The organism is Bacillus swezeyi (assembly GCF_001969815.1).
Lineage (GTDB): Bacteria > Bacillota > Bacilli > Bacillales > Bacillaceae > Bacillus > Bacillus swezeyi.
Genome location: NZ_MRBK01000013.1, coordinates 113763 through 170442, shown reverse-complemented (window position 1 = coordinate 170442; position 56680 = coordinate 113763). Strand labels below are relative to the sequence as shown.

The 56680-nt window shown below is 44.9% G+C and carries 59 protein-coding genes (2 of these 59 only partly in view); 25 read left to right on the top strand and 34 right to left on the bottom strand.

Going from position 1 to position 56680, the window contains the following annotated elements; genetic code table 11:
* The 7 genes from BTA30_RS24135 to BTA30_RS12795 form a co-directional block, all read right to left on the bottom strand.
* On the bottom strand, window positions 1–100 hold the 5' portion of the coding sequence (locus tag BTA30_RS24135) for a hypothetical protein (protein ID WP_275667125.1). Its footprint begins 35 nt before the window's first position; only the first 100 of its 135 coding nucleotides appear in the window; it begins with the start codon at window positions 98–100; its stop codon lies beyond the left edge, outside the window.
* A 40-nt stretch (window positions 101–140) separates the two neighbouring features.
* Complete coding sequence (locus BTA30_RS12820) at window positions 141–2303, bottom strand: YhgE/Pip domain-containing protein (protein WP_076761699.1); 2163 nt, start codon at window positions 2301–2303, stop codon at window positions 141–143.
* A 70-nt stretch (window positions 2304–2373) separates the two neighbouring features.
* Entirely contained in the window at window positions 2374–2946 is a 573-nt protein-coding gene (locus BTA30_RS12815) for a TetR/AcrR family transcriptional regulator (protein WP_076761698.1), read from the bottom strand.
* A 188-nt stretch (window positions 2947–3134) separates the two neighbouring features.
* Complete coding sequence (hemY, locus tag BTA30_RS12810) at window positions 3135–4553, bottom strand: protoporphyrinogen oxidase (protein WP_076761755.1); 1419 nt, start codon at window positions 4551–4553, stop codon at window positions 3135–3137.
* Between the two features lie 16 nt (window positions 4554–4569).
* Entirely contained in the window at window positions 4570–5511 is a 942-nt protein-coding gene (hemH, locus tag BTA30_RS12805; RefSeq protein ID WP_076761754.1) for a ferrochelatase, read from the bottom strand.
* 73 nt (window positions 5512–5584) lie between these two features.
* Window positions 5585–6646, bottom strand: a complete 1062-nt coding sequence (hemE, locus tag BTA30_RS12800; RefSeq protein ID WP_076761697.1) for a uroporphyrinogen decarboxylase — start codon at window positions 6644–6646, stop codon at window positions 5585–5587.
* Window positions 6647–6771: 125 nt separating this feature from the next.
* Window positions 6772–8910, bottom strand: a complete 2139-nt coding sequence (locus BTA30_RS12795) for a transglycosylase domain-containing protein (protein WP_076761696.1) — start codon at window positions 8908–8910, stop codon at window positions 6772–6774.
* 131 nt (window positions 8911–9041) lie between these two features.
* Between BTA30_RS12795 and BTA30_RS12790 the strand changes: the two genes are divergently transcribed.
* The 3 genes from BTA30_RS12790 to BTA30_RS12780 all read left to right on the top strand — a co-directional run bounded on the left by BTA30_RS12790 (window position 9042) and on the right by BTA30_RS12780 (window position 12334).
* The gene (locus BTA30_RS12790; protein ID WP_076761695.1) at window positions 9042–9545 is read left to right on the top strand and encodes an antibiotic biosynthesis monooxygenase family protein; all 504 of its coding nucleotides are present in this window, start codon (window positions 9042–9044) and stop codon (window positions 9543–9545) included.
* Window positions 9546–9650: 105 nt separating this feature from the next.
* Window positions 9651–11033 (top strand): hypothetical protein, encoded by a 1383-nt coding sequence (locus BTA30_RS12785; protein ID WP_076761694.1) that lies wholly within the window; start codon window positions 9651–9653, stop codon window positions 11031–11033.
* 140 nt (window positions 11034–11173) lie between these two features.
* Window positions 11174–12334 (top strand): M20 family metallopeptidase, encoded by a 1161-nt coding sequence (locus BTA30_RS12780; protein ID WP_411813156.1) that lies wholly within the window; start codon window positions 11174–11176, stop codon window positions 12332–12334.
* A 62-nt stretch (window positions 12335–12396) separates the two neighbouring features.
* Here BTA30_RS12780 and BTA30_RS12775 read toward each other — a convergent pair whose 3' ends face one another.
* Genes BTA30_RS12775 through BTA30_RS12765 form a run of 3 tightly spaced genes read right to left on the bottom strand, consistent with a single transcriptional unit; the run spans window position 12397 to window position 15116 of the window.
* On the bottom strand, window positions 12397–13107 hold the full coding sequence (locus BTA30_RS12775) for an EcsC family protein (protein WP_076761692.1): 711 nt from the start codon (window positions 13105–13107) through the stop codon (window positions 12397–12399).
* Between the two features lie 52 nt (window positions 13108–13159).
* A complete protein-coding gene (locus BTA30_RS12770) occupies window positions 13160–14383 on the bottom strand; it encodes an ABC transporter permease (RefSeq protein WP_076761691.1) in 1224 nt (407 codons plus the stop codon).
* Window positions 14376–15116 (bottom strand): ABC transporter ATP-binding protein, encoded by a 741-nt coding sequence (locus BTA30_RS12765; RefSeq protein ID WP_076761690.1) that lies wholly within the window; start codon window positions 15114–15116, stop codon window positions 14376–14378. Before BTA30_RS12765 ends, BTA30_RS12770 begins: the two co-directional genes overlap by 8 nt.
* A gap of 522 nt (window positions 15117–15638) precedes the next feature.
* Between BTA30_RS12765 and BTA30_RS12755 the strand changes: the two genes are divergently transcribed.
* From BTA30_RS12755 to BTA30_RS12745, 3 genes are all read left to right on the top strand, one after another.
* Entirely contained in the window at window positions 15639–16070 is a 432-nt protein-coding gene (locus tag BTA30_RS12755) for an HIT family protein (RefSeq protein ID WP_076761689.1), read from the top strand.
* Window positions 16071–16298: 228 nt separating this feature from the next.
* Complete coding sequence (serC, locus tag BTA30_RS12750) at window positions 16299–17372, top strand: 3-phosphoserine/phosphohydroxythreonine transaminase (protein WP_076761688.1); 1074 nt, start codon at window positions 16299–16301, stop codon at window positions 17370–17372.
* 144 nt (window positions 17373–17516) lie between these two features.
* Entirely contained in the window at window positions 17517–18044 is a 528-nt protein-coding gene (locus BTA30_RS12745; RefSeq protein WP_076761687.1) for a tryptophan transporter, read from the top strand.
* An 88-nt stretch (window positions 18045–18132) separates the two neighbouring features.
* Here BTA30_RS12745 and yhzF read toward each other — a convergent pair whose 3' ends face one another.
* On the bottom strand, window positions 18133–18324 hold the full coding sequence (gene yhzF, locus BTA30_RS12740) for a membrane protein YhzF (protein ID WP_076761686.1): 192 nt from the start codon (window positions 18322–18324) through the stop codon (window positions 18133–18135).
* A 167-nt stretch (window positions 18325–18491) separates the two neighbouring features.
* On the opposite strand from yhzF, the gene BTA30_RS12735 reads away from it, so the two are divergent.
* Together BTA30_RS12735 and BTA30_RS12730 are read left to right on the top strand one after the other, a co-directional pair.
* Window positions 18492–18848 carry a YtxH domain-containing protein gene (locus BTA30_RS12735; RefSeq protein ID WP_076761685.1) on the top strand — a complete coding sequence of 119 codons (357 nt, stop codon included), beginning with the start codon at window positions 18492–18494 and terminating at the stop codon, window positions 18846–18848.
* Between the two features lie 192 nt (window positions 18849–19040).
* Window positions 19041–19661 carry an HTH-type transcriptional regulator Hpr gene (locus BTA30_RS12730; protein WP_076761684.1) on the top strand — a complete coding sequence of 207 codons (621 nt, stop codon included), beginning with the start codon at window positions 19041–19043 and terminating at the stop codon, window positions 19659–19661.
* Here the strand turns inward: BTA30_RS12730 and BTA30_RS12725 are convergent.
* On the bottom strand, window positions 19658–20005 hold the full coding sequence (locus tag BTA30_RS12725) for a YhaI family protein (RefSeq protein ID WP_076761683.1): 348 nt from the start codon (window positions 20003–20005) through the stop codon (window positions 19658–19660). The two genes, BTA30_RS12730 and BTA30_RS12725, sit on opposite strands and share 4 nt — an antisense overlap.
* 211 nt (window positions 20006–20216) lie before the next feature.
* Between BTA30_RS12725 and BTA30_RS12720 the strand changes: the two genes are divergently transcribed.
* Both BTA30_RS12720 and BTA30_RS12715 read left to right on the top strand, forming a co-directional pair.
* Window positions 20217–20732, top strand: coding sequence for a DUF3267 domain-containing protein (locus BTA30_RS12720; protein ID WP_076761682.1), 516 nt, complete (start codon window positions 20217–20219; stop codon window positions 20730–20732).
* 109 nt (window positions 20733–20841) lie between these two features.
* Complete coding sequence (locus tag BTA30_RS12715; protein WP_395948168.1) at window positions 20842–21027, top strand: hypothetical protein; 186 nt, start codon at window positions 20842–20844, stop codon at window positions 21025–21027.
* 49 nt (window positions 21028–21076) lie between these two features.
* On the opposite strand, the gene BTA30_RS12710 is transcribed toward BTA30_RS12715, so the two are convergent.
* Both BTA30_RS12710 and BTA30_RS12705 read right to left on the bottom strand, forming a co-directional pair.
* The gene (locus BTA30_RS12710) at window positions 21077–21175 is read right to left on the bottom strand and encodes a YjcZ family sporulation protein (protein ID WP_003180247.1); all 99 of its coding nucleotides are present in this window, start codon (window positions 21173–21175) and stop codon (window positions 21077–21079) included.
* Window positions 21176–21300: 125 nt separating this feature from the next.
* Window positions 21301–21387 (bottom strand): YjcZ family sporulation protein, encoded by an 87-nt coding sequence (locus tag BTA30_RS12705; RefSeq protein ID WP_003180245.1) that lies wholly within the window; start codon window positions 21385–21387, stop codon window positions 21301–21303.
* A 162-nt stretch (window positions 21388–21549) separates the two neighbouring features.
* Here BTA30_RS12705 and BTA30_RS12700 point away from each other — a divergent pair, with 162 nt between their 5' ends.
* The gene (locus BTA30_RS12700; RefSeq protein ID WP_076761681.1) at window positions 21550–22407 is read left to right on the top strand and encodes a peptidylprolyl isomerase; all 858 of its coding nucleotides are present in this window, start codon (window positions 21550–21552) and stop codon (window positions 22405–22407) included.
* 49 nt (window positions 22408–22456) lie between these two features.
* Here BTA30_RS12700 and BTA30_RS12695 read toward each other — a convergent pair whose 3' ends face one another.
* The 6 genes from BTA30_RS12695 to BTA30_RS12670 all read right to left on the bottom strand — a co-directional run bounded on the left by BTA30_RS12695 (window position 22457) and on the right by BTA30_RS12670 (window position 30245).
* Window positions 22457–22693 (bottom strand): sporulation YhaL family protein, encoded by a 237-nt coding sequence (locus BTA30_RS12695; RefSeq protein WP_076761680.1) that lies wholly within the window; start codon window positions 22691–22693, stop codon window positions 22457–22459.
* Window positions 22694–22760: 67 nt separating this feature from the next.
* Complete coding sequence (gene yhaM / locus BTA30_RS12690; protein ID WP_076761679.1) at window positions 22761–23705, bottom strand: 3'-5' exoribonuclease YhaM; 945 nt, start codon at window positions 23703–23705, stop codon at window positions 22761–22763.
* 58 nt (window positions 23706–23763) lie between these two features.
* Window positions 23764–26718 (bottom strand): ATP-binding protein, encoded by a 2955-nt coding sequence (locus tag BTA30_RS12685; RefSeq protein WP_076761678.1) that lies wholly within the window; start codon window positions 26716–26718, stop codon window positions 23764–23766.
* A gap of 13 nt (window positions 26719–26731) precedes the next feature.
* On the bottom strand, window positions 26732–27958 hold the full coding sequence (locus BTA30_RS12680; RefSeq protein WP_076761677.1) for a metallophosphoesterase family protein: 1227 nt from the start codon (window positions 27956–27958) through the stop codon (window positions 26732–26734).
* A gap of 126 nt (window positions 27959–28084) precedes the next feature.
* Complete coding sequence (locus BTA30_RS12675; protein ID WP_076761676.1) at window positions 28085–29356, bottom strand: ABC transporter permease; 1272 nt, start codon at window positions 29354–29356, stop codon at window positions 28085–28087.
* Window positions 29349–30245 carry an ABC transporter ATP-binding protein gene (locus BTA30_RS12670; protein WP_076761675.1) on the bottom strand — a complete coding sequence of 299 codons (897 nt, stop codon included), beginning with the start codon at window positions 30243–30245 and terminating at the stop codon, window positions 29349–29351. Before BTA30_RS12670 ends, BTA30_RS12675 begins: the two co-directional genes overlap by 8 nt.
* A gap of 119 nt (window positions 30246–30364) precedes the next feature.
* Between BTA30_RS12670 and BTA30_RS12665 the strand changes: the two genes are divergently transcribed.
* Window positions 30365–30550 (top strand): YhzD family protein, encoded by a 186-nt coding sequence (locus BTA30_RS12665; RefSeq protein WP_076761674.1) that lies wholly within the window; start codon window positions 30365–30367, stop codon window positions 30548–30550.
* An 85-nt stretch (window positions 30551–30635) separates the two neighbouring features.
* Here the strand turns inward: BTA30_RS12665 and BTA30_RS12660 are convergent, their stop codons facing one another.
* From BTA30_RS12660 to BTA30_RS12620, 10 genes are all read right to left on the bottom strand, one after another.
* The gene (locus BTA30_RS12660; protein WP_076761673.1) at window positions 30636–30914 is read right to left on the bottom strand and encodes a hypothetical protein; all 279 of its coding nucleotides are present in this window, start codon (window positions 30912–30914) and stop codon (window positions 30636–30638) included.
* Window positions 30915–30921: 7 nt separating this feature from the next.
* A complete protein-coding gene (locus BTA30_RS23405) occupies window positions 30922–31059 on the bottom strand; it encodes a hypothetical protein (RefSeq protein WP_164470244.1) in 138 nt (45 codons plus the stop codon).
* Window positions 31056–32165: a Rap family tetratricopeptide repeat protein gene (locus tag BTA30_RS12655; protein WP_076761672.1), complete on the bottom strand. Its 1110-nt coding sequence runs from the start codon at window positions 32163–32165 to the stop codon at window positions 31056–31058. Before BTA30_RS12655 ends, BTA30_RS23405 begins: the two co-directional genes overlap by 4 nt.
* A 133-nt stretch (window positions 32166–32298) precedes the next feature.
* A complete protein-coding gene (locus BTA30_RS12650) occupies window positions 32299–33075 on the bottom strand; it encodes an enoyl-CoA hydratase (RefSeq protein WP_076761671.1) in 777 nt (258 codons plus the stop codon).
* Window positions 33076–33262: 187 nt separating this feature from the next.
* Entirely contained in the window at window positions 33263–34780 is a 1518-nt protein-coding gene (locus BTA30_RS12645) for a coproporphyrinogen III oxidase (RefSeq protein WP_076761670.1), read from the bottom strand.
* 167 nt (window positions 34781–34947) lie between these two features.
* Entirely contained in the window at window positions 34948–35811 is an 864-nt protein-coding gene (locus BTA30_RS12640; RefSeq protein WP_076761669.1) for a Cof-type HAD-IIB family hydrolase, read from the bottom strand.
* Between the two features lie 463 nt (window positions 35812–36274).
* Window positions 36275–36628 carry a YlbF/YmcA family competence regulator gene (locus BTA30_RS12635; RefSeq protein ID WP_076761668.1) on the bottom strand — a complete coding sequence of 118 codons (354 nt, stop codon included), beginning with the start codon at window positions 36626–36628 and terminating at the stop codon, window positions 36275–36277.
* A 123-nt stretch (window positions 36629–36751) separates the two neighbouring features.
* On the bottom strand, window positions 36752–37882 hold the full coding sequence (locus BTA30_RS12630) for a DUF445 domain-containing protein (protein WP_076761753.1): 1131 nt from the start codon (window positions 37880–37882) through the stop codon (window positions 36752–36754).
* A 238-nt stretch (window positions 37883–38120) separates the two neighbouring features.
* Window positions 38121–38510: a hypothetical protein gene (locus BTA30_RS12625; protein ID WP_076761667.1), complete on the bottom strand. Its 390-nt coding sequence runs from the start codon at window positions 38508–38510 to the stop codon at window positions 38121–38123.
* On the bottom strand, window positions 38507–38713 hold the full coding sequence (locus tag BTA30_RS12620) for a helix-turn-helix transcriptional regulator (RefSeq protein WP_076761666.1): 207 nt from the start codon (window positions 38711–38713) through the stop codon (window positions 38507–38509). Before BTA30_RS12620 ends, BTA30_RS12625 begins: the two co-directional genes overlap by 4 nt.
* A gap of 459 nt (window positions 38714–39172) precedes the next feature.
* Here BTA30_RS12620 and BTA30_RS12615 point away from each other — a divergent pair, with 459 nt between their 5' ends.
* From BTA30_RS12615 to BTA30_RS12595, 5 genes are all read left to right on the top strand, one after another.
* Entirely contained in the window at window positions 39173–40258 is a 1086-nt protein-coding gene (locus tag BTA30_RS12615) for a YheC/YheD family endospore coat-associated protein (RefSeq protein ID WP_076761665.1), read from the top strand.
* Window positions 40255–41601, top strand: coding sequence for a YheC/YheD family endospore coat-associated protein (locus tag BTA30_RS12610; RefSeq protein ID WP_076761663.1), 1347 nt, complete (start codon window positions 40255–40257; stop codon window positions 41599–41601). The genes BTA30_RS12615 and BTA30_RS12610 overlap by 4 nt, the downstream gene beginning before the upstream one ends.
* Window positions 41602–41761: 160 nt before the next feature.
* Entirely contained in the window at window positions 41762–41971 is a 210-nt protein-coding gene (locus tag BTA30_RS12605) for a YheE family protein (protein ID WP_076761661.1), read from the top strand.
* Window positions 41972–41991: 20 nt separating this feature from the next.
* The gene (locus BTA30_RS12600; RefSeq protein WP_076761658.1) at window positions 41992–42879 is read left to right on the top strand and encodes a helix-turn-helix domain-containing protein; all 888 of its coding nucleotides are present in this window, start codon (window positions 41992–41994) and stop codon (window positions 42877–42879) included.
* A gap of 106 nt (window positions 42880–42985) precedes the next feature.
* Window positions 42986–44092, top strand: coding sequence for an ABC transporter ATP-binding protein (locus BTA30_RS12595; protein WP_076761656.1), 1107 nt, complete (start codon window positions 42986–42988; stop codon window positions 44090–44092).
* Between the two features lie 42 nt (window positions 44093–44134).
* Here BTA30_RS12595 and BTA30_RS12590 read toward each other — a convergent pair whose 3' ends face one another.
* Window positions 44135–44356, bottom strand: a complete 222-nt coding sequence (locus BTA30_RS12590; RefSeq protein WP_076761653.1) for a hypothetical protein — start codon at window positions 44354–44356, stop codon at window positions 44135–44137.
* Between the two features lie 223 nt (window positions 44357–44579).
* On the opposite strand from BTA30_RS12590, the gene BTA30_RS12585 reads away from it, so the two are divergent.
* From BTA30_RS12585 to BTA30_RS12580, 3 genes are all read left to right on the top strand, one after another.
* Entirely contained in the window at window positions 44580–44780 is a 201-nt protein-coding gene (locus tag BTA30_RS12585; protein WP_076761651.1) for an alpha/beta-type small acid-soluble spore protein, read from the top strand.
* Window positions 44781–44902: 122 nt separating this feature from the next.
* Window positions 44903–45046 carry a hypothetical protein gene (locus BTA30_RS23400; protein WP_164470242.1) on the top strand — a complete coding sequence of 48 codons (144 nt, stop codon included), beginning with the start codon at window positions 44903–44905 and terminating at the stop codon, window positions 45044–45046.
* Between the two features lie 24 nt (window positions 45047–45070).
* Window positions 45071–45691: an NAD(P)-dependent oxidoreductase gene (locus BTA30_RS12580; protein WP_076761650.1), complete on the top strand. Its 621-nt coding sequence runs from the start codon at window positions 45071–45073 to the stop codon at window positions 45689–45691.
* Between the two features lie 17 nt (window positions 45692–45708).
* Here the strand turns inward: BTA30_RS12580 and bmrD are convergent, their stop codons facing one another.
* Complete coding sequence (gene bmrD, locus BTA30_RS12575) at window positions 45709–47727, bottom strand: multidrug resistance ABC transporter ATP-binding protein/permease BmrD (protein ID WP_076761648.1); 2019 nt, start codon at window positions 47725–47727, stop codon at window positions 45709–45711.
* On the bottom strand, window positions 47724–49478 hold the full coding sequence (gene bmrC / locus BTA30_RS12570; RefSeq protein ID WP_076761646.1) for a multidrug ABC transporter ATP-binding protein BmrC: 1755 nt from the start codon (window positions 49476–49478) through the stop codon (window positions 47724–47726). The genes bmrD and bmrC overlap by 4 nt, the downstream gene beginning before the upstream one ends.
* A gap of 552 nt (window positions 49479–50030) precedes the next feature.
* Here bmrC and BTA30_RS12565 point away from each other — a divergent pair.
* The 5 genes from BTA30_RS12565 to BTA30_RS23870 all read left to right on the top strand — a co-directional run bounded on the left by BTA30_RS12565 (window position 50031) and on the right by BTA30_RS23870 (window position 55839).
* Window positions 50031–50531, top strand: coding sequence for a universal stress protein (locus BTA30_RS12565; RefSeq protein WP_076761644.1), 501 nt, complete (start codon window positions 50031–50033; stop codon window positions 50529–50531).
* Between the two features lie 592 nt (window positions 50532–51123).
* Window positions 51124–51426 (top strand): heterocycloanthracin/sonorensin family bacteriocin, encoded by a 303-nt coding sequence (locus BTA30_RS24325; RefSeq protein ID WP_076761642.1) that lies wholly within the window; start codon window positions 51124–51126, stop codon window positions 51424–51426.
* A 116-nt stretch (window positions 51427–51542) separates the two neighbouring features.
* Window positions 51543–53387: a putative thiazole-containing bacteriocin maturation protein gene (locus BTA30_RS12555; protein WP_076761640.1), complete on the top strand. Its 1845-nt coding sequence runs from the start codon at window positions 51543–51545 to the stop codon at window positions 53385–53387.
* 1 nt (window position 53388) lies between these two features.
* Window positions 53389–55317, top strand: a complete 1929-nt coding sequence (locus BTA30_RS12550) for a TOMM precursor leader peptide-binding protein (protein WP_076761638.1) — start codon at window positions 53389–53391, stop codon at window positions 55315–55317.
* Between the two features lie 357 nt (window positions 55318–55674).
* On the top strand, window positions 55675–55839 hold the full coding sequence (locus BTA30_RS23870; RefSeq protein ID WP_239693606.1) for a DUF4944 domain-containing protein: 165 nt from the start codon (window positions 55675–55677) through the stop codon (window positions 55837–55839).
* Window positions 55840–55853: 14 nt separating this feature from the next.
* Here BTA30_RS23870 and BTA30_RS12540 read toward each other — a convergent pair whose 3' ends face one another.
* A protein-coding gene (locus tag BTA30_RS12540) for an aldose 1-epimerase (RefSeq protein WP_076761636.1) crosses the window boundary here: on the bottom strand, window positions 55854–56680 show its 3' portion. The gene runs 154 nt beyond the window's last position; only the last 827 of its 981 coding nucleotides appear in the window; its start codon lies beyond the right edge, outside the window — the gene reads right to left on this strand; it ends in the stop codon at window positions 55854–55856.

Sequence of the window (56680 nt, the reverse complement as noted above, 5' to 3'; positions counted from 1 at the left end):
ATAAAATCTGATTCAGAACGGCCAGCACGACAGCCGTAATAAACAGAATGTCTTTTGCTCTTCTCGTGTGATCCCTGTACTTATCGGCATAAAAAAACATCTTTTCAAACCCGAAGCCGGGCTGAAAAGATGTTTTTCCCTTAAGCAGGCTGCTCCTCAGTTTTTCCTTTTCTAAGCAGCACTTTAAAATAGATCAGCGTCAAAGCCATCATGACGAGAGCAACACCGCCGAGCACAGCGGCCTGCTTCCACATATATCCGTAATCGCCGCTTGATATCACAGCTCTGTAGCCCGCAATGCTGTAGGTCATCGGCAGTGCGGCATGTATGACTTGGAAGAAATGAGGAACAAGCGCAAGCGGGAATGTTCCGCCGCTTCCTCCAAGCTGAAGTACGAGGAGAATAACGGCGATGAACCGGCCCGGATTCCCCATCGCGGCCGCCAAAAACTGAATGAGCGCAAGACATGTTATGCTCATGATTATGCTGAATACATAGAATCTCCAGACGCTTTGCACTTCAAGCCCGATTCCCCAGAGGATGATCGTACAGGCGATTACCGCTTGAAGAATGCCGACCGGCAGAAGTACGCTGAATTTGCTGATGAACCAGCCGAATGCAGATTCAGGTTTGCCTGAAGGCTGTTTCACATCGAACACGACAGTGATCATGAGCGCACCGACAAATAATCCGAGCGATAAAATGTACGGGGTTAATCCCGTGCCGTAATTGGAAACCGGATCGATCTTGTCGCCTTTGACATCGACAGGATCAGAGAACATATTGTAGTTCTTTTCTCCGGCTTTGATATCGCCCGTCTGATCAGCTGCGTCAGAAAGCTTATCGGAAAGCTCCCCGCTGCCGCCTTTAAGCTTGCCAAGACCATCGTCAAGGGATTTTGCACCCTTCGCCAGCTGTGAAGAAGCATTTTCGAGCTTCTTGGAAGCACTTTGAAGCTCGCCGAACTTCCCGGTCAATGTCTGGCTGCCTTCAGCAATTTTGGAAGATCCGCTTTTCGCTTCTGCAAATTTTTCGTTATAAGCTCCCAGCCCGTTTGTGAGGGCATCGAGTCCGTTTTGGATCTTCACAGATCCGGTATACAGCTGATTCACTCCGGAAGGAAGCTTTTTAAGTTCTTGAAGCTTCTGTTTAATGGCCGACAGATCAGGAAGCTTGCCTACATCCGGAATCTGCTCTTTCAGCCGGTCCAGTTCAGGAAGTTTTACCTCTTCCACCTTCTGATCGATTTGCTTTGAAAGAGCCTCTTTTTGTTCTTTTGTCAGAATGGTGCTAGATTCAATGATTTGTTTTACTTGAGCATTTTGGTTTTTAAGGGCGTTTTCAAGCTTTGTAATGTCGTTTGAAATTTGGCCGATTTCTTTTTTCGCCTTTTCAGCATTTGAAAGCGCCGTTTCCAGCTGTTCAATTTTCTCATCTGATATCGCTGCTTCGATTTTGCTTACTTGCTGAGCTTGCTCATTCAGCTGCTCTAAACCAGACACAAGCGCAGGCATGCCTTGCTGAAGCTGCTGTGCACCACTGTACAGCTCACCGCTTTTTTCCTGGAATTGCGCAAGCGCGGAATCCAGATCATGGATTTTTCCATTCAGCGTGTTGAATGCCTCGCCAAACTTCTCCATTCCGTCTTTGTTAAAGGTCAATTGGCTTTTCGCTAATTTTTCAAGGTTCTTTTTGAGCGTTTCACTGCCTTCTTTTGCATCCTTTAAGCCTTTATCAAGCTTTCCGGCTCCTTCGCTCGCTTCTCCCAGCCCTTTTGCAATCTTTCCGAAGTTATCAAAGATCACTTCAGCGTACTGTTCGCTGATTTCTGAGCCGATCGAATGCTGCAGCTGATCAATCGCCTTGTCGCTGATCTGAGCGCCGACATAGTTGCGGCCGGCGTTTGTATGATAGATCAAGTCAAGCTTTTTCGGCTTTTCATCTAATACTGTGCTGGCGTCCTTTGAAAAGTTTTCAGGTATTTCGACAACCATATAATATTCCTCATTTTGTAAACCTTTCAGCGCTTTTTCTTTCGTTGTAAAATGCCAGTCGAATTTTTTATTCTCTTTTAGTTCTTTGACAAGATCGTCGCCTATGTGAAGGTCTTTTCCTTCATATGTCGTTCCCTTGTCAGAATTGATGACCGCTACAGGGAGCTGGTCGACATTTCCGTAAGGGTCCCAGTATGCCGCCAAAAAAATGCTGCTGTAAATCAGCGGAATAAAGAGAACCCCGATGACGGATATTAGAAGTTTTTTATTGGTTATCAGTTCTCTCCACTGGTTTTTTAAAACATTCATGTTGATACGCCTCCTAATCAATGGCCGATCTCTTGATGTGGCCGCACCCCTTTAAAAAAGGAAGGATCATCTAGCGGGACAATCCTTTTAAAATATACATTTTCAGCATTTCTGCTATATCTTCTTTCTGTAATGGATCATGGTGTTTTTCCCAATCAAAGATGAGTGCAATGTATAGCTTAAAGATGACAAATGCATTCAGCTCAGGATCACACGGTCTAATATCGTCATTTTTAATCGCTTCTTTAATTTTTTTCTTAATGTAGTTAATCACCATCCGCTCCAGCTTCTCGATCACTTCCCGGGCAGCTGGGGTACCCAGTTCAGTTGCCTCTTGAAAGATTTTAATCGTCAGCTGATGTTTTTTTCTGTACTCCAAAATGGCCATCATTGCGCGATGGGCATTTTCGTGAAAAGGCTGCCCCGGGTCGATCGCATGATCAGCCGTTTGTTTCATTTCAATCAGCAGCGAAGAAAAAATTTCGCCGAACAATTCTTCTTTATTTTTGAAAAATGTGTAAATCGTGCCCTTTCCGACATTTGCGAGCTTTGCCACAAGATCCATCGTCGTCGCTTTGTACCCAAATTGTGTGAATGATTTTTTTGCCGCTTCGATAATGAGTGTTTTCCGATCTTTGCTCATGTTTTTTCACCCCAGAAATGACTATTTGAACATTTTGGTCAATAAGTACAAAAAGTAATTTAACACATCTGAATGCAAAAAGCAATCATTTCAATTTATCTTTATATAAACAACCATTCATTATGTAGGCTTAAAACCAGAGCAAATAAAAAAAGCCGCCGATATCACTCGGACAGCTTCGCTTACTTTTATTCTGCTTTTTCAAATAGGTGGGAAAGCACATCTTTTACGGCTTGTTTGCCTTGATCAATGCAATCCGGGATGCCGACGCCTTCAAAAGAAGCGCCCGTTACAAAAATCCCGGGATATGATGTTTTTAAACCTTCCCGTATTTCGTTAATTCTTTTTTTGTGGCCGACATGATACTGCGGCATCGCTTCATTCCACCTCGTGATACAGCTCATTTCCGGCTCGCCGTCGATTTTCATGATCCGTTTTAGATCATCGAGTACGATCTTGACCATTTCATTGTCGGACTGCTCGACAACCGATTCATCCCCGGCTTTTCCGACATAGGCTCTTAATAAAACTTTTCCTTTCGGCGTTGTATTCGGCCATTTTTTATTTGTCCATGTACAGGCGGTAATGGAAAAGTCGCTGTTTCTCGAAATGACGAAGCCTGTGCCTTGATGCTCCATCTGTACAGCTTCTTCAGGAAAGCCCAGCGCTACATTTGCAACTGATGTCGAAACCATATCCTGCAAGCCGTTCAGCCAATCCTCACCTTGAAACATCGTAGAAACTACTTTATGAGGAGCCGTGATCACGGCGGCGTCCGCATCGAGCACGCTCCCATTGTCAAGCTTCATGCTGTACCCGTTTCCAGCATGTTCAACGCTCACAACCTTTGTACCCTTATAAACCTTCGTCAGTTCAAGCTGTTTTTCCAGTTCTTCAACAATGGTCTGCAATCCGGTTTTCAAGGTTTGAAACTGGCCTTTCTTTTTTGCCGGTTTGTTGCTGTTTGCATTGCCGCGCGATTTTTTCATTCCGATAATCAAGCTTCTGTGCTTCTGCTCTGTTTGATAGAACTGCGGGAAGGTCGACATCAGACTGAGACGGTCGATATCACCGGCATAGATGCCTGACAAAAGCGGTTCAATCAGGTTCTCTACCACTTCCCCTCCGACTCGTCTCCTGAAAAATTCTCCGAGTGACTGATCTTCCTGAGGCTTGCTTGCAGGAAGCACCAAATCCATCCCAGCCCGCAATTTTCCCTGAAAGGAAAACAGTCCAGTCGTCAGAAAAGGTCTGATTTCTGTCGGCACCCCCATCACGGCTCCCTCTGGAATCGGATAGAGCGTTTCATTTACGAGCACATAAGACTGACCTGTCGCATTGTTCACAAGCAAATGATCCAACCCCAGGTCCTTGACAAGCTGAGGAGCGCTTTGTTTTCGTTCCAAAAATGAGTCCGGACCTCTTTCAATCACATAGCCGTCTTTATGGACGGTCTGAATCTTTCCGCCTAATCTCGGACTCGCCTCAACAAGCGTCACTTCAGCCGGGAGACCGTTTTTTTTGATTTCTCTCTCCAAGTAGAAGGCGGCGGCCAGTCCGGTAATACCGCCGCCGATAATTACAATCTGCCTACGTTCTCCACTCATCATAAAATCGCCTTCTTTACTGTTCTTCTTTCTCCAATTCTTTTCGCACAACGTCTGCCAAAGCATCGATAAACTGCGGTTTTGCATTAGGCATTTCCGGTCTGTAATAGCTTGCTCCGATATCATCTGTCACGACTTTGCATTCGTAGTCATTATCGTACAGGACTTCCAAGTGGTCGGCTACAAAACCGACAGGAGCATAAACAAAAGCGCTGTATCCTTTTTGCTCGGATAAGTCCCGCGTCAAATCCTGAACGTCAGGCCCAAGCCATGGGTCAGGTGTGTTGCCTTCGCTTTGCCAGCCTATAGCGTAATTCTTAACACCCGCTTTTTCAGCAATCAATCTGGCTGATTCTTTGAGCTGATCTGGATAAGGGTCTCCCATTTCAACGATCTTCTCTGGAAGGCTGTGTGCCGATACGATCAAGACGGCGTTATCCCTTTCCTCAGACGGCATTTGGGCATACGTATCTCTGATCTTGTCCGCCCAATATGTGATGAATTTAGGCTCATCATACCAGCTGTTAATCGATGTGATGTTTAAGCCGCCCAGCTTTTCAGCTTCCTCTTTCGCCCGTTTATTGTATGACTGCACGCTGAACGTGGAGAAGTGGGGCGCAAGTACGATGCTGACGGCTTCTGTTATACCGTCTTTATGCATGTCCTGAACGGCGTCTTCAATAAAAGGTTCAATATGCTTGAGACCGATATAAGCTTTAAAGATCACGTCATCCTGAACCTCATTTAAGCGCTTTTCAAGCTGCTCCGTCTGCTCCTCGGTAATTTTTGCGAGCGGAGAAATTCCCCCGATCGCCTTATAGCGGTCTTGCAAATCCTGAAGCATGTCCGGCTCAGGCTTTCTGCCTCTCCTGATGTGCGTATAATAACGCTCGATATCTTCTTCCTTATATGGCGTTCCGTACGCCATGACAAGAAGCCCCATTTTCTTTTTACCCAACATGAACACCTCTTTAAAGATCTTTATCTATTCGTATTTTGACAGTTTAAACTGTAAAGACCAACTGAAATGCTCATGGGATCAGGCTCGATTTTTTTGAGGCGGAATACTCATGAACAAATGCCGTCAATTTTTTCAGTGTATCAGGGCTGACCTCAGGGAAGATGCCGTGACCGAGGTTAAAAATAAACCGGTCTGTCAGCATTCCTTGATCCAAAATGTCTTTTGTTCTAGCCTCGATGATGTCCCATGGCGCAAGCAGTATCGACGGATCCAGATTTCCCTGAAGGGTTTTGGTCAGTCCTTCATCCCTTGCTTCCTGTATGCTCATCCGCCAGTCAAGGCCGACGACGTCGAGTGAAAGGTCATGCCAGTCGCGGGCAAGATGGCTCGCGCCCACACCGAACATAATCAGCGGTACACCTTCAGTTTTGAGCTCTTCAAAGAGAACGTCCATTGTCGGTTTGATGTAGCGGCGGTAATCATTGGCGTCCAATGCTCCGACCCATGAATCAAACACTTGAATGGCTTTTGCGCCCGCGCGGATTTGGGCTTTCACATAAACAGCCGCCATGCCGCCCAGTTTTTTCATCAGCTTGAACCATACTTCAGGCTGGCTGTACATAAACGCTTTTGTTTTATTGTAGTTTTTAGACGGGCCGCCCTCTATCATATAGCTTGCCAATGTGAACGGGGCTCCGGTAAAACCGATCAGCGGAACGTTCAGCTGCTCCTCGGTCAATAGCTTAATCGTCTCCAGCACATATGGAATATGTTTTTCCGGCTCAAGTTCACCAAGCTTTTCAACATCTGATGCCGACGCAATCGGATGATCGATAACCGGGCCGATTCCGTTTTTAATCTCGACATCGACGCCAATTCCTGGAAGCGGTGTCATAATGTCCTTATAAAGAATCGCCGCATCCACCCCGTACTGTTCAACAGGCAGTCTTGTCACATAAGCGCACAGTTCAGGCTGATGCGTAATGTCAAATAGCCCGTATTTTTCTTTAAGCGCCCGGTATTCAGGCTGCGATCTGCCGGCCTGCCTCATGTACCATACAGGTACATGATCGGTCTTTTCTCCGCGGCACGCTTTTAAAAATGTGTCATTAAAAGCCTTGTCGTTTTTCACTCTGATTTCCACCTTTCAAGCTGCAACCATACGTTCGCAAAATTACTCCTTCAAATATACCGTTTTTTTGATGTGCGGTATACTCATGAGACTTATTGTTCAAAAAATTGATGAATTTCGAGTTTCTAATGACCCGAAGGGAATATTTTCGGCTTGATAAAATCGGTCCCTTTCCCCTCTGTTTTTGTCTGCGGATTGTATGGAACAATTCTGTATGAAACGTCGGAAAAGATATTTGCATACGGAATCTCATAGCTCCCTTTTCCTGTAACAGTTTTTATCAGTGCCTCTTTTCCGTTTTTCTTTTCATATATTCGGTATTCGGCTCTTTTATCCTCTTGCTCATGCCATTTTAATGACACCGTAATCAGTCCCATAGGTGTAAAGGAATAGTCTGCCTCAGCGCTTTCCAAGTCTTCAAGGTGGATCGGCCTGTCCAGATCCTTTACGCCTTCCGGCTTTTTGAATGTATCCGTTTTTTGTTTGGAGCGCTTTAAAATGTCTTTAAACAGCCTCGTCGGATAAGAGCTTCCGCCTTTTAAATAGTGGGCTTCATCTGTTTTATCGTAGCCCATCCAGACCGCTCCTGTCACTCCGGGAGTATACCCGGCAAACCATGCGTCCTTTGTACCGCCCTCTTTTCCGGTAAACGTAGTGGAGCCTGTTTTTCCGGCTATCTCTCCGGAAAACTCACCGGCTTTTCCAGTACCGCTTTTGACAACCTCTTGAAGCATGCGTGTCATATTCCAAGCGGTCTGTTTACTAAATACCTTCTCTGGTTTATCTTCATGGCGGTATAATACATTCCCGCTTTCATCCGTGATTTTTCTAATAAAGTATGGCTTATCATATTTTCCTGAGTTTGCAAACGTCCGATACGCACCGGCAAGTTGAAGCGGCGACACTCCTTCTTCGAGGCCGCCGAGTGCTAAAGCAAGGCCTTCATCAGGTATGTTCATGCCCAAACGGCTTACATAAGGCTTCGCGGTTTCAATACCGATTTCATTCAGCGTCCATACGGCAGGCGCATTTTTGCTGTCAGTCAACGCATCGACCATCGATACCTTTCCTTCATATTGCCCGTCATAATTTTTAGGAGCATAGCCGCCATATGAGAGCTGTTTATCTTCAAGCAGGGAGTAAGGCTTAAAAAGCTTTTCCTCAAGGGCGGGTCCGTAGACGGCAAGCGGTTTGAAAGTTGATCCCGGCTGGCGCGCAGCAGTCGCTCTGTTATAGCTTTTTGGAAGATAATCCCTTCCTCCAAGAGCCGCGACTACACCTCCTGTCTTATTGTCGATAAAAACGGCGCTGCCTTCGGCTTTTTGATCAGTTCCTGGAAAGTAGGCGTCCTCTTTCATCAGTGTATAGGCGGCTTTTTGAATCGAGACATCAAGGGGAACACTGATGGTATATCCGCCTTGCAGAAGCTGTTCGCTTGAAATGGAATAACGATCTTCCGCCTCTTTTATCACAAGGTCAATATAGCTGTCAATCCAAGGATTTTTTGACTTTTCTTTTACATGAAGGCCCAAAGTGCTTCCTTGTGCCCTGACCGTTTCTCTTGAACTGATGTATCCTTGCTCATTCATCATACTGAGTACGACGTTGCGCCGCTCTCTGCTTTTTTCCGGGTTGAGAATGGGTGAATAAGTAGACGGCGCCTTGGGAATCGAAGCAAGTACCGCGCCTTCGCTTACATTTAAATCTTTTGCATCTTTATTAAAGTAATAATTTGCGGCAGCCTGAATCCCGTATACACCGTGTCCGAAATAAAGCTGGTTTAAGTACATTTCAAGCAGCTTGTCCTTGCTGTAGTCACGCTCTAAATTAATAGCAATAATGACTTCTTTTGTTTTCCTTAAAAATGTTTTGTCATTGGTCAAAAAGGTATTTTTAGCAAGCTGCTGGGTAATCGTGCTTCCCCCTTCGACTTTGCCTCCGGCTAATATATCTTTGTAAATCGCACGGCTCACCGATTTGAAATCGATGCCGTGATGCTCATAAAAGCGTTTGTCCTCAACTGCAATAAACGCATGTTTTACTTCGTCCGGCACTTCACCGATTGACACCGGGCTTCTGTTTTCAGTATAGAGGCTTGCGACTTCTTCTCCATTTTGGTCGACGATCTTTGAAGACGCATGGAAAATCAGTTTCTTTTCATCAATCACATAGTCCCCCAGAAATAAAATCGTTATATAACCAATTAAAGATAAAAGGAAAATGGCCGCTGTTATGATGATTGGAATGAAAAATCTCTTTCTCATATATTCACCTCATTCCTTTCTATAGCTAGTATGGGAATTTTTTCTTCAAATTATGTTTGCGCATTTATTCATTTCCTCGATAGAATTTTAAATCAACCTTTTGTTATACTATCAAAAAAGGGGTGGGTAAAATGAATTTTTATATGACACACGGAACAGTCGATTTTTTAAAAAAGATTGCTGAAAAAAACGGTCTTGAAAACATGCTGTTTATGAAAAGCTACGAATCTGCGCTTCTTTTTCACGAAACGGACGGAGAGAGCGTTTTTCAGGCTCCTCACCGCTACGACGTCATCGATCAGTCCGGAGAATTGAAACAGCCCGGCTTTCTCGTCCTCAACAATATCCCTGTAACACCTGAAGGCAGGCCTCTGTTTGAAACCCGTTTTAAAAACCGGGCCGGAAAAATTGAAAATCAGCCCGGCTTTAAAGCGCTGCGAGTACTCAGACCGCAAGACAGCGACACATATATCGTCTTATCACTGTGGGAGACCGAACAGGCCTTTCAGGATTGGAAAAACTCAAAATCCTTCAACGAAGCTCACAAAAAACAGCAATCTTCAGCAGGAATCAACAAAGGCGGAACAATCTTTTCAAGGCCCTCCTATATTTCATCATACCATTCTGTCGAATAACTGCCTGATCGGCAGTTTTTTTATTTCCGAGGAAATGACCCTCTTTCACAATCTTGCAGCCCAAGAATAAGCTGTATAAGGTTCAGGATAACGGGGGAATGAGCATTGGATTTCGAACTAACATCCGTTCATTTTTTGTATTTGGGCTTTATTGTGGCGATTCTCATGTTTATGCTTCTTCGTCTCGATACAACATTTATATCGCTTGCAGGGGTTTTTTTCATTTCCTTATTGGCGACCCATTCCGTAAGCGCCTCTGTCATCGGCGTATTTAACAGTTTAATTTACGCCGCCCGCGAACTCCTCCCGACCATTTTCATCATTTGCTTTATCGTTTCAATGAGTGAGCTTTTAACAAAAACGGGCATTAATGAAACGATGATCACACCCATTGCCAAGTGGATAAAAGGGCCTGTGCTGGCCTATTGGATCACCGGAGCGTTAATGTTTATCATCTCATCCTTTTTTTGGCCATCTCCGGCTGTTGCTCTCGTTGGAGCCGTGCTTCTGCCCGCCGCTCTTAAAGCCGGTCTTTCACCGATGGCCACAGCGGCGGCGATGAACCTGTTCGGCCATGGTTTTGCCCTGTCAGGCGATTTCATCATTCAGGCAGCGCCGAAGTTGACCGGAGATGCCGCCGGGGTTCCGGTCACAGAAGTGATGGCCGCCAGTATTCCGCTCGTTCTGATCATGGGATTTGCGACTACACTGACAGCTTTTTTCATGTTGAAAAAGGAGCGTTCCGCTTCTTATACACGTATTGAAAGCGGCGGCCTGCAGAAAGACGAACCGGAATGGCTTCTTGGTCCGGCAGCGAGAACATGGCTTGCATTCATTGTACCGGTCATTTTCATAAGCGATATTGTCTTGATGTTTATGATGGGCCTGCAGGGGGATGAAGCGACTGCGCTTGTCGGCGGAACTGCTGTTTTCGTGCTCATGCTTATCCATTTTATCGTCTACAAGCATCGATGCCTTGAGAAAATCACCGATTATTTCATTCATGGATTTCAATTCGGTTTTAAAGTGTTTGCTCCCGTCATTCCGATTGCCGCTTTTTTCTACCTTGGCGACGCAGGTTTTGAGAAAGTGATAACAGCCGATATTCCAGGGTTTTCCAACAGGATCGTTCATGATCTCGGCTTGTCTTTTGCCCATTCCGTTCCCCTGTCTCCGGAAATCTCAGCTATTGCGCTGACATTTGCCGGTGCAGTAACAGGACTTGACGGTTCAGGATTTTCCGGCATCTCTCTCGCCGGTTCTGCTGCCAGCATGTTTGCCGCGGCGATTGACGGCAATCCTGCTGTTCTGACAGCCCTCGGCCAAATTTCTGCAATCTGGGTCGGCGGAGGGACGCTTGTTCCTTGGGCAATCATCCCTGTGGCTGCCATTTGTCAAGTCGATCCGTTTGAACTGGCAAGAAAAAATTTTATCCCTGTCGCTGTCGGGCTGACCGTCACGACAATTGCTGCGATATTTCTTTTATAAAACTTGGCAGCAAGGTTGAACAGCGGCTTAAACTGTCATAAAATTATAAAAACTCACCATTCCTAAAAGGAGGAATATTTTTGAGCGCAGCCGCATTAAAGCAAACGATCGATCAGCAGCTCGACAGGCACTACGATGAAATGGTCAAATTGAGGCGCCATTTCCATCAGCATCCAGAGCTCTCTTTTCAGGAAAAGAAAACAGCCGCGTTTATCGCTTCTTATTATAAAGCGCTTGGGATTCCGATTCGCACAAATGTCGGAGGGGGCGGTGTCCTTGCTTACATTGAAGGCGGGCAGCCGGGTCCTGTCATTGCGCTAAGAGCCGACTTCGATGCTCTGCCCATTCAGGATGAAAAAGAAGCGCCTTACAGGTCTACAGTTCCCGGAGTCATGCATGCGTGCGGCCATGACGGCCACACCGCGGCACTGCTCGTTCTCGCAAAAATTTTGAACCAGCATGCGGACGGTTTAAAGGGAAAGATTGTGATGATCCATCAGCATGCTGAAGAATATTCGCCGGGCGGAGCCAAACCGATGATTGAAGACGGCTGTCTCGATGGAGTCGACGTCATTTTTGGCACCCACTTGTGGGCCACAGAGCCGCTTGGAACCGTTCAATACCGAACAGGCCCGATGATGGCAGCCTCTGACCGTTTTACGATTACGATTAACGGTAAAGGCGGCCATGGCGCACAGCCCCATAAAACAAAGGATGCCGTCCTGATCGGTTCACAGATTGTTACCGCCCTTCAAAACATTGTCAGCCGCAGGCTTGATCCCACACAGCCGGCCGTCATCTCAACAGGCTCTTTTCTCGCGGAAAACTCTTTTAATGTGATTGCCGATAAAGCCGTTTTAATTGGAACGGCACGATCCTTCAGCGAGGATATCCGCACCCTTATTGAAAAAGAGATTGAAGAAGTTGTGAAGGGCATTTGCAGCATGCATGACGCCTCTTTTGACTATTTATATGAAAGGGGCTATCCGGCCGTCTGCAATCATCCCCAAGAAACAGCCTTTCTCTCCGAGATCGCCAGAAAGACGGAAGGCGTCCAAAAGGTAACGGAAAGCGAATTGCAAATGGGCGGAGAAGATTTTGCCTATTACCTCCAGCATGTCAAAGGCACCTTTTTCTTTACAGGTGCAAGCCCTGAAAATCCCGAAAATATCTATCCGCACCACCATCCGAAATTTGATATCAATGAAAAAGCGATGCTGATTTCCGCCAAGGTGATGGTCAATGCCGCAATCACTTATCAACAACAGGGAAAAATGTCTGCCGCATCAGCGGATATTTAGCATCTCAGTTGAAAAAATGACCGGTTTTCATCATTTTTGAAGAACAAAAGACAGCCGGATGATCAAAATCCGGCTGTCTCTTTAATGTATCTCAAATGAAAGACATGTCTCGCCGTTTCCCCTAGATGGCCCAGCAGCTTATAATTGGCCGTGCCTCCGATAATTGCCCCGAAGCCAGGAACAAGCTGAAACAATTTAACGAGATCAAGATAATCCCGGTATTCCTGCTGAAATGCCTGCCAATCAATGTCGCATTTTTCAGCTTCCCAATTTTCAATGATGCGGAAAATCTCTTTTCGATGCGCTTCACCAGAAAATGCAAGCTGAAAAATATACAAGAGAAACATTCGCTCTTCCTTCTCCTTGACATCATAGCCGTAAATGGATGCCAATTCAAACAGGCATTTCATTTTAATGCCGAGCAGCAGCGGAAAATCCGCCAATCCGAGAACAACCCCGCCAGCACCTGTTCCGACTCCTTCCACAGCGGCAGCCTTTTGATATTGGGCAATCGTCTTTTGCGCCAATTGGTCTTTTTCCCTTAACGAAAGCGACCCCGTCTCCTTTTGGAGAGTCGTCAAATTTGAACCGAGCAGTGTCGCTTCGACCATCTTTTTAATGCTTTCTGTGACGGCCTTGTGCACTTTGTCGGGAATGCGTGCATTAATCTTTGCCTGGACGCCTTTTGACATCCGCTCGGCCATTGATGGCTTTCGCAGAAACTTTATTTTCCAGCGGCAGGCTTCATCTAAATACAGCTGGTTTTCATTCATGTGCCTTTCACCTCTTCTTTATTCATACTGATGGCAAAAGAAAAGGATTCATTTATCTGCGCGCATTTTTCTTCAGTCTGCTGCTGAAATAAGGCTTCATCACGACAAATATCAAAAGCGCAGAACCGGCCAAACCGAAAAGCGCCCCGGTCCAGTGCATCTTGACGCCGGCAGCGGCGGCTAAAAGGAGCGCCTGAATGCTCAAAACGATGTGGAGGAGCCGGAAGAAACTCTTTCGTCTTTCTTCCTGTCTGACGGGATAGAGCTCCTGCAAAGACAAGTGGGAAAAATGATCAAACAGCGGTGTCAGCTGAATGCCGGTAATAAATACGGTAAAGACGATCAGCAGTGCAGACACCCACTCAATAGTCGAAAAATAAACAATGATGAGTGCGAAAATCACGGTCAGTCTGATGACGATCCCGAAATAATCGTTTGATCTGATGAATGCCCTGCCATACATGTACGCAAATGTCCGGCGCTGATCATACGGGATGGGGCTGAGCATCCAGTCAAGATATGCTCTTCTTTTCGCCTGTTTCCTCAGATGAGGGACATCCGTAAATAAGTTAGCAAGCCTGTAGAACCGCTGTTTTCTCTTGATTTCATCTTCGATATGCAGTTCCCATTTAAAAGACTTTTTCTTATCAACCACTGTAAAATACACGAGCAGAGCGGCCATGATCGCATAAACCGCGATGGCAAAGCCATAGGACGCCTGCAAAACAAAGTAGATGACGATCGTATTGAGAAAAAGGCGGACAACCTGATCCATGATCCGCATGTTTTTTTCGCCGAAAAATGTCATCCTCCATTGCATCGCCATATTCCAGACTTTTAATACAAGCAGCTGAATGAATAACATCAAATAAGCCGATAATGTCTTGCCGCTCACCTCGAAATACAGCGGCGTTAAAGCGAGCATCACAGCAATCAGCGGAAACAGCTGCGTGATCAAACTGAACCGGAAGGCCTGCTTAAGATAAGGCTTCATTTTTGCTTCAAGAGGCAATAAAAACACAAGATCGGCTTCTTTGATCAACGTTCTGACATAGGAGCCCGTCAAAATAAACGAAAACAGGACGGCCATCAGCCAGTAGGCCGGAAATCCTTCCGGCATCTCTTTCAGCCATTTGCTGTACCAGCTCGCAGCCCCTGCCAGGAAAAAAATCATGACGATGACGAGATGATCATTCAGCATATATTTCAAATAGGATCTTGTTTCTTTTATATACTCCTCGATTCTTGTCTTCCAGATCCCTTGAATGCTATTCATAGCTCTCTTCCTTCGTCAGTTCAAGATACAGATCATCAAGGGTCGCCTCTTTCATCGAAAACTGTTCTCTGAGCTCTTCAAGCGTCCCTTTTGCACGCACTTCGCCATTATGTAGAATAATAAATGCATCACAATACCGCTCTGCGGTTGCTAAAATATGCGTTGACATCAAAACGGCCGCCCCGTTTTTCTTCGCTTCATTCATCCGTTCAAGCAAAGCGTTGATCGCCAGCGGATCAAGGCCGAGAAAAGGCTCGTCAATAATGTAGAGGTCAGGCTCCACCAAAAAAGCGCACATAATCATGACCTTCTGCTTCATTCCTTTTGAAAAATGAGCCGGGAACCACTTGAGGCGCTTCTCCATCCTAAACTCCTTTAACAGCGGAGGCAGCCTTTTTTCAAACGTATCTTTCGATAAACCATAGGCCATCGCGGTCAATTCCAAATGCTCCTTCAGCGTGAGTTCCTCATATAAAATCGGTGTTTCCGGGATAAACGTGAATTGGGAACGGTAGCTTTCCGGATCTTCCATGAACGTCTTGCCGTTCAGCTCAACAGATCCTTTGTGCGGCTCCATCAGTCCGATAATATGGCGAATCGTCGTACTTTTCCCGGCTCCGTTCAAGCCGATCAATCCGACGATCTGCTCCCGTTCAATCGTAAATGAAACATCGCGCAGCACCGGGTTTCTTGTATATCCTCCAGTCAGATCTTTAACGGTCAGTAGTGACATACGTTCGTTCCTTTCCTGCATTTTTCTTAATAGTACCAAAAACAAGGAGGTATTTGAAACGTTTTCCCTCCGGCTATCTAAAAAGAAAAACGAATAATCGAAAACAGTTCGGGACAGTCTAAGTTGTGAAGAAGGAGAGCTGATCAACTCTGGCGAATGAGGTGTTTGTCAAAGACAATAATCCGGCAAGAGTCTTGAGTATGAAACATGTCAAAGCTTAGAAATTTCTTTCATCCACTGAATTGAGAAAGCATCCGATTCATATGACAATATGTCGTTTGAAAAAGATGTGACGATCAAATGAGGTGTTTGTCGCAGGAAATGTATAGGCGTTCCAAGTCTTCATTTTCAGGAAAAATGGGGTGCTTGCAAAAGGCAAGAAACGTTTCTTAATGAAAACAGCGAACCTTCTTCAGGCAGGGTGAACGCGGGAGCCGTTCATCCTGTTTTCGTGTTTCTGTGAAAATTGTGGTAATATGATGCTTATACATAACCTTTCCTAATGGAAAAAGGAGGAAAAGTATGAGCGATTGTATTTTTTGCAAAATCATTAATGGAGAAATTCCTTGTGCAAAGGTATTTGAAAATGAACACGTCATGGCTTTTCTCGATATTAGCCAAGTAACGAAAGGACACACCCTTGTCATTCCCAAAGTCCACAAAACCAACATATATGAAATGACTCCTGATGTTTCAAGGGAATTTTTCGAAGCAGTTCCAAAAATCGCCCAAGCCATCAAAGATGAGTACGAACCGATCGGTTTAAACCTGCTGAACAACAATGGCGAAAAAGCGGGACAGTCCGTCTTTCATTATCACATGCACATTATTCCCCGCTACGGGAAGGGAGACGGATTCGGCGCCGTCTGGAAAACACATGCTGACGATTATTCACCCGAAGATTTGCAGTCAATCGCCTCTTCCATCAACAGCCGTTTGACTCAGTCTTCATAAACAAAAGCTTTTCAAGGGGGCATTGTTCGAAGCGATGCCCCTTTTTCGTTTTAAGTCCCCTTTCTTCTTCCCGCTTGTCATAAAACCTTCACATATGTTGATCCCTCTTGATGGGCCTAGAATCTGTATTGCTCTATATTTCACACAATTCAAATTTTTTATGTATAACGGGAACCTTTTATGATAGGATTGTTTTATATTTTTATACATGAACAGGGAGCGATTGTGATGATACGTACAACGAACTTTAATGCAGGACCTGCGGCATTGCCTTTAGAAGTGTTACAAAAGGCGAAAGACGAGTTTATTGATTTCAACGGTGCAGGGATGTCTGTAATGGAGCTCTCCCACCGCAGCAAAGAGTATGATGCCGTTCATCAAAAAGCGAAAGCTCTTTTAAAGGAACTGATGGAGATACCTGACGATTATGAGATTTTGTTTCTCCAAGGCGGAGCAAGCCTACAGTTTTCAATGATTCCGATGAACTTTCTCTCCAGCGAAAAAACGGCGCACTTCGTCATGACCGGGTCATGGTCTGAAAAAGCGCTCGCAGAAGCAAAGCTGTTTGGAAACACATCGGTCATCGCGTCAAGTGAAACCGATACTTACAGCTATATCCCGGAAGTCACGGAGATCCCGGCAGACGGAGCGTACCTTCATCTGACATCCAACAACACAATATTCGGAACACAGTGGCAGCAGTTTCCCGACTCTCCGATCCCGGTAGCGGTTGATATGTCGAGCGACATTTTGAGCAGAAAAATCGATGTGTCCCAGTTTGACATCATCTATGCCGGAGCCCAAAAAAACCTGGGACCTTCAGGCGTCACCGTCGTCATCATGAAGAAAGAATGGCTCGAAAAAGAAAACGAACAAGTGCCGAAAATCTTAAAGTACTCAACACACGCAAAAGCGAATTCGCTCTACAACACCCCTCCGACTTTTGCGATTTATATGCTGTCACTTGTGCTTGAGTGGCTGAAAGAAAAAGGCGGTCTCGCTGCAACCGAAAAACGCAACAGCGAAAAGGCGGAGATTTTATACAAGGCGATTGATGAAAGCGGCGGATTTTACCGCGGCCATGCGAGAACAGACAGCCGTTCAAACATGAATGTCACCTTTACGCTTAAAAATGATGAACTGACCAAATCATTCATCGCGAAGGCGAAGGAAGAAAAAATGTCAGGCCTTGGCGGACACCGTTCAGTCGGCGGCTGCCGTGCATCGATCTACAATGCCGTATCTGTTGAAGACTGCGAGAAATTGGCGGCCTTTATGAAAAGATTCCGGGAAGAAAACTAATTTTTTATCCTTATGATGGAAGCTGCCGAAAAGGGCTTCCCCATTCATTCAAAAGTTTGATATACTACTAGAAAGCTTTCGCAATAAATGGCGAGCATATTATTGGAAAGCATAAAAAGAGCCTGAGATGAGGAGAGAATAGAGATGAAAACAAAAGAATTAGTGGCAATGGCCCTGTTTGTCGCCATTGGAGCAGCACTGCACGCCGTCATTCCGCCTTTTTTCTACGGAATGAAGCCGGATATGATGCTGATTATGATGTTTATGGGAATCATTTTGTTCCCTAGAGTGCAGAATGTGCTTGTCATCGGAATTGTGACTGGCATTATTTCCGCTTTAACGACTGCATTTCCGGGAGGACAGCTGCCAAACATCATTGATAAACCGATAACAGCTTTGATGTTCTTCGCCGCTTTCCTTGCTGTGAAAAAGCTTGGCAGCAAAACATTTGCGGCTTCCGGATTAACTGCTGCAGGAACGATCCTTTCTGGAACCATCTTCCTTACAGCGGCACTTTTCATAGTGGGACTGCCTGGAAACCAGGGATTTATTGCACTGTTCACTGTTGTCGTTTTACCGGCGACACTGATCAACACGATCGCCATGGTCGTGATCTTTCCGATCGTGCAGTCAATCATGAAACGCTCAAGACTGATCGAACAAGTCAAATAACCAAAACCTCTTTAAGAAAGGTCTATTCCTTTTTTGAAGAGGTTTTTTTCGTTTCGATGGTCAAAAAAAGAGGAATCCACCCGATATTTTATATAAGAAGCTGAATAAAAAACAGGAGCAAGAGCACTAGTCCTGCGCTTCCCGTACAAAAAAGCGCTTTTTGTTTAAGGACGCGTTTCGGCGGATAAGATGTAGAATATCCGAGAAGTCTTAAATAGTAAAAGGAGCCGGCGGTGAAAACAGCGCATAAAATGAGCAAAACGATGATGATGACAGACAACCCTCTCCCTCCTTTTTAAAAAAGTATGCTAAAATAAAGCAAGCTATGCAGAAGTTTCTGCTTTGAGGGAATTCAGACAAGACAAGCTTCACACTTTTAAATCATGAAAAGGCTGGCGCTTTAGCCTGAATGCCTGACCTTTCAAAAATATAAACGGGGTGATGTACATGTCAAAAGGCCGATCTTTAGCAGCTGGACTGATTGTAGGAGGAGTTATCGGCGGAATTGCAGGTTTGCTTTCCGCACCGACTTCAGGAAAGAAATTGAGAGGACAACTCAAAGCCAACTGCGGAACATTTGAAGATACTGTCAAAAGATTGAAAAGCGACGGGCTTGCTTTAAAAGAGCAAGTTGTCAAAACCGCCAGAGAAGGCGCTGAAATCATTAAAGACGTCGGCAGCGAACTGCAGACATCCATCCAGGAGTGGCGCGAAGAAATCAAGCCGCAGCAGCAGGACCTAAAAAAAGAAATCGCTGATATTGAAGAAAAGATCAAACAACTGGAGAAAACCTTACAAAACTAATATACTCAGCGAAAAAAATGAACCTTTAAAAAGGGGTGTGAATGGACATTTTCACGCTCTTTTTTTAATCAAAATGCTGGTTTCACACCGAAATGATGGATTTTTTAAAAATTTCGTAAATTTACATCTTTATTAATCTTTATTTTATTGGCATAATAGAAATTATAAGATAAAGAGAAGCAGGTGAAGTGAATGAATCGAGCGGAAGAGCCCTATACAGTGAAAGAAGCCCTTTTATTCAGTCAACGAATGGCACAGCTCAGCAAGGCGCTTTGGAAATCGATAGAAAAGGATTGGCAGCAATGGATTAAGCCTTATGATCTCAACATTAACGAGCATCATATTTTGTGGATTGCCTACCAGCTGAACGGAGCTTCAATTTCTGAAATTGCCAAGTTCGGCGTCATGCATGTTTCCACAGCGTTTAATTTTTCAAAAAAGCTTGAGGAAAGAGGATATCTTGAGTTCTCCAAAAAATTAAACGACAAACGCAATACGTATATTCAGCTGACGCGAAAAGGCGAAGAAGTTTTCCTTGAAATCCTCGAGTCTTATGACCCGTCCCGGAACGCTGTCCTAAAAGGCGCTCAGCCCCTTCATCAGCTTTATGGGAAATTCCCTGAAATCGTTGAAATGATGTCTATCATCCGCCATATTTACGGCGATGATTTCATGGAAATTTTCGAAAAATCGTTTTCTAATATTGAAAATGAATTTATCAGTGAAGAGGGCAAAATGAAGAAAAAAGAAGAAGCGAAGGAATCCGGGGAATTGATAGAGATGGCCAAACCGCTTGAGCCTATTAAAAACTAAGCCAGATCGTATTGTTTGATGATGCTGATAAACTCGCTCATCAGCGGTTTGTAAAGACCTTGTCTGTGAAGGGCGAAAATCGTTTCGTGCACTTCAAGTTTTTCATTTAACTGTCCGGCAAAAAGCGTAAGGAGATGGTCGAACATCACATATCCTTGCGCTTTTTGTGCTTCCAGCTCCATCGCGAGTTCCTCGCACAGCTTTTCCGTTTCCTTTGCTTCTTCCTCTGATAAGCCCTGTTCAATCAGCATTTTATAATATGGATATTGATCCATATCCGCTGTGTTCAGCAGCAGCTTCATATAATATTCCAACCGCTCAAGACGATGTTCAAATGAATTCATATTTGTCTTCTCTCTCCCTTTCCCTTATTTTAGCCGAAATTGCCTTTTGATGAAAGTTCAACGTAAAGATTTCCGTTCCTTTTAGGGTCCTCTAAATTCTTTGTAAAATAACGAAATTTTTTTCGAAAAAGCATTGATTTTTCTCATGCAGAGGAGTAAATTATTCTGAGGATTTCATATATCATTTTTTTGAAACGGAAGGATGTTACGTATGAGTTGCTGGAAAACCATCAATCTGATTAGAGATTATGGAGGCATGCGCATTGGGCTTACTGCCATCAGTTTAATGATTTTATTTTTTATTCCCGAATATTTGGCTATGCAGCTTATCCATCCGCAAACCGTTCAGAGAGGCGACCATGCTCTTTTGTTTGCCGGGCTTTTATTGGCGGCGATTATCGCACATAAAATCCTTCACATTTTACCGATAATCAGTAAGAAAAGAATAGAAAAAAAGATATTTTGGCTGAAAATGAGAACATGGAGAGAAATACCGAAAAATACGATGCTTGTTTCTCTTCTATGCCCATTCCTCATCATTACACCCGTTTTTTTCTATGCGGGGGCCGTGATGCCAAGCTTTGCCCACTATTTCTGCATCATTTCCAGCATCCATTTTGGTTATTGTCTGCCGGACTTTTTGTTTGCCTGGAAATTGGTCAAAGCGCCGAAGAATTGCTTTGTAGATCAAGAAGCCGATGATTTCGATATTTTAATTCAAAAATAAAGGGAGACTGACACTTGGAAAATCCCTTTTTTTCAGTCTATTTTCTATCTTTTTTAATAAATATTTGGTAATGTAGTATGGAGTATAAACAGAGAGAGGGGGATCTCCTATTATCCTTTTTTATTTCATCTTGTTCGCGGTCTTTACTGTGTTCAACATAAACAAGCTTACAAACTCTTTATGCCTTGTCAGAGAGATTCCTGAAGAACGGCAGGATAAGGTATTCAGAATGATCAACGTGCTGATCTTGATTTTATTGATCTCATCATTTATTGAAATTTCCTTCACGGTGTAAAGAAAAAGGATAGCTGCCGGTTATGATACGGCAGCTATCCTTTTGTTTATTAGCATATCCAAGAAGCACCAATAATAATTAATAAAATGAACAGAACCACCAGCAGTGCAAAGCCGCCAGCAAAACCTCCTGCGTAACCGTCGCCCATATTGACACCTCCTCTGTCCCAGTCGTTACATTAGTGTATGCACGAATGTCATGAAACGATTAGGCTCTTCACACAAAAGAAAAGAACCGCCTGAAAAAAGCGGTTCTTTCCCTATTTTCTAGGTTTTAGTACAGATAAGCTGCACCAACGATGATTAACAAAATAAATAACACGACCAATAAAGCAAAACCGCTTGAGTATCCTCCGCTCATGTTATTGACCTCCTTTTCTTGATCACTATATTTGTATGACCGGGAAAGAAATTTGACTAGACGGATGCCCCTCTGTTGAAAATCTTTTTACAGCATGTCAGAATATGATATGATACAATTCAAAGGAAGTTTAAACTGTAACGATTAGGAGTGTTAGCATTTATGAAGAAGATTGCAATTGCGGCGATTACGGCGACAAGCGTTTTGGCTCTCAGCGCGTGCAGCGGGGGAGATTCTGAAGTTGTTGCTGAAACTAAAGCTGGAAATGTAACAAAAGAAGAGCTTTATAATGTTCTAAAAGAAAATGCCGGAACGGACGCGCTGAACATGCTTGTTCAACAAAAAGTGCTCGATGATAAATACGACGTCTCCGACAAAGAAATCGACAAAAAGCTGAACGAGTACAAAAAAACAGCGGGAGACCAGCTTGATGCGCTCATCGACCAGAAAGGCGAAGGCTACGTCAAGGATCAGATTAAATATGAGCTCCTGATGAAAAAAGCCGCAAAGGATAACATAAAAGTAACCGATGATGACGTAAAAGAATATTATGACAGCTTAAAAGGCAAAATCCGCGCAAGCCATATTCTTGTAAAAGAAAAGAAAACCGCGGAGGAAGTTGAGAAAAAACTGAAAAAAGGCGAAAAATTTGAAGACCTTGCAAAAGAGTATTCAACTGACGGCACCGCTGAAAAAGGCGGAGATCTCGGCTGGTTTGCCAAAGAAGGCGAAATGGATGAAGCGTTCAGCAAAGCCGCTTTCGCTTTAAAAACAGGTGAAGTCAGCGATCCGGTTAAAACTGACTACGGATACCACATCATTAAGAAAACCGAAGAACGCGGCAAATACGAAGACATGAAAAAAGACTTGAAAAAGCAAGTCAAAGAACAAAAACAAAATAATCAAACTGAGCTCCAGTCTGTTATTGACAAGCTTGTGAAAGACGCTGATTTAAAAGTAAAAGACAAAGACCTGAAAAAACAGGTTGAACAGTCTCAGTCACAGACAAGCAGCAGCTGATTTCAGCAAAAAAGCTGTCCTCCCCTTTTACGGGGCCGGACAGCTTTTTTTATGCAATAGAATGGTTGTTTTCCGCTGAATTCTCACACTGTTCGTCTTTTTCATCGACAGAACGTTTCATTCGCCTTTCTTTTTCCTTTTCCATCCGCTCGATATAAATGCGGCCTTCTTTTTCTATAAAAGCCTGATCGATCTTTTCTTCTTCCTTTGCCGTCGTCATCAGCTTATAGGCGCTGAATATGATACCGACAATACAAAGGTAGACCCACCACGGAAACAGCAGCACGGCTTTTCCCCCTTTTTCAAAAAGCTGTATATCAGACATTATGCAAAAGGGAGACAAGTTATGACGTTTATTTATGAAAAACAGGCTTGTAGAAGGAACGGTTATCCAAAGCAAACACGCGCTCAGTGTACTCCCCTGGCTTGACCCGTTCGAGCGCTCTGTCCATCATATTGATTTTCGCGTCAAGATTGTCGATATAATGAAGGACTTCCGCCTCTTTGACCATCGGCGGCTTCGGGCTCCCCCATTCAGGCTTGCCGTGATGGCTTAAAATCAAATGCTGAAGAATAAGCACTTCTTCGGAGTCGATTTGAAGCTCTTCAGCGGCTTTTGAGATCTCCGTCACCATGATCGAAATATGGCCGAGTAGATTCCCTTCAACGGTATAAGTGGTTGACACCGGGCCGGAAAGCTCTTTGACCTTACCAAGATCGTGCAGGATGACACCGGCATACAAAAGATCACGATCAAGCGCCAGATACAAATCTGCGACCGATTTGGCCAGCTGCAGCATGGAGACAACGTGGTAAGCCAGTCCTGATACGAACTCATGATGATTTTTCGTCGCGGCCGGAAAGTCGATGAATTCATTCCCGTATTTTTTGACGAGGTGTCTCGTGATTCGCTGTATATTCGGATTTTTCATTTCAAAAATATATTGGGTGACCATTTCCATCATTTCATTCTTCGGGATCGGAGCGGTCTCCAAAAAATCGTCGATTTGAACATTTTCATGTTCGCCCGCAGGTCTGATATTCCTCAGCTTCAGCTGGTTCCGTCCGCGGTAATGATGAATGTCCCCGACCACTTTGACGATCGTCTGCGGTCCATAGGTCGTTTCATCATGCTGTTTAGCGTCCCAAAGCTTTGCTTCAATATCTCCTGACTGATCCTGCAGCATCAGTGTTAAAAACGGTTTTCCGTTGCTTGCGATCCCTTTTGTTGACGATTTGATGAGCAAATACATATCCACCTGCTCGCCAACTTCATGCAACAATATACCTTTTGCCATTATAAAGCTCCCTCCGTTTTCATACATAAAATCATTATAGCACAGACCTAGTTTAACCTTATTTTTCCATCTCCTTCAAGAGTGGTGAAAGCTGTATCACCTCTTCCTCGCAAAAAGCCTTCCTCACATGTTCATGACAGGTAAAATATAATATTTGCTGATCTTCGCCTGAAAGCTGTTTTAAAATGTCCAGCACTTGTTTGAACCTTTCATGATCAAAGTGAACAAAGCTGTCATCAAGCTGAAAAGGCAGCTTGATCCCCTTTTGGTGGGACAGAGCAAGCGCAAAGCGTATCGCTAAATAAAGCTGTTCACAGGTCGCCTGGGACAGCTCATGAGCATGAAAAACAGCGCCGTCTCTTCTCAACACCATGATGGAGTCATCTGTTTCAGAAAAATAAATTTTTTCATAACGTCCGCCTGTTAACGGCTTTAATAGAGATTCGGCCGTTTGTAAAAGCTTCGGAAGCCGAACCTTCTTATGATCTTCTATCCTGTTTTTAACCGCCTGCCTGACCAGCTTAACAGAAGCCCACTTTTTGGCAAGCAGAGCGACTTGCTCTTTTTGCATTTCCACCTTGTGGACAAGCTCGGATACCGTGCCGGATTCCTCCAGCCTGTGCTGTTCAGCCAAAAGCACCGCAGCTTTTTCCCTCTCCTCTTTCAAAAGCTTGTCTGTCCGGTCTTTTTTTTCTTTGGCCTCGGCCAGCTTCTCTTCAAGATCGACAAGAGCATGGTTCGCTGCGAGCATGATGGCCTTCTCATCTTTTTTGCCGAGTTCTGCTTTGATCCGGCCTAGCCTTGTTTTCAATTCCTTTCTGATTTGATCGCGCTTTGCCAGCTCGATAAACGTATCTCGGCCGTCTGCTCCGGCCTTTTTATACAAGGCCGCGATTTGCGATTTAAAATACTCCGCTTCTCTCGCCAATTCTTTTATTTGTTCTTCTGTGTGCTTAAGGGACAAATCCGCTTCCTGTTTCTTCCGAAGTTTTTCTTTTTCTGATTCAAGCCCGCTTTTCAGCTTGAACATCAGCTCCTGTACGCTTCCTTCAGGATGGTGAAGGAGTGAGGCAAGCTGGCTTGAGCGCTCTTCAAATGATGTCCTTTTTGATTGGAGGCGGCTTCGCTCATCTTTCATTTCCCTCATTTTTGTTATTTCCGTTTTAAGATCTTTGATCAAGGCATAAGCGTCAGATAAAAAAGACGGGTCAATTGACACGTTCAGCTCTTTTAAATAGCGGTCTGTCTGTTCCTGATAAGGATACATGTCCTTTTCCCATTCTTCGAATTTCCGAATCGCCCTTTCGTAGTCCGCTTCCTTCTGCCGGAGCTCAGCCTGTTTTGCGATGAAGAGCTGTCTGTTTTGATCATCTCGCCACAGTTCTTCTCTTAAGGTATTCAGTTCAGATCCGCTTTCTTCGGCGCTGCGTTCTGCGTCTTCAAGCTGTTTTTGAATGAATACCGCAACAGAAGACGGCTCCGGCTTCTTCAAAGCAAAGAGCAGCAACAGGAGCGAAACAGGGACGATAAAAACAGCTGGAAGCCACTCTTGCAAAAACAGCGCCCCCAGACTTCCGGCAATAGCTGCTAAAAGCGCCCCGGCAGCTAAAGCTTTCCTTTTTTTCGCCCGCACTTTTTGTTCACGCTTCAGAACTGACAGCTGGCCGAGCAGCTCTTCCCGTTTTACCGATTGTCCGCCGGCGGCTGCCATTCGGCTCAGCGCCTCCTCTTTTTGTTTGCGAATGTCGTCCGGCAACACCTCGTTTGCAACGTCGGCATAAGCTTGTTCCGCTTCTTCAAGATCAGTCCTCGCCTGTTCAAAGCGTTCATCAAGCTCCCGTTTCTGCTCGCGCAATCGGAGAAAAGCCTGAACCGACTCCTGCAGCCTCCACTCGTATTCGTAGGTGGTGTCCGCCTTGAGTATCTCCGCTTCGCTTGCAATTTTCAGCCGGGCCATCCCCGCCTGAATCCTTTCATCCGTTTGTTTCAGCTGATCGGCCAGCGTCATGATTTTCTCTATGTATGATTGGTAAAGCGGATACTCTGACAGCAGCTCTTCAATTTGCGCTTCATACTGCAAATGACCTTCCGATGGTGCAAGAGCTTCCGCCTGCTTTGCCAAATCGCATCTTTTTTCTTCCAGCGCCTTCAGCTGAGCCATTTTCGGATGAAGATGAGATTCGTACTTTTCAAGTTCAAAAAGCCCTGCCTCAGGGAAGGCATTTTCCAAGGCGCCGCCTTCTGCATCAAGCTGTGCGGCCAGCTGCCGTTCTTCCTCCTTCAGCGGATGAATCTCGATCGCCCGTTCAATCTGCGAGATGTAATGGCCGAGGTCTTTGAGCAGCTGTTCGTTCTCCTTCATGGACAACTCAACCGCTTTTTTTCCGCTCAGTATATGATGATAATCGCCTTCACGCGCTTTAGCCTTTTTCAGCTCTTCTGAAAGCCTTTTTAATTGTTCTAGCTCCTGGTTGAGCTCTGGCTTTCGCCCGTTCGGTTTAAACAGCTCTTCCTGCCTTTTCGTCAGGCCGGCATCCATCTTCGAAATGGCATCTGATCCGAATAGACTGGAGAAAAGCAAAAACCGGCCGATTTGATCACGGTTAAATTTGTGAATTTCCTGAAGCCCGAATACATCAAACGAGTAAATCGCCTTGTACAGCCGCCTGTCGATGTTAGACAACAGCTGTTTTAAAAAGTCCTCTGACCGGGTGCTTCCGTCTTCTAAAAAAACGTTTACCCGTTCAGGTTTTCCCGCGATCCGTTCGATGCGGATATTGCCCAATTCAGGATGCCGGGCTTCGAGCATTCCTCCGTAAATGCCGCCTGTCTTCGGTTCATACCTTTTTGTTTTCGGAAAACCGAACAGCATGCTTTCTATAAATGACATGAGCGTCGTTTTCCCGGCTTCATTCAGCCCATAGATTAAGTGAAGGTTGGCAGCAGGTGACAGGCGAAATGTCTGGTTCACAAACTTTCCGTATCCGTATATATGTATAGCGTGAATATTCACCCCGTATCCTCCCTTATCTTCTGATTGTCTTCAGCTCATGAAGCAGGACCTTTTCCGCCTGAAGGCGAATGTCGTGCAAATCCTCTTCACTAAACCGCTCTCCGTACCTTCTGAAGACGGGGTGCCGCTTTAAATCGTCAAGAATCAGGCCGAATTCTTGAAACTCATTGATTTCACGGGTCAGCTCCTGAAAGAACGCATCATTTTCTATTCCCGTCATACCGCTTTCAGTACGATCTTCGACAGCGGCAAGCCAGATGAATGCTTCTTTTTCCTGCTCTTCCTCGTGAAAGGTGTCAAGCAGCTCTTCTGTCATGACCGACGCTCCGTCAGCCAAATAATGAGGCGCTTCTCCAGTCAGTACGGCTTTGATGAAAACGGGCTTCCCTTTGTTTCTGAAAGATTGAAAAACGTCTTCGATGCGATTGATTAAGTCAGTTAAATGCCGTGTTTCCGATACGTCGATGTCAATCGTTTCCCAAAGGACATCTGAGGCGGCTTTAAATTCAAAAGACAGTTCGCCTTCACGGGCTTTGACGAGATAGCAGCCTTTCTCGCCGGTTTCTTTCATATGGCGGGATTGTGTGTTTCCGGAATAAATCACCGCCGGATGTTCGGCTGAAATGACCTGTCTTTTATGAATATGGCCGAGCGCCCAATAATCCATTTCACCGTTTTTTACATCTTGCAGGGAAAAAGGGCAGTACGGATCATGGCCGCTTTCACCTGAAAGGGTCCCGTGAATCATGCCGATATGGAGAGGGGCGTCCGTCGTTCTTTTCATTTCGGAAGCCTTGTTCTCAAATACCGACCGTTCAGGATAGCTGTATCCATAGATGCTCGCTTGAAGCCGGCCGTCCTTGTAAAATGATTTCTCCTCAACATCTTCCGAGGAGAACATATGAACATTGTCCGACCATTCAATCGGCGTCCACTCCCCGCCCAAATGATCATGGTTTCCGAAAATCACATAAGCGTGGATGCCGTTTTCCTGAAGCCTTAAAAACTGTTTTCGCAAAAACATTTGCGCTTTTAAGCTGCGGTTTGCTTCATCGAAAAGGTCTCCGGCCAGTAAAATGAAATCCGCCTGTTCATCGATAGCAATCTGGAACACATTCGCGGCGCTTGTAAATGTACTGTTTTTAATCCGCCGGTATATCCTTTCGGGAAGCCGGCTGATGCCGTGAAACGGACTGTCCAGATGGAGGTCGGCCGCATGAATGAAGGTTAGGTTTGTCAATCTTCTGCTCCTTTTCCTAAAACATGTCTGCCCTCATTTTATCATGGCTTCCAGGCGAATGCACGTTCTATTGATCTATCTGAAAAAAGCAGCTTTTCTTTCAAGCTGCTTTTCTCTTTTTCTCATTTATTTGTCTTTTGACAGACGAAGCGCCTGTTTGATGTTTTTCAGTCCGCCTCCAGTGCCGTACATAAGAACGCCGCCTTTATACACTCTCGCTCCGATGATGGCGAGAATGATAATGGTTGCAGCGGTGATGCCGATGCCGAGGGCCGCTTCCCAAAACGGGATATCAAGCATGCCGACTCTCAGGAACATAATCATCGGCGCAAAGAACGGAATGAATGAAGTGACCGTAATAAATGGCGCATCAGGGGTATTCAACCCCACCATCGCGATCACAAATCCGGCGACGACCAAAAAGATCATCGGTGAAATCGTCTGCTGGACATCTTCAATCCGACTGACAATGCTGCCGAGAAATGCCGCAAGCGTTGCATAAAGGAAATAGCCGAGCGCTAAGAAAATCACGCCATAGACAAGCGTTGATACGGGAACGCCGGAAAAATCCAAAAATCCTTTAATCTGCTCAGCAGCTCCACCGGCTTTCTCTTGGCTTGACTGCAGAGAGAGATAGCCTGCGAGAAACAGAACAGCGAGCTGTGTAAGCCCCAATAAAGCGATGCCGAGCAGCTTGGCAAACATTTGCTGGACGGGCGCTACGCTTGAAATTAAAATCTCCATGACACGGGACGATTTTTCAGTCGCCACTTCAGTCGCAATCATTGAAGCATACATGATCACAGAAATATAAATGACAAACAACACAATATATACTAGGACTGACGCCTTTTGAAGCTCTTCTTCTGTTTTGGCCCCTTCTTTTAAAGCGACGCTTTTGACTTTAACCGGTGTAAAAAGCTCGTTCAGCTTTTCCTGCGGCACATTTAATTCAGCCGTTCCGACGGCGATTTTCGTTTGTGAGAGCGCCTGTTCAATCGTGGAAACAGCCGTTGAATCGGCAATATCAAGCGCTTTATACGTCCCTGTCAGCCCGCCTTTTTCACCCTTGGCTAAGATCAAAATCCCGGCAAGCTCTTCATCTCTTACAGCTTTTTCGAGATATTTTTCAGACTTTTCCGCTTTTTTCAGCTCCAGCTCATGATCCTTGTCTATCGCCTTCACCTGCTGGGAAAATGGTTCATACAGCTGATTCGATTCGTCAATGACGGCGATTTTATCCGGTTCGCCTTCTTCATTGTCAAACAGAGAAATAATTGAGCCCAAATTTGTGACAACCATGACAAGTGCAAGCGTAATCGCAGTCGAGATGATAAACGATTTCGTTTTCAGCTTGCTTATGTATGTATGAAAAAGCACAATCCAAAACTTATTCATAACGGGCACCTACCTTTTCAATGAAAATATCATGCAAAGAAGGCTCTTCAAGTTCAAACTTTCGGATAAACCCGCGCCCCTGCAGTATTGAAAACAGCTGCTGGGAAATTTCCTCATTCTCGATTTGCAGTCTGATGCCTTCCGCGGTCTCTCTCCATTTCGTGATGCCGTCCGTTTCTTTTAAGAAACTTAAATCATCATCTGAATGAATCGTGACATTCTTTTTGCCAAAAGAGCGTTTGATTTCTTTTAATTTTCCTTGGACGACTGGTGTTCCGCGCTGCAAAATGCAGACGTGCTCACAGAGCTCTTCAACATGCTCCATCCTGTGGCTTGAAAAGACAATTGAAGTGCCGGCGTTCTTCAAGGAAACAACCGCGTCTTTTAAAAGATCGACATTGACAGGATCGAGCCCGCTGAACGGCTCATCGAGAATCAAAAGCTCGGGCTTGTGCAAAACAGCCGTGATGAATTGAATTTTTTGCTGGTTTCCTTTTGAAAGCTCTTCAACCTTTTTATCCGCATATTCTGTAATATGGAACTCTTCCAGCCATTTGTCCATTTCCTTGAGCACATCCTGTTTTGTCATGCCTTTGAGGCGGCCGAGGTATACGAGCTGATCCTTTACTTTCAGCTTCGGGTACAGTCCGCGTTCTTCCGGCAAATAGCCGATGCTGTTAGTCACTCCATAGTTAATCGGCTTCCCTTTCCATGTCACCGCACCCTCTGTCGCATTCAAAAGGCCCAGAATCATACGAAATGTTGTCGTTTTTCCAGCGCCGTTTGCACCGAGCAGTCCGAACATTTGCTTCTCGGGAATATCAAGCGTGAGATCGTTAACCGCCGTAAAAGAACCGAACTTTTTTGTCACGTGATCGATTTTAAGCATTAAAAAACTCCTCCTTCCAAGTTACAATGATACGTTAGTCATGCAATGAAAAAAAGGATTTTTTTGATTTTTATATAATTTTAAACAAATACATCTTTTTTTGCGAAAGGAGAATATAAATGGAAAGCTATTATGTAACCGTTTTTGATCCGTCTGGGGAAACCTTGCTGAATGAACGTTTTGAAGCGCTGAATGAGGAGGAAGCGAAAGAGAAAGGGAAACATCTAATGAAGGAAAAACAGTTTTCGGAACATACCCACCGTGTAGTTCATTCGTCTGGTAAAATGATCGTTTTCCACAGATAGATTGCAAATGGGTGAGGCGGCGCTTCGGGGAAATCATGGATGTTTCGCCGCCCGTCCTTTAACTGATAATCGCAAGGCGGCCGATTTACTGGATGATCAGAGCGGCCAGCATGACAAGATTGACCAATCCCAGCAAAATGGACACAAATGCGATCCCTTTGTTTCTCCGAAGGAAATAAAAAGCGTTTGCGATCAGCACACAGATGATGACAGCATCAAAAATGTGCAGCACCATGTCTTCTAAATGAATGGCTGGCTCGAAAAACCAAAATCCCGCCGTGCACAGTATTAAAAACGTCGAAGCCGCAATAAACATGCGCCACTCGTTTGCTGTCCGGGCTGTCTCATTTTCAAAGAACTGCATGTACGGTTTAGACCCTTGCCTCATCTGAAGTCGTAATCATTTTGTCAGCATAAAGCGAAGGGCTATTGCCGCTTTCTGACCAAAGATTCGCAGACGCAACCACCGCAGCCAATGACAACACGACGAACAACAGCTTAGCTTTCATAATGCATCTCCCCTTTGAATTTTTCGTCTTGCCTGAGCACCCTTTTCATAATAAAAAATGGAATCTTTCAGCCGCTCAATTTGATTATAATATTGAGCCGCGTCTAATGCCAGTTCTTCTACGGTTGCATACAAATGTTTTGACTCCAAATAATGAAATCCGCTTTCCACGGCTTCCCGGTCTCCACCGTCTAAATACAGGCTATGCAAAATATGAAGCTTTGCCGCATGTTCTTCATCACCGAGCGATGCCGCACTCTTGATCCCTTTTTCATAATATTCAGAAGCATCGCCATGGTTTTCCTGCTTGAGACGGACATACATCAAATTATACAGAACCTTTGGTACATATGATGAACATTCCTGTTCAAAGATGGAGAGTGCGCTGTCCATATGATCAGAGGCTTCGCGATACGATCCTTGATAAAAGTAGCAATTCCCTAAATTAAAATGAGCGGATGCCGTTAAATGGCTGTTCTCGATTTGCTTTGCATCTTCTAAAGCATTGGCCAGACTCGCCAGTGCATCTTTGTATTTCATCGATTCGACCCAATTGCCGGCAATAATAAAATCGCAAAAGATCTTTTTTTCTTTTAATGTTTCATATTTGTTGAAAATATCAGACGCCATTGTCGCATAGTTGATAGAGAGGTATCTCTGATTGATGTAGTAATAAATTTCCGCGAGTTTGTAAAAAAATTCCGCTTTTTCAACCTCGTCTTCCAGTGCACTCACTTTTTGTTCAGCCACTTTATAGCAGCCGATCGCCTTGACGAATTGCTTTTGTTTAAATTCGTACATCCCTTTAAAAAACCAAAAATAATAGTTTAATAAACCTGTCATTTGGTCTTCTTTTTCCTCTAAATCGCGAAGGTTTTTTTCTATATTTTCTGTCTTTTCAGGTTTCAGATAGCTGAGCATCAGATTATGCCTGAATTCAAGCAGCGAGTAATAAAGCAACACATCCTGATTTTCTTCCATGTCTTGAAAATCATTTAAAATGTCGGCTTTTAATGATTCACTGGCGGCGACCAGATTTTTCCGAATGGCGTTGTACCAGTCATTCAGCTTTGCAGCAACGTATTCAGATGGAATCTTTTGTTTCAATTTCTCCGCCCCCTCTGCTTGAACAAACCTACGTCTTATGAACTATTTTATAAAAATTTAAATTTTGTTACAACTCATTTTCGCACGTCTTTCCCAAGACAAAAATCCCAGAGACGCCTCTACCAAACCCCGATCACGTTAATTTTTGATTAAACCGGGGTTTTCGTTTTTCTAAAAATGCGCGGATTCCTTCCTGGTGGTCATTTGTCCGCCTCATTTTGATCTGGGCTGTTTTTTCGAGCTCGAGCGTTTTTTGTAGACGGACGGCATTCAAGGTTTGATATATTTTTTTCGTTTCAATCATGGCGGAAAGCGGTGATTGCAGCAGCTTTTCGAGGTGTGAGCCGGTATGGCGGTCAAGGTCTCCGCTAAATACAGCATCAACCAGCTGGAGCCTCTGCGCTTCATCAGCCGTCAGTTTTTTGCCGCTCCAAATCAGTTCTTTTGCCGCCCTTTCACCGATCCGTCTCTCTAAAAAGAAATGTCCTCCGCCATCGGGAACAAGGCCGATGCCGATAAAATTCATCGCCAGTTTGGCGCCTTTTTCCGCGAGTACATGGTCACAGCTGAGCGCCAGACTCATCCCCAGGCCTGCAGCCGCGCCGTGGACAGCCGCGACCGTGATCTTGGGCATGCTGTAGATCATCATCACAACTTCTGAAATCGTATCGATCACAGTCTCTGAGAGCTTTTCATCAGCGGAAGACATCATCATATTGATGTCTCCTCCGGCAGAAAACCCTTTTCCGCTGCCTTTTATCAGTAACAGCATCGCTTCTGTTTCCCCGGCAAGGATTAAAGCTTCTTTCAGCTCTTCAAGCATTTGTTCATTCAAGGCATTATACGCTTCAGGGCGATTCAGCACAATCTCAAACATCTCGCCATGGTCTTTCCATTTAATATAATCCATCTTCCAGCACCTCCGTGAATACGTTTTCATGTAGCATTAGCTTAAACTATTCCACTTTGAGCCTCCAAAATCCTTTTTATGCTTGATGGATCGGTGCTGAAATGGGATATCAGGCGTGTGTTCAGCCTTCGTTTAAAGACTATGATCTGGTCAATGAAAAAGCTGCCGGTTAAGCCGGCAGCCAAACTTAAGCTCCCTGAAAGCCGCTTTTGGCGTCCTCGCCAAAAAGCTCAGACAAGTAGCGGAGCTTTTCCTCTGTGTAGTGTTCAAACCTGTCATTGTATGTTTTCGGATCTTTTGGGTTGGCGAAATGCGTGATTTTCCCTGTGTTCGGATCGACAAATTTACTTGCCGCTCCGCAGCCGATGCCGATAATCGTCTGTTTTTCTTCCATGATCATAATGTTGTAGATGCTTTCCTGCCCCGGAAGAGAATAGCCGATGTTTTCAAGATTGCCGAGAATGTTTTTTTGCCTGTACAAATAGTAGGGCTGGTAGCCGTGCTGTTTTGTCCATGACACCGCATCATCCATCATCTTGACGATTTCCTCGCGGTCCGCCACTTTGTACTTATGCTTGTTCTTTGTCATTTCAGACGCGCGCTTAAATGACAGCGTATGGACTGTCAGAGACTCCGGCATTAATTTTTCCGTTTCGCGAAGGGAGTTCCTGAATTCTTTGACACCTTCGCCCGGAAGGCCAATGATTAAATCCATATTGATATTTGACATGCCGTGCTTCCGAGACAGGCGGTATTTTTCGACCGTCTCTTCAACCGTATGATGGCGGCCGATCGCCTTCAAGGTTTCATTCTCGTAAGATTGCGGGTTAATGCTGATCCGGTCGATGTTCCACTTTTTCAGCACCGCAAGCTTTTCCTCTGTGATCGTATCGGGGCGCCCCGCTTCAACCGTGACTTCGCGGATGTTTTTCACATCGGGAAAGGAACGGTACATTTCTTCATACAGCAGATCCATTTCTTCAGCCGTAATGCTTGTCGGTGTGCCTCCGCCAAAATAAACGGTCGTAATTTTGACATCATGCTGTTTGAGCCATTCACCGATTTTTTGCATTTCAAAATGAAGCCCCCACAAAAATGAGCCGACCCGTCCGGCTTGTCCTCTGATCGCATAAGCCGGAAAAGTGCAATACGCGCATTTCGTCGGGCAGAAAGGAATGCCGATATAAATGCTCACTTCCCTGTCGAGCTCATATAAATCAGGAACGGCTTTCAGCTGATGGTCAATGATGTTTTGCATCAGTTCGATTTTCTCTTCATGAATTAAGTAGTCCCGTTTCAATTCGGCGTGGGCCGCTTCTTTCGACATGCCGCTTTGCAGTTTTTTATGAAGCAGCTTTGTCGGGCGGACTCCGGTAAGAATCCCCCACGTCTGAACGATTCCCGTATGCTCCTGAAGCATGCTCAAATAAACGTAGGAAACGGTGTTTTTCACCTGCTTAAACGCTTCCTTCTCCATTAATTGAGGCTCGAGTGATTTCGTGTAGTCCGCTTTGATGTCCGTATCTTTTATCGCTCCCGATGCACTGACTGACGCCTCATCCCGTTCATAGCGGAGTACAATCGCAAGGTCTGCGGTTTCTTCTTCATCAAACACAACTTCGCTCTCTTCAAAAAATAAATGGGCTATATGCTCAAGCGGCCGCTGGAATCTTTCATCTTGAAGCCCTTCTATATAAATGCGCAATATCCTCACCTTTTTCGTTTCAAAACTTTCTTTAGTGTACAAAAATAAATGGGCAAAATCAATCCGGGAAACGGGGAAGTTTTTTCATGCTGCATTGAAAATATATTAAGTCCTCTTTTCCACAATAAATATCCCTGTTTTCAAATGAAAACAGGGATTTCACCGGGTCACACTTTTCTAATATGAAATTTGTTGAGAAAGCCTTTGCTTTGCTGCATTCTGAAGTATTCTTTGATCATATAGGCGACGCCCTGCTCATCATTGGATCGCGTCACCCAGTCGGCTTTTTGTTTCACTTCCTGTGCGGCATTGCCCATTGCGACGCCCACTCCTGCAAGTTCAATCATCGGCAGATCATCGATATCATGGCCGATCGCGACAACGTCTTCCATTTTAAAGCCAAGGTCTGCGGCAAGCATCGTCAACCCGGACTCTTTTGAAACACCTTTGTGGACAATCAGCATTTTTTCTCCGGCCTCAATGATGTCAACTGAAGGAAAAGCGTTTTCGATTGTTTGCCTGATTTCTTCTTTCTGCTCTTTTGTGCAGTAAACCTCGATGACCGGGGCACTGACCGGTTCATCCATCAGCATATCGCTTAAAGAATCAACGAACTGCACTGGATAAAAGATCGGGTCAGACGGGTGGATCATCGTTTTCCCCAGCAGATTTGAGTTTGTTTTTTTCCGGTTGCCGATTGAATATTTCTCATGCAGAATTCGTATATTGCAATCATAGCTCTCCAATATTTGCACAAGATTAAACGTTTTTTCTTCAGAAATCCTTTTTTCTAAGGAAGGCTCATTAATTTTATCCGCAACAATGGCTCCGCTGTGAGTAATCAGTTTTGCATCGAGCTTTAAAGATTTCGCAATTTTTTGTGCGGATCGAAAATGTCTGTTTGTAACGAGCGTAACATATACACCTTTTTTCTTTGCATATTCTATCGCTTCCTTCGTTGCGGGATGAAGCCGTCCGTTTGTCCGAAGCAGCGTTCCGTCTATATTGAGCGCAAGCATTTGTTTTGACACTAGGAGGTCCCCCTTCTTTGATGACTGAATCTGTTATAGAGAATATGTCCCGATCCTCCTCTTTAGAACAGACCTCACTTTTATCCAAACTAAAAAAGCCTGTTTTCACAGACTTTTTGCTTCGCATCTTTTGGATACGATCATGATTTCTCCCTCAATATCGAAAAACAGCGAATTCAATGCCCCTTTTCATTCAATTCACTGCATATAGTGAACCCCTTTTATCTGACCGGAATTTGTGCTTTCCATAAAAACAATCTGGCAATTTTCTCTGTACCCCTTATCATTTTGCCGCTAGTCAGTTTTGATCATGATCGTATCCCGGCAAACTATGAAAGCACTTACATTTAGTATTATCGCAATTAATTCACAAATTGACAAGTCTTTTTTTAAATCATTATGAAAGTTATTTATTCACTTAGTTAAAAAAACCCCTCTTTATCTCGAAAAGAGGGGTTTTTGATCAGCTTTCAGGGTTTCCGTAAAGTTCTTCCAGCGGCTTCATGATGATTTTGTTTAATTCAGCAATCAGCACGCTCATCCGCTGCTCTGCTTCCATCAGGTTTGAAATTTTTTCATGCTGCTGGACGAGTGCTACGGATTTCTGTGCTTGTTCGACTTCCTCCTGGGAAATGTCTTCACCGTTCATCTGTTTCTCCTGAAGCTTCAATTGAATATCGCGAAAGTTATCAAACATCTTTTTAGCAGATGCATCGGCATTTACCTCATCATAAAGGCCTTTCAATCGAGAGTATTCTTCACTTTGACGCAAGGCTTTCTCCAATTCATAAGCCGTATCATGCAAATTAACCGTCATGTTTATACGCTCCTTTCTTGCCAGGTTTCCTCTTCTATGGAAATGGCACCACTCCACTATAACAAACTATGGAACATTTTTCACAGTTATACTAACATTCCGTGTAAAACAGGCGTTTATTCATCAGATCAAAATCACGAAAAGAGCTTGAACGGCACCGATGATTCCGCCAAGGAGCCCGCCTAGATACGTAATCATTTTAAACTCCCGCTTTGATATGGACAGCACCATTTCTTCCAACCGCTCGACCGGGAAGTTGTCCACCTGTTCCTTGACGATATCTTCAAGCTGGAGCCGTTTCAGTATATCGTCAAGGCGGCGGCCCGCCTCTTCGAGAAGCCGGTCGAAAATCTCCGGCAGGCGCTCTTTTATATTCTGTTCAATCATGGAGACGTAAGAGCCGGTCGATCTTGCGAAAAAAGGCTCCAGCGAGAATCGGATCATCAGCTTTTCTTTTACATTCATGATCAGGGTTTTAAGGTTCCATTTTTCATCAGCTTCTTTAAACGTAAACTCCTTCAGCTTGTCCCATTCGTTTTCAAGCAGATCTGTCAGCAGCCGGGCGGTTTCGCCATTTTTTAAAAACTTGATGATCTCAGGCTGAACCCGGTCTATCAGACTGCTGTTTCCTAAAAACATCTGCACCATGCTCCCGAGCATACCGCGTTCTTTCAAAAAATCGTCAATCATATGTCCAAGGCGGTTTTTCCCTTCATCACTCTCAAAATAGCTGACAGCCCGCTTTAAAATATAACCGGATACCATCGGGATTTTTTCTTTCAGCTTTTCCTGCGCTTCTATAGGAATAAGCTCTTTCAGCGGTTCATTTTCATAAGTTGATAAAAGTGCAGACAGCTTTTCATCTGTCCATTTGTTGACAAATTGATCCGCTTGTTGAGCGGGGTTTGCAATCCCGATTTTCTCCAGTGTTTCTTCAAGGGTAGACGGTGATTTGCTGAAATGCGCCAGCAGCCGTTCCCCCAATTGGAGCGCCTCTGTTTTGACTCCATCTGATGCCAGCCTTTTTTTGATTCCTTCCGTTGTCAGCAGATGGTTGACGACCATCTGTCCCATCTGTCTCGCCAATTCATCGCGTCTTTTCGGAATCAAACCGGGAGTAAACGGCACCCGCTTCCCGAATATGTAATGCGCCTTATATGGGCGAAAAAGCATTTTAATTGCAAAATGATTCGTCACAGCTCCAATCAGTGCGCCAATTGCAATCATGATGACAAAAATTCCAAACACATACATTTCTTTTTCAACTGCCTTCCATTCACCTGATGTCGTTGCTGCATAGACTGCACACGGCCGTCCGCAGATGGGACCCGCCTGTTTTCGTTCTATGCCTATCGTTACCTGAGGATAGGAACCCAAAGCACCTTGCGCTCGCCTCTATTTAAAAAACGAATAAGCTGCGTCTTCTTTAGGATTGCCTTCTTCTTTTACTTACAGAAGTTTATTTTCATGGTAGTGAAAAAAGTTATACATATTACTGATATTTTTTTGCAACTAAAAACTCAATAAAAGGTAAAGTTATCATTGATAGCCCTAATAACAGCAATAGAAAGATATTGATTGTCTCGTTTATAAATTGGTCAGCAACTACTGCTCCAAAAATAAAAAATGTCAGAAGAAAATAACTCACTTTCGAACTTTTCTCTGTAATCCTTTGTCCAAGCTCTTCCTCCTGCAATATTCCATCTTGCTCTTCCTTTGTTCCCCAAGTGTTGGCAGAAAAAAAGATCATCAACAAAGCACCCATACTCATAACTTCGTTAAATCCAACATCTTTTCCAACAATAATCTTATAAATTGTAAAGCCTACCACAATCAGAGCAGCTATACCAGATATTACTGAACCAATTTTTCGAGTGCTCACCCTTCTCCCTCCTTTTCATTTAAAAACAAGATATCAACCCTAACTTCTAAATTTTTTGCAATATCAAATGCTAATTGTAAACTTGGGTCATATTTATTGTTTTCAATGGCATTAATCGTCTGTCTGCTCACATTGCATAAGTCTGCTAATTTTCCTTGCGAGATGTTTTTTTTCTCTCGATACTCCTTGATTTGATTTTTCATTAGATTTCCACCTTCACAATAAGATAGGTGTTAAAAAGTTTTTACATACAAAGTATAAAAAAAGATGGTTTAGGTGTCAAATATTTTTTACATCCAAACCATCATATCAAAATATGTCTTCCTTCACTAATCTATCCTTTAGTTGAAGTACATTCCTTCACAATCTCCATCATGATATTATCCAGTGTTTATTTGAACGTCTTATTCCATTAAATGGACCGATTGCGGAACAAAAATAACATGGGACAGGCGTTTGAACAATAAAATTGGTCAAGTGGCTTTTATTTAGGGCGAAAGACATTTTTAATAAATTTCCAATTTATAAATGCCTATTTCCGCAGTTTCAGGCGTATCATTTAACAGAAGTTCATGTATATGAAGATTGCCCCCCATGGCTTAACAGAGTTAGCCGCGTCCTTTTTTGGCCGGCTAAGCGTTTTTTAACAAGGAGGAATATGCATGCTGACGCTTGGATTTATGTCGCTGTCCCATGAACACGAAAAAACCTATGCCGAGGAATTAGCGAAAATGGCTTCGGATTACGGAATCCGGTTTATCCGGTTCACACCTTTAGATATTTCTCCCGGCTCCACGCTTGTTAAAGCGCTCACCTATCATTCGAAATCAGGACAATGGAATGAAGTGGAACGGGAAATTCCAGAGCTGATCTACGACCGCTGCTTTTACGGCAAAGATCAGCAATCAAAGAAAGCAAAGCCGATCGTTGACTGGCTCAAAAAGTACCCAAAAACGAAGTTCCTCGGACTCGGACTCCCTGATAAATGGACGGTTTACAAAGCTTTAAGGGCTGATCCGATTCTCAAGTCTTACCTGCCTGCAACATCTCTCGCAGGCAGCGCCCAAGATGTTCTGCGCCGCCTTACAAAAGAAAAAAAGTGTATATTGAAGCCTGCATACGGCTCAGGAGGACGCGGCATGATTCATCTCGAAATGACGGGTAAAACGGTCAAAGCCTCTTATCAAGTCGGAAAGCATAAACAGCTCAAATCTTTTTCCAAGCAGGCCTCTTTTGAAACATGGTGCAAAAAAGTTCTTCAGCACCGTTATCTTTTGCAATCGTTCCTCGACATTCAAGACAAAGACGGTTATCCGTGCGACATCCGGCTGCTTTTGCAGAAAAATGGAGCGGGGGAATGGGCTACGGCCGGAAGAACAGTGAGAAGAAGCTACCAGCACGGACTGCTCGCAAACTTGGCTGGCAGCTCGGAGTCTGTAAGCTTTGACAGCTGGCTTTTATCCGTTCCGAAGAAGCGCCAGGCCGTTCTTCTCGATGACTTAGAGACGATATCGCAAGCCGTCCCCAGAGCGCTTGAATTCGCGCATGGACCTTTATTTGAGCTCGGTCTTGATATCTGTTTGACGAAAGACGGAAAAGTCTGGCTTCTTGATGTCAATTCAAAACCTGGAAAAAAAGCCTTTTTACAGTATTCTCCTGAAAACAGCAAGCTTTTGCATCAAGGCCCTTTGGAATATTGCTCCTCTTTGGCAGCATCGCCGGACAAGAAAGGAGCTGAGAAAGGATGACCGGTAAACCGTTTACAGTCGGGGTTCACCCAAACAGCGAAAATACATTGCTTCTCCCCGCTTCTTTAAAGCAGGACGGTCTATTGTATGCCGCTTTCGGAACGAGCGTAGAAAGATGCCATATCTCCTTTGACAGCCATTTGCAGCGAACGGTTTTGCTTTCTGAGAACCTGTACAAAAACCTGCGGATTCCTTACCGCGGCAAAGCATCCTTGCTTTTCCGCGACAATACCGTCTATATCGGGCCTTTAATCGGCATTTTCACCGCCGGCTTCACAAAGTCGGAGCTGGAGCCTGTCAGAGGGCGCTCTTTGTTTTTTTCAAAGCTTCTGACGATGGATCTTCCTGCAGGCGGCTATTGCTACCTGTTCGGAGCCCACCAGATTCAGTGGGAAGAAGGAACCGTCCAGGGACTCATTTTCAAGGAAAACGGCTGGGAAGACATCACCGTTCCACTGCCCAATGTGGTTTATGACAGACTGCCAAACCGACAGGCGGAAGATTCGGCCGAATTGCAGGAAACAAAGGCGCGGCTGATGAACGAATACCGAATTCCATGGTTCAATCCGGGCTTCTTTAATAAATGGGACATATACCAGTCCATGCAGCAAGACGAAAGAACGAAAGATCTGCTTCCATATTCGGTATTCCAGCCGAGTGCAGAGAAACTTGACGAGATGATCAGCCGGTATGTCATCGTCTATGTCAAACCCGCCAATGGCAGCTTGGGAAACGGGATTTTTCAGCTCTCCGCATCTGAAGAAAACAGCCTGCAGGCAAAGCATGCCAAAGGCGGAAAGCCATATCCATCAGCAGATGCTTTTTTAAATGATTTACAGAAGCGCCATAAAGAAACTCCCTATATTGCACAGGAGGGAATTGAACGGATCAAAGTCGGCGATCATCCCGCTGATTTCAGAGTGCATACAAACAAAAACGGAAAAGGGAAATGGACTGTTACAGCGGTCGCCGCCAAAATAGCGGAAAAGGACGGGGTCACAACACATCTTTCGAGCGGAGGCGCCGTCAAAACGCTTGCAGAAATCTATGATGATCCCATGGAGAGACTGATCATCCTGCAAAAACTGACAAAAACAGCAGTGCTCATCAGCCAGGTTCTCGATGAGAAAATGGACGGTTTTATCGGGGAAATGGGCCTTGATCTCGGAATGGACCACTCGGGAAAAGTTTGGATGTTTGAAGCCAACTCGCGCCCGGGCAGAGGCATTTTCGCCCACCCCCGCTTAACATCTGTCAGCCGCTTGACGAAAAAAAGGAATTTCGAATACGCTTCATACTTGACTGAACAATCGATCCTTTTTCCCGAGAACATGTGGCAATAAATTCAACCGTGAAGAATCAATTCTTCACGGTATTTTTTTAGTCATGAAAAGAGCCTATGATCTTTCCTGTGAATGAGATACAATGATAACAAATCAACGTTTATAGTCGGCTTGTGTTCGAGGCTGACCATTAGAAATCAATTAAGGAGCGTGGCACTTTATGATTTCTCACTTTCAATGGAAGCCGTTGTTTAAAAAAGAAAAACTGCCTGGCTGGAAAATTTCGTTTTACCATAAAGGAACACATTATGAAGGAATTTATCATAGGTCAGGGGAGATTGAATGGGGCAGCGTTTATCCGCCGCATGATGACGAACCTTCCCTTAAAAGCAAAATTCATGAGTTAATGCTCTTCCATATTTACGAGTAAAAGAAAAGGACGTTTTCAGGATGCTGGAGAAATTAAAGACGCTATACGGTGAAAAGATGATGGCTTCCGGCTCAGCTCAAAAGCATGAAGCGCTCTGGTTTCAAACGGACGAAGGCGAAACGTTCGGCGTTTTGAAAGAAGCGGTCACAGAACGGGAAAAACAGCTGCTGTTGGCGTTGTTTCAGCCTTTTTCAGAATCGCAGCCGTCTCAGCTGACCCCCCGTGAGAAAGAATGGCATCAATATTTTTTTGCAAATGCCCCGCTGGAAAACCCGGAAAACATCCAGCTTGTCCAAGGACATTTTTTCAAAATGAAACATTCACTTGAAGAAAGACAGGCCATCAAAGAAGCGGTCAGCGGCTTTTTCGAACACCCGATTATTGTTTGGTACGATCAGCATGAAGCGCTCATCATTCACGAAAATCCTTCTCCATATCTCCCGAAAAAGGAATTGGAGCAACTTTCCGACGCGCTGACAAGCGATTTTCTGTCAACCCCAGTGTTTTTCAGCGGCCAGCTTCATCTAGTCAATGCTTCGCTTCAAGAAAAAATCCGTTTTGAAAAACAAATGTTTCAGCATATCCTGGTGAACAGCGAGCGCGGAAAAGTCACCTCATTTTGCCAGTGCCTCCCGTCATTTTTATTGGCAGCACCGGATAAAATCAAAGCCTCCCTATTATCGGATGCCATAAGAGATGCGCTGTCAGATCAGGAGACATCCTTAACGATCCGGACGTATATGAGGTGCAACTTGAACGCTTCTCTTACAGCAAAACGATTATTTATCCACCGAAACAGTCTGCAATACAGAATCGACAAATTTATTGAACGGACCGCAATCGATATCAGACAGTTTGAAGAAGCAGCCGCCGTTTATTTTATTTTGCATTTTCTCAAGCTTTTATAGCAACCTGCACGAAAGCAAATTGTGCATCATGTCCATTTACACCGCCTATTCAGTTTTATAAGATAAAAACAAGTTAAGCGTTTACATAAATAAAGGGGGATAAAAAATGGCAGAGCTGGTGCTTGATCAGATTTATAAAGTATATGACAACAAAGTGACCGCTGTAGATGATTTTAATCTTCATATTGAGGATAAGGAGTTTATCGTCTTTGTCGGGCCTTCAGGATGCGGAAAATCGACAACGCTCAGAATGATTGCAGGTCTTGAAGAAATTACAGACGGCGAATTCAGCATCGATGGAAAACGGATGAATGATGTTGCCCCGAAGGACCGCGATATCGCGATGGTGTTCCAAAACTATGCCCTCTATCCGCATATGAACGTCTACGACAACATGGCATTCGGATTAAAGCTGAGGAAGTTTCCAAAAGATGAGATTAAACGAAGGGTGCATGAAGCAGCCAAAATTTTAGGACTTGAAGAGTATTTGGACAGAAAGCCAAAAGCGCTTTCCGGCGGACAGCGCCAGCGTGTCGCATTAGGACGCGCCATCGTCCGCGATGCGAAAGTATTCCTGATGGATGAACCTTTGTCAAACCTTGACGCCAAGCTGCGCGTTCAAATGCGCGCTGAAATCACAAAGCTCCATCAGCGCCTGCAAACGACGACGATCTATGTTACGCATGACCAGACAGAGGCGATGACGATGGCAACAAGGCTTGTCGTCATGAAAGACGGCCTCATCCAGCAGGTCGGCGCGCCGAAGGAAGTGTATGAAAATCCGGAAAACGTATTTGTCGGCGGTTTTATCGGCTCTCCGGCAATGAACTTTTTCACGGGCACCCTCAAGGAAAAAACCTTTACATTCGGTGATGTTTCCGTCCTCGTTCCAGAGGGAAAAATGAAGATTCTGCGCGGCAAAGGCTATGTCGGAAAAGAGATCATAATGGGAATCAGACCTGAAGACATTCATGATGAGCCTGTCTTTATCGAAGCCTCAAAGGAGTCAAAAATCGATGCCAAAATTGAAGTGGCAGAGCTAATGGGCGCTGAAACAATGCTCTACTCCCAAGCGGGCGGACATCCGTTCATCGCAAGAGTCGATTCTCGGACAGATGCACAGGCAGGCCATTCACTCGCTCTTGCATTTGACATGAATAAAGCACACTTTTTTGATAAAGAAACAGAGCTCCGCATCCGCTCTGAAGGATGACCCGGCAGCTCCAATGATGCAATGACCGAAGCAGATGCCCCGCTATGCTTCGGTCATTGCAATTTCAACGGTTTCTTCATAAGTGCAGTCTTGACAAGTGTATAAGTGAATACATGTTGTTTGCGTCTGCAGAAAAGAATCAAATTCCATATACGGACTGTACGGGCCGTAAAAATCGGTCGTTCTCCCGGCGTCTGCCATCTCACCGCCGCACTTCGGACACATTCTTGCCTCGACAAGAATGCCATTGCAAACAGGACACATCTCTCCATCCTCCTGACTTTTTCCTTAGCATGCCCGCCCTCGCAAAAAATTGCACTTTCAACATTTACCATTGAGCTGTATGCATGTAATGTGAACCATCTCTCCATAATACGTAGTAACAATTCACATTGGGCTTAGCCAAAGACGGCAGCGGTGAAAACCGTCAGCTGGTGCAAATCCAGCCAGCCCAACCATACTATTTTAAAAAGGAGTTTGGATACAAATGGCTAACCAAAATTCTTCAAACCAACTTGTTGTACCTGGCGCTGCTCAGGCGATCGAACAAATGAAATTCGAAATCGCTTCTGAGTTCGGTGTAAACCTTGGCGCTGACACCACTTCTCGTGCAAACGGTTCTGTCGGAGGAGAAATCACAAAACGTTTAGTTTCTCAAGCTCAAGCTTCTATGGGCGGTCAACACTAAAATTAATATAACTTCATAAAAATGGCTGAGAAGGTGCATTCAATTGCACCTTCTTTTTGCATAGGTAAAATCCCGCACCCGGCTTCTCCTTTTTTCATATGCTGTAGAAAGGAGGAATCGGCATGCAGCTTGTGGCAAGCATTAATTGGGAACTGTTTCAATTTGTCGGAATTTCTCTCTTGCACGAATATGTCGTCAATGTCCGCCCTTTTCATCCGTTCTTCCGCTTTCCGAGGGCTTTTTCTTCCGGGCGATCTGACGTATGATAGATCAGATGGGAGGAATTGATGATGAAGATTGCACTTTTGGGAGGCACAGGCCGTGTCGGACAGGCCTTTGTCAATTTTCTAGAAAAAGACGGCAGACATTCCGTGTATGCCCTCGTCCGCGGGGAACGTGCGGACCTTCTGAAAAACCGCTGCCAGACGCTTACGGGAAACGCAAGAAACCAGCATGACACGAGAGCTTTGATTGAAGAGGCGGACATAGTTGTCAGCTGTTTAAATACGGACGGAGACGATACGTTGTCCGTCTCCGTCGAAAATATAATCAACACCATGAATGAACAGAACAAAAAACGGCTGATCACCATCGGAACCGCCGGAATTTTAAATGCAAGACAAGATCCGACACTATACCGTTTTGAATCAAATGAATCAAAACGGCGCTCGGCGCGGGCGGCAAAAGAACACGCCCAGGTATATGAATGGCTCCGGGACTCAAGTCTGGATTGGACAATCATTTGCCCTACCTATCTCCCAGAAGGTCCGGCCGTTGAAAAGTATCGGGTTGAACGGGACTTTTTGCCGCTTGGCGGAAAAGCGATATCAACAGGTGATACCGCTCACTTTCTTTTTGCACAGCTTGAGTCTGATCTATATATCAGAAAAAGAGTGGGGTTAGCTTATTAATCGTTTTAAAAGCCAGCTTACCCTATAAGCGTTCCGCGTCCTTTCTGGAGCTCATACATTTGATAATACTGCCCTTTTTGTTTCATCAGCTCTTCATGATGACCCCGTTCTATGATTCGCCCTTTATCAAGCACAAGGATTTGATCTGCGTTCCTGATGGTCGACAGCCGGTGAGCGATGATAAAGGTTGTGCGCCCTTTTTTGACAACATCAAGCGCCTTTTGGATCATCGCTTCTGTTTCGGTATCGATATTTGCCGTCGCCTCATCTAAAATGAGGATGGCCGGATCATAAGCAAGCGCCCGTGCAAATGAAATCAGCTGTCTTTCCCCTGACGAAAGCGTGCTCCCTTTTTCAATGACCGGCTCATCAAAGCCTTTAGGGAGTTGGGCAAAAAGCTTATCAGCCCCTACATGCTTCAGTGCCGCTTCAATCTGCTCTCTTGAGATGTCTTCATTTTCAAGGCTGACATTGGAAGCAATCGTCCCTGAAAACAAGTAAGGATCTTGGAGCACAATGCCCATGTGCTGCCTGATTTCCTGCCGGGACATATGGTATATGCTTGTTCCGTCAATTGTCACATCGCCTTTTTGAATGTCGTAGAAGCGGAAAAGAACGTTCATGACCGAGCTTTTGCCGGAGCCCGTATGGCCGACTAATGCTACGGTTTCCCCTTGTTTCGCTTCAAATGAAATGTTTTGCAATACATCGTCCCCGTCATCATAGCAAAATGACACATCCTTAAACACGACATGACCGTTCACTTTTTCGGAACTTTTATCCTCAACTTCGACGCCCGGCTCATCCAAAAGGCGAAATACCCTCTCCGATGATACGCGCGCCAATTCAAGCTTGGCAAATTGGTTGACAATGCCGGTAATCGGCTCAAACAAACGATTCAGGTAATCAACGAATGCATAGAGGACACCGATTGAAATCATTCCTTCCGCATTCAGCGCCGCACCTCCAAAGTACCAGATCAATGCAGTGAACATCAGGTTTCTGAGAATGTTGATCAAGTTGTGGGACATAAGGGAATTCAGATTGAGCATTTTATTTTGATATTGGAAATGGCTGTCATTCAGCTGTTCAAATTCCCGCTTGATATCCTTTTGGCGGCGGAACGCCTGAATAATCGTCATCCCTTGAATCGACTCATTCATTTTGGCGTTGATCTCACTGTTGATCGACCGAAGCTTATGATTGTAGCCAGACGCAAATTTTCGGTAAGCGGCCGCCCAAATGACAATAAGCGGCAATATTAGCAGACAGACGGACGCAAGCCGTACATCAAGCAACAACAATGCGGCAAAAATGCCGGCCATATAAATCAAATTCGTCGCAAATGTCGAAAGGACGGTCACATACAGGTCGCGGATCGCTTCTGTATCATTTGTTACTCTGGCAACGATTTTTCCGGCCGGCAGATTATCAAAATAGCGGACAGGCAGCCTTTGAATGTTGGCGAACACATCCTGCCTCATCTTTTGAATGATACGGTTTGCGCTCATCTGCAGCAGATAAATTTGCCCGTAATGGAAAAAAATCGAGAAAATCAAAAGGACAAGATACAAAAGGACCAGTGACACAAGTCCTCCGACTTCAGGTTCGTAAAAAGAAAACACTTCAGACTTTGACAGCGGGACGGCCTGATAGGTTTCGGATTGTTTTCCGCTTGAAATCCGCAGTTCTCCTCCGGCTGCTGTCCGTTTTCCATCAAAAGGAACCGCTTCATCCACAAAATAATAATTCATGCCGACTTGAAAAATATGAACTTCCTTGCGCTTTTCAGCCGAAGGGTCTGCCCTGTCTTCCCTGACAAATTCCCGGCCTTTATAGGCAACCGTATGTTTGCCCTTCTCTGAGACCTCATACCACGTTTTTTCAATTCCTAAAATATGATCGTCAATCATCTTTTTGGCGATCATCGGCCCGGTCAGTTCGGCTGTGACCGCTACAGTCAGCATCACAAGCGCCGCGATTAGAGTTTTTTTATAAAGAAGCGCATATTGAAAAAGCCTTTTTCCAGTCTTCATATAACAGTCCCCCCTTCTTCTCCTGAAGGAAGCCGCTGTGCTTCATATTGCTCAAAATACCAGCCTTTACCTGCGATCAGTTCTTGGTGCGTTCCCTTCTCAGACACTTTTCCACCCTCTAAGACGATGATGAAATCGGCATGTTCAACCGCTGACATGCGATGTGACGTAATAAAGGTTGTTTTGCCTTTCCTTCCGTGTCTGATGTTTTCAATAATCGCTGCTTCCGTCTTCGCATCAACGGCGGAGAGCGAATCATCCAAGATCAAAATATAAGGCTGTGCGATCATGGCTCTCGCGATTGAAATCCGCTGTTTTTGCCCCCCTGATAAAGCGACGCCTTTTTCGCCGACCATCGTCTGCAGCCCATCTGACATCAGTTCAATGTCCTTTTCTAAATGGGCCTCTTGAATAACCTCCTGCAAATCCTGTTCTGTCGCATATTGTCCGCCGAACAAAATGTTCTCTTTCACCGTTTTTGAAAACAGAAAATGATCCTGGGGCACATAGCCGATCCAGCTGCGAAGCTCATCAAGAGGCAGACGCTCAATCGGCACACCGGAAATGCTGATCATGCCTTTTCCAGCGGGATACTGTCTTAATAACTGTTTTACCAAAGTCGTTTTTCCGCTTCCCGTCTTTCCGACGATCCCGACCGTCTGGCCTTGCAAAACAGAAAATGAAATCCCGGCAAGGTTTTCTGAGGCAGAGCTTGGATACGTAAAACTGACGTTGTCAAACACGATATCCCCCGGCTCGGCTTTTTCATGCCGAGAGGCTTCCGCTACATCAGGTTCATACGACAAAGTGTCATTCACCCTGTCAAGGGACGCATTTCCTCTCTGCATGACATTGATCAGCTCTCCGATCGCAAACATCGGCCAGATCAGCATCCCGAGATAAACGTTGAATGAAACGAGCTCTCCCAATGTCAGCTGGCTGCGGAAGACAAGGTAGGCGCCATAGCCGAGACCGATTAAATAACTGATCCCGACCAAAAGCTTCACTGTCGGCTCAAACAGTGAATCAATCAGCGCGACTTTCATATTTTTTTGGTATACATCCGCCGTCATTCGGTTAAACCGGCCGACATCGTTTTTCTCCTGTACATAAGCCCGGATCACTCTTACGCCTGAGATCGATTCAAGCACCTGGTCATTTAAATCGCCAAACGCATCCTGCGCTTCCGTAAAACGCTGATGGATTTTCTTCCCGTATATACTGATGGCCACCGCCATCAAAGGAAGCGGAATGATTGAAGCAAACGTCAGCTTCCAGCTGATTAAAAACCCCATCGTGAAGAGAATCGTCAGCATATACATTGTCGAGTCCACAAGCGTCAATATTCCGAAACCGGCCGTCATCGAGATCGCTTTTAAGTCATTCGTCGCTCTCGCCATTAAATCTCCGGTGCGGTTCTTCTCGTAAAAAGACGGCGTCATTTTAAGCAGATGGCCCATCAATTTTGACCTGAGGATTTTCTCGATCAGATTCGCTCCGCCAAACAGCTGATACATCCAAAGGTAAGACAGTGTATAAACCACAATGGCAAGCCCGATTAATAAGCCGATATACAAAAGCATCCCGGCCATTGAAAAAGTGCCTGCCTGCATATCGTCAATCGCGTTTCCCAGCAGCTTCGGCGGAAACATCTCTAAAATATTAACGATGATCAGCAAAGCGATCGCAATTGTATAGCGCCGCCATGCATCTTTAAAAAACCAGCCAAGCTTCCATAAAACAGAAAACATGTGATATCCTCTCCTTTTTTAGCCGCCTTCGAGCTTTTCCTTACAATCTTTGATTTCGCTTTTTCTTACATTGAGCATAAAAAATTCCTCCTTATATTTGGATTGCGAAAATTCGGCCAATTCAGCTTCGTTTTCATATATTAGAAAAACATCATGCCCTGATCATCAGGAACAAAATGTTTTTTCTCCGTAAAAAAAGACACACTGTATATGCAGTATGCCTTCTTTATACAAAAAAGGCGCATGTACGCTCGTTCACGCGACATGCGCCTTCCTTCGTTTTTTTAGATGGAAATCGTTACTTCAAACAGATGGAAGGTATTGAGCCGTCACGTTCAGATTCATTTGTTTTCTGAGCTGATGCATTGATTTTCCTTAACATGACGCTGTCCTCCAATCTTATTAATATTTTCCATCTTATAGTACGGCCCTTTATTTGTCAATTTGATTTTTCGTCAATTGCAGACTTTTTATTCATATTCTTATATTTTGTTAGATCATTTGAAAATCGGGTAAAACGATAATAAATCCATTCTGAAAGGAATGATCAAGTTGTTTAAAGCTGACCGCATCATTGTCGCGTTTGACGGAAAAGAAGAAAGCAAGAAAGCGCTAAAAAAAGCGATCGACCTGACAAAAAAGCTTGATGCCGAACTGACCATCGCCCATGTCCATGAACCGAAACAAGTCAGAGCATCAGCTGAGGAACAGCGCCCTGCTGCCGGTGCATCTTATCTTTACAGCGGCATCCCGGCTGCACCTCCTGTTCCGCCTGAATCAGATCTGGCCGGGGAGCCGATGATTTACGAAGACAGTGCAGAAGAAGCGATTGCGGCAGCCAAAATCATCTTACATGAAAACCAGTTTGATGCTGAAATAGAAATCTTGGAAGGCGACCCCGCAAACGCGGTCCTTCACCACGCCGAAAACACCGGCGCCGATCTCGTCATCACGGGAACGCGCGACCAAAACCGCCTGAAAAAACTGCTGTTTGGAAGCGTCAGCGACAAGATTTCCACAAAGTCTGAGATTCCGGTCTTGATTGTGAAGTGAGAGTTGGCGTTCGGCAAAACGGCCTCCATTGCCTTTTTCAAAAGGAGACAGCTTGAGGCTGTCTCTATTTTCATTTCAAAATATCGAATTCATTAGTTTATATGCTAGGAATATCAACCTTATTTTCCTGGTGACTGGTTATTTTTTTAATTTATATTTGAAATCTTGATATCTCAAGATTCAATGACATAAAACCGACATTTAAATATTTATTCTTCCACTCTTGGAATAAGAAGTTGTGACTTTCTTTGAATTTTCCAAACATCTGCATTCACAATTCCTCAAGAATAGCCTTTCAATATCGACACCTCTATTACAATCTACCACCTTAAATAGGAAAGTGATCTTTTCAGTTCCTTTCGCAATCTCTTTGATTGTATATATCAATAACAGAAAAAAATCAGCACGCCCTCCCGATACCAATTACAGGGAAATAGGCGTTGAAATTAGTAACAATCACCTAACAGAGCTCATAATTTGATGTTGTGAGTGCCCGGGATATTTAAACTCATATTTATAACGATTTTTTTCTTTGAATGGTTTCCTGAAGTGAATACCATACCTTTATTTAAGATGTAGGAGGGTTGTCAAAATGGAACATTTTCATGATGAGTTGCAGTCATTGGGGATGGATCATTTCCAGGCCGGTGAAATGACGGCTTGGGATCCGAACCGTCATCATGCCAATGCCAAACACTGTGCAAGCTGCTGGAGCTGCGGAAGCTGTGCGAGCTGTTGGAGTTGTGCGAGCTGTTGGAGTTGTTCATGTCACAGCTGCTCCTGTCATAGTTGCTGGAGCTGTGCGGGGCATTGCTGCTGGAGCTGTGCAAGCTGCTGGAGTTGTTCATGTCACAGCTGCTGGAGCTGTGCAAGCTGCTGGCATGGAGGCATGTAGTTCTTTTGGGAGAAGACTGCCCCTGTCCTTTTTGCCGCAGGGGTCTTCCCTTCATAATGGACAAACAAAATTACATATAATGTATAGCTTTTTCCATCATGAAAAGGAGGAGCAACATGACACATTTAGCCGCTTCCGCCCGCCTGAAAGTGAAACAGGATACTTATTTTCTTCCTGATCCAAACGGCGGCGCGTATTTTAGAAATAATTCCGGGTCGTTTCGCATAAAAGGCGCTTCAATTTATCAATGGATTGAAAAATTGCTGCCGATGTTCAATGGTGAGCATACAATGGAAGATTTAACAAACGGGCTACCCGCTCCTTATCGAAACAGGGTGTATGAAATCGGAAACATGCTCCATAAAAATGGGTTTGTTCGGGATGTAAGCAGCGACCGGACTCACCAATTGAAAAGCTCCGTGCTGGAAACGTATGCAGCCCAAATCGAATTTATCGAAAACTTTGGAGATTCCGGCGCTTACCGCTTCCAGTTATGCCGCCAGACAAAAGTACTGGCAGCGGGCTCCGGTTCCTTTCTTGTTTCACTAGTCAGATCGCTGACCGAATCCGGTTTCTCCAATATTCGGGTTATGGCGGGAGGTTCTTCTCAATCCGCTTTAGAGGAACTGACGGAAATAGCTGGCGAGGAGGCAGTCGAATTGACGGACGCGCAAAATTGGCGTGAAGCGGTGCGCTCTGTCGACTGGGTTTTGTACGTCTCTGAAGATGGGCTGCAAGAAGAGCTCCTCAAACTGCAAACGATTTGCATGGAAGAGAAGAAAGGCTTCATTCCGGGCGTCTGTCTGAAGCAAATCGGTCTGGCAGGACCTATCGTACAGCAGGACGGTGACGCCTGCTGGAAGTCGGCATGGCGACGCATCCATCAGGCGGCGCTTCATGAAGACCGAGAGCTTGCAGTTTTTTCTTCAGCGGGAAAAGACATGCTGGCAAACACCATCGTGTTTGATTTGTTTAAAACGGTTACAGGACTTACGCCGTTAACTAAACGGAATCAATTTTTCCTAATCGATTTGGCCACCCTTGAAGGCGCTTGGTACCCATTTCTCAAACACCCACTCATCGATTCTGACGGTACCCGCGCTCAATTGATTGACGACCTTGAAGGGAGAATGGCAGAGTGCTCGGACAACAAAGAAGAAGGACGTTTATTTCAGTTTTTCAATGAGCTGACATCTGACACATCGGGAATTTTTCATCTCTGGGAAGAAAAACATTTGAAGCAGCTCCCATTGTCACAGTGCTTTGTTCAAGCTGCCGATCCGCTGTCAAAAGGGCCCGCAAAGCTTTTGCCTGAATCGGTTTGCATCGGTTTCACCCATGAAGAAGCAAGGCGGGAAGCAGGGCTGACCGGTATTGAAATGTATGTATCACGATTGGCACGCTCTTCTATCAATCATGGTGAGGATTTCGGAATCGGAGCCGGAGAAACAATAGCAGAAGGCGTATTGAGAGGATTGCAGAAATGCTTAGAGCATCGATTGACAGAGCGGAAAAAGGGCGAAAAAGAAACGATTGTCCAGTTTCCTTTAGGTGTAATACAAGATAAGCAGTCGGCATTCTATTTCAAAGCGCTGACGATGATGCACGGCAGACCGGAAATCGGTTTAAGCAAGGATATAGAAGACTTTCCTGTTGTATGGGCAGGTATTCACGGCCGCTGGTATGGGAGTCCTGGTTTAAATCTCACACTGGCGCTCAGAAAAGCGCTCGAGCGGGCATTGATGGGTATAAAGCCTTTGGAGAAAACGGACATGATTTTACAAAAAAATGACATGAAGCTCGATATCCCTGTTTGCGAAGATTCGCCGCAAACACTGCTTTCCACTTTAATAAACAATCATAGCTCACAGTTTTTGGTCTATGATTTTCCAGCTGAACCTTTTTTGAAAGAAAACCTAGCGGGCATCTATGGGGTGCAGTTAAGAAAGGAGGAGGCTTAAAATGTGTATTTTGATTGTTGGTGAAGGTGTGATTGCAGAAGGCGCATCAGAACAATTATCAGCAAAATATCAGGTCATTCGTCAGTCTGATTTTAAGGCCGGAGTACCGGAGGAGACTTCGTTTGTTCTTGTTGTCCACGACGCTTTTCAGCCTTTCTTATATCGCAAGGCTGAAAAGATATTGAGAGCGCCGGGCATTCCATGGCTTCGCGTGTTTGCATCATTTGGCGAGGGTATAATCGGTCCGCTCGTTTATCCGAACGGCCCCGGCTGCTCCCAATGCGCCGATATGAGGCGGCTTATCGCCGGACCCGACAGCAGGGAAATGCTCGAGCTGGAGCAGAAAAGCGAAGACCTTCACCGTGATCCTTGGGCGTCAAAGACAGGCTGCCGGCAAATGGCCCGTTTGATATGCACGGAAATCGACAACATCATGGGCGGCAGGCGCGGCCTTTTGGAAAGAAAACTGTTCATCATCAATTTAAAAACGCTGGAAAGTTCCTTGCATTCTTTTATACCAGACCCACTGTGCCGTGTCTGCGGCAGCCTTCCTGATGATACAGCAGAATCCGCCCGGATTTCGCTTCAGCCAAATCCTAAAGCGGCGCCGGACAATTTCCGGGTTCGAGAACCAAACGATTTAAAACAAACACTAGCAAAAGATTATCTCGATCAGAGAACAGGAATTTTTAACGGAAAAATATATGACGCGATTTTGCCGTTCGCCGATATGATTGTCAATATGCCCTTATGGATAGGAAACGAAGGTGTCGGAGGACGGAGCCATTCATATGAAGAAAGCGAGTTAACCGCGATATTGGAAGGTTTGGAACGTTATTCCGGAATAGAACCGCGCGGCAAACGAACAGTTGTCCATGACTGCTACCAAAATGTAAAACATGACGCACTCGACCCGAGAAAAGCTGGACTACATGAAGCTGAACAATACCGGCAGTCCGATTTTCCTTTTAAGCCATTTCATCGAAATCGCCCGCTCCATTGGGTATGGGGCTATTCATTTTTGCAAGAGCGACCGATTCTTGTTCCAGAGTCACTCGCCTATTACAGTCTTGGGCGGGAGGACAGCTTCGTTTATGAAACATCCAATGGCTGTGCATTGGGAGGGAGTTTGGAAGAAGCGATTTTCCACGCTATATTAGAAGCGGCTGAGCGCGATTCATTTTTGCTGACCTGGTATGCTCAACTGCCTCTCCGGCAGCTTGATCTCGATTCAGCCGCTGATCTTGAATTAAGCTTAATGACAGAACGGGTGCGCAGTGTGGCCGGATATGATCTGTATGTCTTTAATTCAACCATGGAATACGGTATTCCGAGCATCTGGGCGGTCGCCAAAAACAGAAAGCAGCAAGGGATGAATCTCATTTGTTCCGCAGGAGCCCACCCCGATCCCGTAAAAGCGGTCAAAAGCGCCCTTCATGAGCTGGCGGGCATGATGCTGAAGCACGACCGCAGATTTGAGGACGAAAGAAACAAATATGTGGAGATGCTCCACAACCCTTTTCTAGTCAGGAAAATGGAAGAGCACAGCATGCTGTACGGTTTACCTGAAGCAGAAGAACGCCTCCGGTTTTTATTGGAGCAGAGGGAACCCTTGCAAACTTTCGCAGAAGCCTTTAAACCAGGAAAGAAAAACCTTGATTTAACCGAAGACCTTTGCAGCCTGCTTGAAAAATTACGCAGTTTGAACCTTGAAGTGATCGTCATTGATCAGACTTCACCTGTAACAAAGCAAAACGGATTATACTGTGTAAAAGTGCTGATCCCAGGGTTGATTCCCATGACATTCGGACAGCGCTTCATCCGCCTGGAGGGGCTTGAACGGGTTTTGACGGTTCCTAAGATACTGGGCTACGCAAAAGAGCCGCTAAAACCCGGTCAGCTGAATCCGCATCCACACCCATTTCCTTAAAATGAAGATGAAGAATTTTTTCCGATTGTTCTAATAAAGCGGAACTTTTTAAGGCGGTAGTTGTGGTGAAACAGGAAGACATGCGGCCGATTCTATTTCTTGCAACCCTTTTGATGGGCTTTTGCGCCGTTTATTTTGACGGGAAGCTGATCGGTTTTTGACATGACGGAATATCCGAGATGGACCGGGCACAGCGCTGACGGAAATTGGGAGGCCGTCATGAAAAAAGCGGTGATGCGCCCGGGTTCAGCGGAGATTTTTATTGACAGGCCGCAGCCAGCCGGATGACACGTATTCGGAAACACTTGTTGTAACATTTGATGATCAAATAGCTCTCAGCTCCTCGGCGAAACGCCAATGATCGACTATGCTGGAGGCGCTTTTCCCGGCGGCGGATCGAAAGAAGAGTCTGTGTCGTTTTTAGAAAGGTTCGACGAAGTCGAATTCGACGGCCACTGTCCAGTTGAATTGGAGACAAGGAAAGCATGTGTCCATTTACGCTTGATAAAAAAACATTATTGAATGGCGGAATGAGCTTACACTCCGCCGATTATGATTTTGCTTCGCATTGTCGCCTCTTCCTGCGGCTTTAATGCCTCAAAACCTGTCACATCCCGTGGAAGCTCAAGATTCGGGGCATTTGTCACCCATGTATAGGGTTCCAAGCAAAGTAAGTCATCCCGGTCCGATTTCCCGTTAAAAACGACCCAATGCTTAAAATGTTTGTCGCATTGATATTGCACGCGAATGTCCGCAAGGCGGTCGCAAATGTCAGCGGTGCTCTTTTCTTCTTGATCAAGCTCTGCCGCCAAAATGTCATCAAGCCTTTCCCCGGCAGCCGTTCTCCCCTTTTTAAATTCCTCTGTTGGCCTAAGTTCCCCTGTCGGGAGCAAGCGGTCTGACAGCACCCATTGTTTTGATGCCGGGAGAGAAAACAAGCATTGTGTTTTATCCCCCTCATCATTAAATGGATAGCGAAACGATGTGTGATATCCCAAGCCGAGCGGCATCGGCTCTGTGCCATGATTGACAACGGCTGCATCCATCTCCAAATGGTTTTCTTTTAATCTATAGGTGATGACGATCGAAAATGAATGCGGAAAGATGCTCTGAATGTCTGGATGATCATCCGATTGAAGCATCGTTTGCACCATGCTGCTTTCTTCGTCCGCCTCCGCTTTTTTCACCGTCCATTTTTTATCGTTCAGAAATCCGTGCAGATGGTTTTGCAGCGGTTTTTCATTGATGGGCAGCTGATATGTTTTTCCTTCATATGTAAATCTCCCATGATCGATCCGGTTAGGCGGAAAAAGAATGGGAATTCCGAATAAATACGGGTTGGCATCATACTCTTCCTTTGTTT

What these genes read in the sequence shown, in the direction of transcription:
- BTA30_RS12820 (WP_076761699.1), bottom strand. Translation starts at nt 2,303, where the DNA reads ATGAATGTTTTAAAAAACCAGTGGAGAGAACTGATAACCAATAAAAAA.
- BTA30_RS12815 (WP_076761698.1), bottom strand. Translation starts at nt 2,946, where the DNA reads ATGAGCAAAGATCGGAAAACACTCATTATCGAAGCGGCAAAAAAATCA.
- hemY (WP_076761755.1), bottom strand. Translation starts at nt 4,553, where the DNA reads ATGAGTGGAGAACGTAGGCAGATTGTAATTATCGGCGGCGGTATTACC.
- BTA30_RS12795 (WP_076761696.1), bottom strand. Translation starts at nt 8,910, where the DNA reads ATGAGAAAGAGATTTTTCATTCCAATCATCATAACAGCGGCCATTTTC.
- BTA30_RS12790 (WP_076761695.1), top strand. Translation starts at nt 9,042, where the DNA reads ATGAATTTTTATATGACACACGGAACAGTCGATTTTTTAAAAAAGATT.
- BTA30_RS12780 (WP_411813156.1), top strand. Translation starts at nt 11,174, where the DNA reads ATGGTCAAATTGAGGCGCCATTTCCATCAGCATCCAGAGCTCTCTTTT.
- BTA30_RS12775 (WP_076761692.1), bottom strand. Translation starts at nt 13,107, where the DNA reads ATGAATGAAAACCAGCTGTATTTAGATGAAGCCTGCCGCTGGAAAATA.
- BTA30_RS12770 (WP_076761691.1), bottom strand. Translation starts at nt 14,383, where the DNA reads ATGAATAGCATTCAAGGGATCTGGAAGACAAGAATCGAGGAGTATATA.
- BTA30_RS12765 (WP_076761690.1), bottom strand. Translation starts at nt 15,116, where the DNA reads ATGTCACTACTGACCGTTAAAGATCTGACTGGAGGATATACAAGAAAC.
- BTA30_RS12755 (WP_076761689.1), top strand. Translation starts at nt 15,639, where the DNA reads ATGAGCGATTGTATTTTTTGCAAAATCATTAATGGAGAAATTCCTTGT.
- serC (WP_076761688.1), top strand. Translation starts at nt 16,299, where the DNA reads ATGATACGTACAACGAACTTTAATGCAGGACCTGCGGCATTGCCTTTA.
- BTA30_RS12745 (WP_076761687.1), top strand. Translation starts at nt 17,517, where the DNA reads ATGAAAACAAAAGAATTAGTGGCAATGGCCCTGTTTGTCGCCATTGGA.
- BTA30_RS12735 (WP_076761685.1), top strand. Translation starts at nt 18,492, where the DNA reads ATGTCAAAAGGCCGATCTTTAGCAGCTGGACTGATTGTAGGAGGAGTT.
- BTA30_RS12730 (WP_076761684.1), top strand. Translation starts at nt 19,041, where the DNA reads ATGAATCGAGCGGAAGAGCCCTATACAGTGAAAGAAGCCCTTTTATTC.
- BTA30_RS12725 (WP_076761683.1), bottom strand. Translation starts at nt 20,005, where the DNA reads ATGAATTCATTTGAACATCGTCTTGAGCGGTTGGAATATTATATGAAG.
- BTA30_RS12720 (WP_076761682.1), top strand. Translation starts at nt 20,217, where the DNA reads ATGAGTTGCTGGAAAACCATCAATCTGATTAGAGATTATGGAGGCATG.
- BTA30_RS12710 (WP_003180247.1), bottom strand. Translation starts at nt 21,175, where the DNA reads ATGGGCGACGGTTACGCAGGAGGTTTTGCTGGCGGCTTTGCACTGCTG.
- BTA30_RS12705 (WP_003180245.1), bottom strand. Translation starts at nt 21,387, where the DNA reads ATGAGCGGAGGATACTCAAGCGGTTTTGCTTTATTGGTCGTGTTATTT.
- BTA30_RS12700 (WP_076761681.1), top strand. Translation starts at nt 21,550, where the DNA reads ATGAAGAAGATTGCAATTGCGGCGATTACGGCGACAAGCGTTTTGGCT.
- yhaM (WP_076761679.1), bottom strand. Translation starts at nt 23,705, where the DNA reads ATGGCAAAAGGTATATTGTTGCATGAAGTTGGCGAGCAGGTGGATATG.
- BTA30_RS12675 (WP_076761676.1), bottom strand. Translation starts at nt 29,356, where the DNA reads ATGAATAAGTTTTGGATTGTGCTTTTTCATACATACATAAGCAAGCTG.
- BTA30_RS12670 (WP_076761675.1), bottom strand. Translation starts at nt 30,245, where the DNA reads ATGCTTAAAATCGATCACGTGACAAAAAAGTTCGGTTCTTTTACGGCG.
- BTA30_RS12665 (WP_076761674.1), top strand. Translation starts at nt 30,365, where the DNA reads ATGGAAAGCTATTATGTAACCGTTTTTGATCCGTCTGGGGAAACCTTG.
- BTA30_RS12660 (WP_076761673.1), bottom strand. Translation starts at nt 30,914, where the DNA reads ATGCAGTTCTTTGAAAATGAGACAGCCCGGACAGCAAACGAGTGGCGC.
- BTA30_RS23405 (WP_164470244.1), bottom strand. Translation starts at nt 31,059, where the DNA reads ATGAAAGCTAAGCTGTTGTTCGTCGTGTTGTCATTGGCTGCGGTGGTT.
- BTA30_RS12650 (WP_076761671.1), bottom strand. Translation starts at nt 33,075, where the DNA reads ATGGATTATATTAAATGGAAAGACCATGGCGAGATGTTTGAGATTGTG.
- BTA30_RS12635 (WP_076761668.1), bottom strand. Translation starts at nt 36,628, where the DNA reads ATGACGGTTAATTTGCATGATACGGCTTATGAATTGGAGAAAGCCTTG.
- BTA30_RS12630 (WP_076761753.1), bottom strand. Translation starts at nt 37,882, where the DNA reads ATGTATGTGTTTGGAATTTTTGTCATCATGATTGCAATTGGCGCACTG.
- BTA30_RS12620 (WP_076761666.1), bottom strand. Translation starts at nt 38,713, where the DNA reads ATGAAAAATCAAATCAAGGAGTATCGAGAGAAAAAAAACATCTCGCAA.
- BTA30_RS12615 (WP_076761665.1), top strand. Translation starts at nt 39,173, where the DNA reads ATGCTGACGCTTGGATTTATGTCGCTGTCCCATGAACACGAAAAAACC.
- BTA30_RS12610 (WP_076761663.1), top strand. Translation starts at nt 40,255, where the DNA reads ATGACCGGTAAACCGTTTACAGTCGGGGTTCACCCAAACAGCGAAAAT.
- BTA30_RS12605 (WP_076761661.1), top strand. Translation starts at nt 41,762, where the DNA reads ATGATTTCTCACTTTCAATGGAAGCCGTTGTTTAAAAAAGAAAAACTG.
- BTA30_RS12600 (WP_076761658.1), top strand. Translation starts at nt 41,992, where the DNA reads ATGCTGGAGAAATTAAAGACGCTATACGGTGAAAAGATGATGGCTTCC.
- BTA30_RS12595 (WP_076761656.1), top strand. Translation starts at nt 42,986, where the DNA reads ATGGCAGAGCTGGTGCTTGATCAGATTTATAAAGTATATGACAACAAA.
- BTA30_RS12590 (WP_076761653.1), bottom strand. Translation starts at nt 44,356, where the DNA reads ATGTGTCCTGTTTGCAATGGCATTCTTGTCGAGGCAAGAATGTGTCCG.
- BTA30_RS12585 (WP_076761651.1), top strand. Translation starts at nt 44,580, where the DNA reads ATGGCTAACCAAAATTCTTCAAACCAACTTGTTGTACCTGGCGCTGCT.
- BTA30_RS23400 (WP_164470242.1), top strand. Translation starts at nt 44,903, where the DNA reads ATGCAGCTTGTGGCAAGCATTAATTGGGAACTGTTTCAATTTGTCGGA.
- BTA30_RS12580 (WP_076761650.1), top strand. Translation starts at nt 45,071, where the DNA reads ATGAAGATTGCACTTTTGGGAGGCACAGGCCGTGTCGGACAGGCCTTT.
- bmrD (WP_076761648.1), bottom strand. Translation starts at nt 47,727, where the DNA reads ATGAAGACTGGAAAAAGGCTTTTTCAATATGCGCTTCTTTATAAAAAA.
- bmrC (WP_076761646.1), bottom strand. Translation starts at nt 49,478, where the DNA reads ATGTTTTCTGTTTTATGGAAGCTTGGCTGGTTTTTTAAAGATGCATGG.
- BTA30_RS24325 (WP_076761642.1), top strand. Translation starts at nt 51,124, where the DNA reads ATGGAACATTTTCATGATGAGTTGCAGTCATTGGGGATGGATCATTTC.
- BTA30_RS12555 (WP_076761640.1), top strand. Translation starts at nt 51,543, where the DNA reads ATGACACATTTAGCCGCTTCCGCCCGCCTGAAAGTGAAACAGGATACT.
- BTA30_RS12550 (WP_076761638.1), top strand. Translation starts at nt 53,389, where the DNA reads ATGTGTATTTTGATTGTTGGTGAAGGTGTGATTGCAGAAGGCGCATCA.
- BTA30_RS23870 (WP_239693606.1), top strand. Translation starts at nt 55,675, where the DNA reads ATGATCGACTATGCTGGAGGCGCTTTTCCCGGCGGCGGATCGAAAGAA.